The sequence below is a fragment of the Thioalkalivibrio sp. ALJ24 genome, from assembly GCF_000377785.1.
In the GTDB taxonomy this organism is placed as follows: domain Bacteria; phylum Pseudomonadota; class Gammaproteobacteria; order Ectothiorhodospirales; family Ectothiorhodospiraceae; genus Thioalkalivibrio.
The window spans coordinates 335,426-391,934 of record NZ_KB898724.1; the positions used below are offsets into that span (position 1 = coordinate 335,426).

The window sequence follows — 56,509 nt, forward strand, 5'->3', positions numbered from 1 at the left end:
GGGGCGGGCCGGTTACAGCACGAAGAACATCATCCCTGAGGCGGGCAGGCCCGGCAGGATCGGCGGTGGCGCAACGGATCGCGCTCCGTTACTGCATGACCCAGTTGCCGTACACGTCGCGGCAGGCCGTACCGGTGATCTTTTCCGCTTCGCCGTCGATGGTCGCCAGGACCTCGTATTCGCGACAGGGTTGGCCGTCGCGTTCGTAGGTCCGCTTGGGCGTGGCCTCGTAGCTGTGGCCGGTGTTGGGATTACGCCACTCCCGGCGTTCATTGTCCGGGGCGCTTTCCAGGGTCTGCTGCACGCGCATGCGGTCGACGTCGTCCATGGTGCGGCCGATGGCCCCGCCAATGGCTGCGCCGGCCAGGGTGCCGGCGATGGTGGCGGCCATCTGCCCGCGTCCGCCGCCGATCTGGCTGCCAATGACCCCGCCGGCCGCGCCGCCGAGCACGGTTCCGGTTGCCTCGCGGGTGGGCGTCTGGGTGCAGGCGGACAGTGCCAGTGCGGTACCGGCCACGATGGTGATGATGAGGGACTGGCGTACGATCTTCATGGTTCTCTCCCCGTGCTCGCCGGCCGCGCCGCGTGGATGCGGACCTGCAGACTCGACTTGCCCTGATAATGGTTCCACTCAGGAGACCCCGCAAGTTGTATTCGGGTTCCCTCCGGCCACGGATTCCGTGAATCGGGTTCCAGCGCATTGAACCAGACGCCGGGCAGCTCGCCGTCTGCCGTCTCCAGGCGCAGCCGCAGATGGCGTCCGTCACCCATGCGGCGCAGGCCGCGCAGAACCCCCTCCCAGACGAACACCGGGCGCGGGAAACCGCGGCCCCAGGGGGCGAGGGCGTCGATCTGCTCCAGGGTCCCGGTCGCCAGGGCACGCGGGGACGGACCCCCGCCGTCGATCTCCAGAATCGGGCCCGGGGTCCAGCCGTGCTCGCGCTGACTGTCGGCGCAGACCCGTTCCCAGGCCCGGGCCAGACGTTCGCGGTCGGCGCGGGCCAGCGTCAGGCCGCCTGCCTGCGCGTGGCCGCCGTATTTCTCCAGCAGATCGGGTTCGGCGGCGGCCATCGCGGCGAACGCATCGGCGACATGGAAGCCGGGCACCCCGCGCGCGGAGCCGGTCACCCGCCGGTCGCACTCCCACACCGGCGATACGCACAGCACCGGGAGGCCGCGGGCCTCGACCATGCGCGAGGCGATGATGCCGTGTACCCCCGGGTGGCCGTCGGGCAGCCAAAGGCACAGACCCGAGACCCCGCGGCCGGCGGCCCGGGCGGCCTCCTCGCGCGCACGCTCGGTAAGCTCGCGCTCGATGCGGCGCCGGTTCTCGTTTTCCTCGTCCAGAGCGGTCCACCAGTGCTCGGCCTGCGCTTCGTCCTCCGCCAGCAGGAAGCGGACCCCGGCCATCGCCTCGTCCAGCCGACCGCGGGCGTTGATGCGCGGGCCCAGGCCGAAGGCCAGGTCGGATTCGTCCAGCGGGCGCTCCCCGCCGGTGAGCCGCCGCGCCGCAACCCGCCAGCAGGGACGCGCGTCATCGGCGTTCATCCGCCGCAGGCCCTGATGCACCACCACCCGGTTGTTGAGGCTGTCGCCCAGCGTCACGCAGTCCGCCACGGTGCCCATGGCTACCTCGGCCAGCAGGTCGATCAGCAGCGCCCGCCCGGCGGCATCCTCGCGTCCGGTGTCCTGCTGGCGCAGGCGGTGGACGCGCATCAGCAGCAGCCAGGCCACCATGCAGCCGGCGATCGCGGGGTCGCCATAGCGGCTGTCGCTGCGCGCCGGGCTGACGCAGGCCAGGGCCGAGGCGGGCAGGCCGTCCGCCGGGATCACGTGATGATCGGTGACGATGGTGTCGATGCCGGCGGCGCGCAGGCGGGCGATGCGCGCCTCGTCGCCGGACCCGTTGTCGGCGGTGATCACCAGCTCCGGCCGCGGCCGGGCGGCGAGGATACGGTCGGCCAGGGCATCGGACAGGCCGTAGCCCTCGCGCAGGCGGTGGCCGATCCAGGACTGCAGACGGTCTTCCGGGTGGCCCAGTACGCGGGTCAGTCCGCGATGCAAAAGCGCGTGACTGGTGACCCCGTCGACGTCGTGGTCGGTTTCCAGGGCCACGGTTTCGCCGGCCTCCAGCGCCCGCAGGATGCGCCGCGCCGCCGTATCCAGATCGGGCAGGGCGTCGGGGGGCGTCAGGGCGCGCAGCGGGCGTTCGACAAAGCCGGCCCGCAGGACATCCGGGTCGGTCTCGCTCACCCGGGCGGCGATCAGGCGGGCCTGCAGCGGGGGCAGTCCGGCCGCGCGTGCCGCGGTCTCCACGTCCGGGTCGGGCCGGCGCCGGATCCAGTTCGGTTCCGGCGGTGGCACAACGTGCGGATCGGACAGGGGGTTCGTGCTGGACATCTCGGGATACCGCGACCGTGGGTCGTCGGGAAACGGGCGCACAGAATAGAGGGCGCGGCGTCTGCTGCGAAGTGTCCCGCCCGTTGGCGGGGCAACGCATGCGAGGTGACGGATGGCCCGGCACCCGCGCATGAAAAAGGGCCCTCCAAATGGAGGACCCTCTGGCGTCTGCCCGAATTGGCCGGGCAGCGTGCGGCTTAGTTGGAGAAGTAGCGCACGTTCGGGTCGGCCATGTAGGCGCCGACTTCTTCCGGATCGGCCGGGGTGATGCCGTCGATCAGGTCTTCCTCGGTGTAGTCGGTGTTGGGCAGGAAGATGGCGCAGGTCTCGACCTTCGCGCCGTTGTTGATCAGGTTCATCAGCAGCTGCTGGGCGTTCCGGTCGGCGGGCTGCATGGTCGGGCCGTCAAAGTCGTCGGTCGCCATCTTGGCGGCCGGGCCGCACAGCAGCACGCGGACTTCCTGGCCCTGGCCCATGGCCTGGTTGGCCAGAACCATCGACATGAACTGGGTATGCTCGTCGCCGGAGGTGACGCTGGCGAACATCTTCGAGGGTTCGTCGGCCTGGGCGGCGCCGGCACCGGCAAAGGTCAGGACGGCGGCGGCAGCAAGGGTCTTCATGGTACGCATGGTACGTCTCCCGGTTGGGTGGTATGTAAGCGTTTTCGAATGTAGTGCAATGCTGATATGCAATGCAAATCAGACTGGGTCCAGATGACGATTGGATCGCATCTTGCGGGGCCGGGGGGTCGGATGATCACGGCGCCCGGGGCATGCATACCCCGCAGTAGCGGGTCTTTCGCCGGTTTCCCCCCGTAGGTGGGGGAAGCAGACAAAAGTTCCCGGTCGGCAGCGGAACCGCAAAGCGGCGCGGGATGTCATCCTGTATTCAGAGCGACTGGGGAGGACGTGATGCAGGAACCGCTGGACAGGACGAACCGGCGCGGCGCGCGCAACCGAACAAGTGGCGTGCCGGCGCGGACCGCGATCATGGGTGCGCTGCTGCTGACGCTGCCGGCTCTGGCGGGCGCGCAGATCGAGACCGCGCCGGCCGAGGAGGGCGCCGGCCCGTGGACCGAGGATGCGCCGCCGCTGGTGAAGCTGGAACGCTTCTTCCGCGACCCGGAATACGCCTCCGCGCGGATCTCCCCGGGCGGCGATCGTGTCGCCTTCCTGCGACCCTACGAGGGGGCGATGAACATCCATGTGGTGGCGCGGGGCGAGCCGGTCGAGCAGGCTCAGCCGGTCACCACCGAAGAGCGTTCGGTCTCGGGCTTTTTCTGGTCGCGCGACGGCGCGTACCTGCTGTATGCGCGGGACGCCGACGGTGACGAGGACTTCGAGATCCGGGCCCTGCAGGCCCCGGAGACGCCCGACCCGGAGGCCGACGGATATCCCGACTCACGCGCACTGGCCGGAGGTGACGGGGTGCAGGCGCGGATCATCCATGTACCGCGAGAGGCGCCGGAACACCTGTTCGTGGGGCTGAACGAGCGTGACCCGCGGCTGCACGACGTCTACCGGGTCGACATCGCCAGCGGTGAGCGCGAGCGGGTGGTGAAAAACACCGCGGAGATCGAAGGCTGGCATTTCCACGAGGGCGAGCTGCGCAAGGCGACGCGCACCACCGGTGACGGCGGGAGCGAGATCCTGCGCGTCGACGGCGAGGATGATTTCCGGCAGATCTACGCCTGCGAGTTCGGCGAGAGCTGCTCCGTGGCCGGATTTCACAAGGATGGCGCCAGGCTCTATCTGAGCACCAACGCGGGCGAGGATCGTGATCTGAGCGAGCTGGTCCTGTTCGACCCGGATTCCGGCGAGGAGACCCGGGTGCACCGTGATCCGGAAGGTGAGGTGGATCTCGGTCGCGCGCTGTTTTCCGACGATGACCACCGCTTGCTGGCCACGCTGTACACCGGCGACCGGCAGCGGATCTACGCGCACGACGAGGAATTCGAGCAGGCGCTGGACTGGCTGCGTTCGGAGCTGGGCGACGCGGAGCTGTCGTTCTCCTCGCGGACCCGTGAAGAGGACGTGTGGACCGTGGGCGTGCAGCGTGATGTCGATCCCGGGAGTGCCTGGGTGGCCGATCTGCGCGAACGCGAACTGGAGCGCCTGTATCGCACGCGGCCCGATCTGCCCGAGGACGTGCTGGCGTACATGGAGCCGATCCGCTACGAGGCCCGTGACGGCACCGAGATCCCGGGCTACCTGACCCTGCCCCGCGGGGCCGAGGCCGAGGATCTGCCGCTGGTGGTGTTGCCGCATGGCGGCCCGTGGGTGCGCGACACCTGGGGCTACAGCGGACAGGTGCAGTTCCTCGCCAACCGTGGTTACGCGGTGCTGCAGCCGAATTTCCGCGGTTCCTCCGGGTTTGGCAAGGCGTTTCTCAATGCCGGCAACCAGGAGTGGGGCACCGGCGTGATGCAGCATGACGTGACCGACGGGGTCAAACATCTGATCGACGAGGGCATCGCCGACCCGGACCGGGTGGCGATCTACGGCGGCTCCTACGGCGGCTACGCAACCCTGGCCGGGCTGACCTGGACCCCGGAGCTGTACGCCGCCGGGGTGTCGATGGTCGGGCCGTCCAGCCTGATCACCCTGATGGAGTCCATCCCGCCGTACTGGGAGGCCGGGATCAAGCGCATGCACGGGCGTGTGGGGGATCCGGATGATCCGGACGACCGCGAACGCCTGAAAGAACAGTCACCGCTGTTCCACGTCGACCGCATCGAGTCGCCGCTGCTGGTCGCCCAGGGCGCGAACGATCCGCGGGTCAAGCAGGCCGAGTCGGACCAGATCGTGGCGGCGCTGCGCGACGCCGGGCATCCGGTGGAATACCTGCTGGCGCTGGACGAGGGCCACGGTTTCGTTAACGAGACCAACCGCCTGGCGTTCTTCGCCGGGCTGGAGGGCTTCCTCGCCGAGCACATCGGCGGGCGTCGCCAGGCGGAATACCCCGAGCCGGTGCAGGAACGCCTGGAGCTGCTGCGTCAGGACATCGACGAGGTCGAGGCCCCGTGAGCGCCGGCGATGGCCGCCGCCCGGGCCTGGGGCCCGAAGATGTCGAGGTCCTCGAACGCGAGACGCTGTTCGAGGGTTTCTTCCGCATGGCGCGCTACACCCTGCGCCACCGGCTGTTCGAGGGCGGCTGGAGCCGGCAGCTGACGCGCGAGCGCTTCGAGCGCGGCCACGCGGCCGTGCTGTTGCCCTATGACCCGGTGGCCGATCGGGTGGTGCTGATCGAGCAGTTCCGGGTCGGCGCGCTGGAAAAGCCGTCCGGCCCCTGGTTGCTGGAATTTGTCGCCGGCGTGATCGAGGCGGACGAGTCACCGGAGACGGTGGTGCGCCGCGAGGCGCTCGAGGAGGCCGGGGTGACCCCGGGGCGCATCGAGTTCGTGCAGGAGGTATACGTCAGCCCCGGCGGCAATTCCGAATCGCTGCGGATCTACTGTGGCGAGGTGGACAGCCTGGGCGTGGGCGGTGTGCACGGGCTGCACGAGGAGGACGAGGACATCCGGGTGTTCACCGTGCCCTTCGACGAGGCGCTGCAGTTGATGTACGACGGCCGCATCGACTCGGCCGGCCCGGTGATCGCCCTGCAGTGGCTGGCCCTCAACCGCGAGCGGTTGCGGCGCGTCTGGACCTGAGCCTCCCGTCCTGTGCGCCGCGTCGTGGGAAGGCCCCGGTTCTCTTCGGGCCGGATTGACGCCGCATTGAAGGCTTCCGGATAATCCCCGGTCAGCAACAGGGGCGAGCAACCGCCGTCCGGGGAGGGTTTGTGGCGCAGGAATACCTGCTCCGCCTGTACGTGACGGGGCAGACGGCCCGGTCCGCGCGGGCACTGGCCAATCTGCAGGCCATCTGTGAAGAGGAGCTCCAGGGGCGCTACCGGATCGAGGTGATCGACGTACTCGAGAACCCGGAACGCGGCGAGGACGAGCGCATCGTGGCCACCCCCACGCTGATCCGCGAACTGCCACCCCCCATCCGCCGAATCATCGGCGATCTCTCCGACCGCGACGAGGTGCTGCACGGCCTGGAACTGGTCGGGCCCGGGCAGCGGGAGCCGCTGCAATGACAGGCGGGGATCAACCCGCTCCGGCGGGCGGTATCGACAAGCTGGTCACCGGCATCCCGGGTTTTGATGCGATCGCTCGGGGCGGCCTGCCGGCGGGGCGCACCACGCTGGTGGCGGGTACCCCGGGCAGCGCCAAGACCGTGTTCGCCGGTCAGTTCCTGGCCGCCGGCATCCGGCGGGACGATGCCCCCGGGGTGTTCGTGACCTGCGAAGAGGGGCCGGCCGACCTGCGGCGCAACTTCGGGGCCTTCGGCTGGCCGGTCGACGACTGGGAGGCTGACGGGCGCTGGGTGTTCGTCGACGTCTCGCCGGATCCCGATGAAGAGACCGTGGAGGCCGGCAGCTACGACCTCGGGGCGCTGCTGGCGCGCATCGAGCATGCGGTGGAGCGCAGCGGTGCCCGACGCCTGGCAATCGATTCGCTGGGCGCGCTGTTCGCGCGTTTCCCCGACACTCGCCAGGTGCGCCGCGACCTGTTCCGCATCGCCGCACGGCTGAAGGCGCTGGGCGTGACGGCGATCATGACCGCGGAGCGCGAGACCGAATACGGCCCGGTTGCACGCCACGGGGTCGAGGAATTCGTCGCCGACAACGTGGTGATCCTGCGCAACATCCTCGAGCACGAGACCCGCCGGCGCACGCTGGAGATCCTCAAGTTCCGCGGCACGCAGCACCAGAAGGGCGAATACCCGTTCACCATCCTGCCGGATGCCGGGCTGATCGCGATCCCGTTGTCGGCGATGGAACTGACCCAGCATTCCACCGACGTGCGTACCACCTCGGGCAACGAGGAGCTGGACCGCATGTGTGGCGGTGGTTTCTACCGCGACTCGATCGTGCTGGTGTCCGGCGCCACCGGCACTGGCAAGACCCTGATGGCGACGGAATTCACCGAGGGCGGACTGGCCGCCGGCGAACGCTGCATGCTGTTCGCCTTCGAGGAAAGCCGCGAACAGCTGATGCGCAATGCGCGCGGCTGGGACGTCGATTATGCGCCGGCGGAGGAAGCCGGAAACCTGGCGATCCGCTGCGAGTATCCCGAGGTCGCCGGGCTGGAGGACCACCTGGTCCGCATCAAGGAGGCGATCGACCGGTTCCGCCCGGACCGGGTGGCGCTGGACAGCCTGACCGCGCTGGAACGCGTGGCCACCCCGCGCGGTTTCCGCGAGTTCGTGATCAGCCTGACCTCCTTCATCAAGGAGCGCCAGATCGCGGGGCTCTTCACCGCCTCCACGCCGTCATTGATGGGGGGTGCGTCGGTGACCGAGGCGCATATCTCGACCCTGACCGATTCCATCATCGTCCTGCGTTATGTCGAGATGCGTGGCCGCGTGCATCGCGGCCTGGCCGTGCTGAAGATGCGCGGGGCGGGACACGACGCCGGGATCCGGCGTTTCAGCATTGATCATCGCGGGATGCACATCGGCGAGCCCTTCCGGGGCGTGGAGGGCATTCTCGAAGGTCATCCGGTGCACGTGCGACAAACGGACGAAGACGCATGACTCCCAGCATGAATATGGCAGCAATGGAATCCCCGGCCATGAGGCCGCCCCCTGCGTACTGGCTGGGGGACGGCGGCGGCGACGGGTTCGGCGGGTCGGGGCACCCGTCGGAAAATGAACTGCGGGCGATCCTCGACTCGTCCGCCGACGCCATCATCGTGGTCGACTCCCGTGGCGTGCTGCGCTACGCCAACCCCGCCGCCGACCGGCTGTTCGGGCGCGACCTGCAGGCGCTGCGCGGCACCGGTTTCGGCTTTCCCACGGCACCGGGGCGCACCGAGATCGACGTGCTGCCACCGGGCGAGAAACCGCGGGTGGCGGAGATGCACGTCACCTCGCTGACCTGGGAGCACGAGGCGGCCAGTCTGGCGATCCTGCGCGACGTGACCGAGCGCAAGGCGATGGAAGACGAGCTGCGCCTGGCCGCGCAGGTGTTCGACAACGCCTCCGAGGGGCTGCTGATCACCGATGCCGGGCAACGTGTGCTGAAGGTAAACCCTGCCTTCCTGTCCATCACCGGCTACGAGCCCGGTGAGGTATACGGGCGCCCGATGGGCGACCTGCTGGACTCCGAACTGCAGGACCCGGCGCTGCCGGGGGACATCGAGGCCGGAGTCCGCGAGGACGGCCGCTGGGAAGGCGAACTGATCAAGCGTCGCCGCGACGGCACCGCCTGCTACACCTGGACCACGGTGATCGCGGTGCGCGACGAGGCCGAACAGCCGACTCACTTCATCGTGACCTTCGAGGACATCACCCGCTGGAAAGAGGCGGAGCGGCGCCTGGATCACCTGGCACATGCCGATCCGCTGACCGACCTGCCCAACCGCAACGCCTTCCACCAGCACCTCGATCTGGCCCTGGGGCAGGCGAGGCGCCACGGTGACGTGGTGGCGGTCCTGTTCCTCGATCTGGATCACTTCAAGCCGGTCAACGATGCCCTTGGCCATTCGATGGGCGACGAGATCCTGCAGGCGGTCGCCCGACGCCTGCGCGAGACGGTGCGCGGGAGCGATCTGGTGGCGCGTCTGGGCGGGGACGAGTTCATCGTGCTGGTACGGGACATCCAGCGCGCTGCGGATGCGGCGGTGGTGGCGCAGAAGGTGATCGACCAGCTGAGCACGCCGTTCGAGCTTTACGGACACGAGATCCACATCGGATGCAGCGTGGGCATCGCGATGTTCCCGGATGACGGCCGCGACGGCGACGGGCTGATCCATCGCGCCGACCAGGCCATGTACCGCGCCAAGGATCACGGCCGCGGGCTGTTTGCCTTCGCCGGTGAAGCGGAAGACCGGCCGCTGAACCTCCCGCTGCGCACGGGGCACTCCGCCGACTGCAGCTGAGCCCCGGGCCGAACCCGGCGTCAGGCCGGGCAGGACTCGTCGGGTACCGGGGGCCGGCGGTCCCCGTCTTCGCCGCGTGCCAGCGGCACGGATGTCGTCGTGCCGGCCAGGGCCGCCGCGGCTACACCGCCGGCCGCATCCGTATCGGTGTGGGCCAGCGCCGGAGTGGTGCCGGCGACCAGCAGGCCGAGCGCGGCCGCGCCGGCAAATATGAAAGTGGTCTGGCGGTGTTGCATGACGTTCCTCCCGCGTGTCCGGTAGCAAGACGGACCCTGCGAGAAGAGACGGGGATGCCGTGCCCGGCATTCCGCACGAGCGGCAGGAATGAAACGGGCCGGGCAGCGTCCCATGGGTAGCGGAAGAACCTGAGGGAATGTAGCTGATGAAGAGACTGCAATGGATGATGGCCGGATGCCTCTGGCTGGTCATGGCCGCTCCGCTCGGTGCGGACGTGAAGATCGACGTCGAGATTCCGGGGCCGGACGAGCGCCTGAGTGATGCCCGCACCAGTGATCTGGAACGGGTGGATCAGCTGCAGCCGGTGCGGGTGGCGGAGGACGTCTACGCCATCATCGGCTCCATCGAGGGGCGGACCTACGACAACCTCGGGCTGACCATGAATCTCGGCTTCGTGGTGACCGACGAGGGCGTCGTGTTGATCGATTCCGGCCCGTCGTACGCGTTTGGCGAGATGCTGGAGGAGGCGATCGGGGAAGTCACCGATCAGCCGGTGACCCATGTGATCGGCATCGGGTCGCAGGATCACCGCTGGATGGCGGATGGCTATTTCCGCGAGCAGGGAGCCGAGCTGATCACCCTGGAACGCACGGCCGAGACCCGGAAGGACTTTGCCGACGACCACATCGAACGCATGTCGGGCATCCTCGAGGACCGTTTCGAGGGTACCGAGGCCGTGGTGACCGACGAGCCGCTGGAAGGTGACCGCCACGAGCTGAAGATCGGCGGCACCGAGTTCCATCTGGAGTTCTGGGCGGATGCCCATTTCCCCGGGGACGCGGTGGTGTATCTGCCGCAGACCGATGTCTTCTTCTCCGGAGACATGGTCTATCTCGACCGCATGCTGGGCATCCACCCGTGGAGTGACCCGGTGGCCTGGCTGACCGCGGTGGAAAAGCTGGAAGAGAAGGCACCGGCCGCCGTGGTGCCCGGCCACGGCGATGTGGCGGGCATGGATCTCGTGACCGCCGAAACCGGGGACTACCTGCGGTTCGTGGTAAGCGGCGTGGAACAGGCCCACGAGGACTGGGCCTCGCTGCAGGAGACCGTGGATGACCTGGCCGATGCACCCGAGTTCGAGCATCTCGAGCACTTCGGCGACTGGCATCGGCCCAACATCAACCGGACCTATCTCTTCATGGAGTAGTTGTTCGGGAGCCGGCGTTGCGTGCGCTGCGGCCTTGCCGGATCATCGGCAGAACCCGGGAACAGGAAGCGCAGGAAGCCTGTCGGCTGGTGCGGCGTCTTCATTCCGGTTATTCCATCATTCGCGAGGTTCAATGTGCGGTCGATTCCGTGGTCCCGGACGGGGCGTGCGCTGCTGTGGCTGGTGGTTCTCCTGTTGCCGTCGGGCCTGCTGGCCGGCGATGCGGCGGGGGAATTCACCATCGAGCTGGAAGGCGGGGACCACCTGGAGGTGGAGAGCCTCGGCAAGGCCGATGGCAAGGGCCCGCTGTTCATCTGGCTGATCCCGGCGGCCGAGGAGCTGGATGCCCCGCGCGACCTGCTGGGCGAACTGGCGGAGCAGGGCGCCACGGTGTGGGTGGTGGACCTGCTCGATTCGCTGTTGCTGGAACGCGCCAGTTCCACCGTGCGCGGGCTGGACGGCGGGCCCACCGCGGCGCTGCTGGAGGAGGCCGGGGCGCGGGGTTATGCCCCGGTGACGCTGGTGGCCTCCGACCGCATGAGCGTACCCGCGCTGCGCGGGCTGCGCGAATGGCAGGCGGCGACCGACGACCCGGAGGCCGTGGCCGGCGCGATCCTGCTGTTCCCCAATCTGTATCGCGGTACCCCAGCCGCCGGGGATGACCCGGAGCTGTTCGGGATCGTGGATGCGACCAACATGCCGGTGGCGGTGTTCCAGCCCGCCGAGGGGGCCCATGCGGCCCGCCTGCCGGAGCTGATGCGGCAACTGCACGCGGCCGGCAGCCCGGCGCTGGCGCGGATCATCGCCGGCGAGCGTGACTACTACATGCGCCCCGACGAGGCCGGCAGTGACGCGGTCGAGCGAACCCCGCAGCAGCTGCTTTCGACGGCGCGCGTGCTGGCGGGCCTGCCGCGCCCGGCGCAGGTCGCCGAGCTGGACGAGGAGCGCGACCAGCCGCTGGGCAGCGAGCACGGGATGGTCGAGCGCGAGCCCGAGGAGCCGCCCGGCTACGAGCTGACCGCCGCGCGCGGCGGCACCCACCGGCTGGAGGATCGGGCCGGCCAGGTCACGCTGGTGAACTTCTGGGCCAGTTGGTGCCCGCCCTGCGTGTACGAGATCCCGTCGATGAACCGCCTCGAAGGCTCGTACGACGAGGACGAGTTCGCGATCGTGTCGATCAATTTCCGCGAGTCGCCGGAGCACATCCTGGAATTCATGGAAGAGGTCGAGGTCGATTTTCCTGTACTGATGGACGAGGATGGGGCGGTCTCGCAGGAATGGGGCGTGTTCGCCTTCCCCAGCTCGTTCCTGCTGGACCGCGAGGGCCGGGTGCGCTATTCCGTGAACGAGGCCATCGAGTGGGACACCGACGAGGTGCGTGAAGTGATCGACGAACTGCGCGACGAACCCGCCCCCGACGACACGCCCTGACCCGACAGCCCGAGGAGTCCCCTTGTTCGATCTGCGCCGCCTGCTGCCCCCGCTGATTCTCGGCCTGTTCGTGCTGGCGGTTGCGGGCACCCTGTGGATGGGCGAGCGCAGCGACGACACCGCCGCCCCGCAGCCCGTGCCGGGCGACCCGGCGGAACGGAAGGGGGCGCTGGTCGACGAGGTGGTGTTCACGGTGGAATCCGACCCCGGGCGCATCACCGCGCTGATCGAGCGCGGTTCGCATCACCTGTTCGGTCAGGGGCTGGATTCGGCCTCGCTGTTCCGCCAGATCCAGGCCTCGCCGCGGGTGGGCCACCATTTCTCGCGCGGATCCGTGTCCGAACTGACCCTGAACCCCGCGGTCACCGATGACGGCGCGCTCAACCCCTTTTCCGACCGCCGGGTCCGCGAGGCGATGAACTGGCTGGTGGACCGCACGCACATCGCCGAGGAGCTCTACGGCGGGCTGGCGGCGCCGCGCTATCTGCCGCTGAACACCGCGTTCCCCGACTATGCCCGTCTGGCCGATACCGCGCGCGAACTGGAGATCCGCTATCGCCACGACACCGAACGTGCCGAGCGGGTGATCGGCGAACGCATGGAGGCCCTGGGCGCGGAGCGCCGTGACGGCCGCTGGTATTACGAGGGCGAGTCGGTGGTGATCAAGGTCCTGATCCGCACCGAGGACAACCGCGAGCGGGTGGGCGACTACGTGGCCAACCGGCTGGAGGATCTGGGGTTCGAGACCGAGCGGCTGTATCGCACGGCGGACGAGGCCACCCGGCTGTGGATCGCCAGCGATCCCGCCGAGGGCCGCTGGCACGTGTACACCGGGGGCTGGGTCTCCACCGTGATCAACCGCGACGTGGGCGGCGATTTCAACTATTACTACACCCCCCGGGGGCGCCCCGATCCGCTGTGGCAGGCCTACGATCCCGATCCGGAGCTGGATGAACTGGCCGAGCGTCTGGAGCGCCGCGAGTACCGGTCCGTGGAGGAGCGCGAGGAGCTGATGGGGCGCGCGCTGGAGCTGGCCATGGAGGATTCTGTGCGGATCTGGCTGGTGGACCAGCAAAGTGTCTGGCCGCATGCCGAAAACGTCGAGGTGGCGGTGGATCTGGCCGGCGGGGTCACCGGGTCCGGCCTGTGGCCGTATACCCTGCGCTTTCGCGACGGCGTGGGCGGCCGGGTGGTCATCGGCACCCCCAGCATGCTCACCGAGCCCTGGAACCCGGTGGCGGGGTCCAACTGGATCTTCGACCAGATGATCCTGCGCTCGCTGTCCGATCCGGCGGCGCTGGCGGATCCGTTCACCGGACTGTACCGGCCCCAGCGCATCGAGCGCGCGCGGGTCACGGTGGAGGAGGGCGCTCCGGTCGGGCGCACCCTGGACTGGGTGGAGCTGGAGCATGTGGAGCGCATCGAGGTGCCCGGGGATGCCTGGCTGGACTGGGATGCCGGCGAGGGCCGCATGGTCACCGTGGACGAGAAGGAGCCCGACGGGCTCACCGCGCGCTCGCGCACCGAGATCGAGTTCGAGTCGGGCTATCTTGACCGCTACTGGCACGACGGCTCGCGGGTGTCGGTGGCCGACATGATCCTGCCCTGGATCCTGACCTTCGAGCGTGCGGACGAGGACAGCCCGCTGTTCGACCCCGGGCACGTACCCACGTTCTCGGTGTACCAGCGGCATTTCCGTGGCTGGCGCATCACCGACACCGATCCGCTGACGGTCGAGGTCTACAGCGATCAGGTCTTCCCCGATGCCGAGAGCCTGGTGGCCAACCGCGTGCCTTCGGTGCAGCCATGGCATGTCCTCGGGCTGGGGATCGAGGCCGAACGCCAGGGCGATCTGGCCTTCTCCACCGGACAGGCGGACCGCCGCGGCGTGGAGCAGACCCATCTGGTCTCCGGGCCGGCGCTGTCGATCCTGCGCGACTACCTCGAGGGTGCGGCTGCCAGCGGCCGGGTACCTTATGCCCCGGTGCTGGGGGAATGGGTGGCGGACGAAGAGCCGGCGCAGCGCTACGCCGCACTGCAGGAGTGGTACGCCGAGCGCGGGCATTTCTGGGTCGGCGACGGTCCGTTCTATCTGCATCGGGTGCGTCCGGTGGAAGGCAGCCTGGTGCTGCGGCGCTTCGAGGACTTCCCCGATCCGGCCGACAAGTGGCTGCGCTTCGCCGAGCCGCGCATCCCGGAACTGGTGCTGGAGGGGCCGCTGATCGCCGAACTGGGCGAGTCCATGAATGTGGACCTGGACATCGGTTTCGCCGGCGAGGCCTATCCGCCGGAGGACATCGAGGAGGTGCGCTGGATGCTGTTCGACGGGGATGACGAGCTGGTGCGGCGCGGTGCGATCGAACCCGGGGACGACGGGCGCTGGCGCCTGGAGCTGGACGCGGAGACCCTGGAGGCCCTGGGGACCGGGGCCAACGGCCTGGAGATCGCGGTGACCGCGAGGCCGGTGGCGCTGCCGGCATTCGCCTCGCATGCCTTTGCCACGGTGCCGGGCGGGCGCGTGCCCGAGGTCCTGCCGGAGGACGCTGATGACTGAGTCGGCCACCGGCATGCGGCGCGGGCTGGGGCGGGATCTCCGGCGGCTGACCGTGTTCACCGGTAAGCGCCTGCTGGCCCTGCTGGTGACGGTGCTGATCGGGGTCTATCTGACCATCGTGATCGCCAACATGGGCGGGCAGGTGGATGACCTGCGCCTGGCCCAGATCGAGACCACGGCGGCCGAGGCGGTGCGCGCCGATCCCGCCTTCCACGACCTGCCGTCGGAGGAGCGCAACGAGCTGATCGAGGAGCAGGTGGCGCTGGAGGTCGACCGCCTGCGCCTGGACGAGCCCTTCATCTGGCGCAGCTTCGACTATCTCTATCAGGCGATGATCCTCGATCTCGGACGGGCCGAGGAGATGCATTCCGATGCCGGCTCGCGCGAGGTCTACCAGATCATCGTGGAGCGGCTGCCGGCCACATTGCTGCTGTTCGGCACCGCCAACCTGCTGGTGTTCTTCGTCGCGGTGTTCGCTGCGCTGGGCCTGTCGCGGCGCTACGGCTCCGCGATGGACCAGAGCGTGATCGGGCTGGCGCCGAGTTCCGCCGCGCCGGGCTGGTTCTACGGCATCTTCCTGATCCTGCTGCTGGCGTTCATCTGGCCGCTGTTCCCCACCGGTGGCATGGTCGCGGTGCCGCCGCCGGAGGACGGCTGGGCCTATGCGGCCTCGGTGCTGCGGCACATGGCGCTGCCGGTGCTGGCGATGTTCATCTCGCAGATCTTCATCTCGATCTACTCCTGGCGCACCTTCTTCCTGATCCACTCCAGCGAGGACTACGTGGAGATGGCACGCGCCAAGGGGCTGCCGGATCGCCTGATCGAACAGCGCTACATCCTGCGGCCCACGCTGTCGCCCATCGTGACCAGCTTCCTTCTGATGCTGATCGGGCTGTGGAGCGGCGCGATCATCCTCGAGCAGGTGTTCAACTGGCCGGGTCTGGGTACGCTGCTGTTCGAGGCCATCGGCCATCGCGATACCCCCGTGATCATCGGATCGGTGGTGATCTTCGCCTATCTGCTCGCGATCACCGTGTTCGTGCTGGACTTCCTCTACGCCATCCTCGATCCGCGCGTGCGCATTGAAGGAGGCCGTTCATGAGTCCCTGGAGCGAGGGCCTGCGTCGGCTGCGGCGCTATCCGTCGGCGGTGGCGGGGATGCTGATCATCCTCGCCCTGCTGGGCACGGCGATCTACGCGGTCACGGCCATCCCCTACAGCGAGGCGCAGAAGCTGTGGCGCGGTGGCGAGGAATGGCAGGACCTGCCGGTGAATGCATCACCGGCCTGGACCGACCGGCTGACCGGGGGCAACGCGCCGCCGACCCTCAGCGTGGGGGCGGATGCGGAACGGCGCAGCGTGGCCCCGTTCGACGGCGGCCGCATCGAGGAGCGGACCCTGCACTTCGAGTTTGACTACGACGACTTTCCCAGTGAGCTCAACCTGTTCCTGGATGCGGAGTTCGAGAGCCGCGCGCCGTTCGTGCGCATGACCTGGGAGCGCCCGGACGGCACGGAGGTGGCCCTGGGTTCGCGCCGTGTGGGGGCCCGCGAACGGGTGTCGATCTCGCAGGACAGCGCGCTGGAGGCCCGTCTGGGGCAGGCGCCGCAGGTCGGGTTGTTCAGCGATGCCGACGCGGCGGAGCCCGAGGTGATGCCCGGGACCTACCGCCTGGTGCTGGAGACGGTGCATTTCGAGGAAGAAGGCCGGCTGGATCCGGAGCTGGTCGCCTACGGGCAGGTCCACGGGCTGTTCGGTACCGACCATCAGCGCCGCGATCTGTCCGTGGCCCTGCTGTGGGGGACGCCGGTGGCGCTGGCATTCGGCCTGATTGCCGCAGTGGGTACGACCATCACCACCCTGATCATCGCCGCGGCCGGGGTGTGGTACGGCGGCTGGGTGGATGCCGCGATCCAGCGGCTGACCGAGGTCAACATCATCCTCCCCCTGCTGCCGATCCTGGTGATGGTCGGAACGCTCTATTCCACCAGTATCTGGCTGATGCTGGGCGTGGTCGTGGTCCTCGGGATCTTCTCCGCCGGGATCAAGATGTACCGCGCGATGCTGCTGCCGATCCGCCAGGCCCCGTACATCGAGGCGGCGCGCGCCTACGGGGCCAGCAGCCCGCGGATCGTGCTGCGTTACATGGTGCCGCGCATCCTGCCGGTGCTGATCCCCACGTTCGTGACCCTGATCCCGACCTACGTGTTCCTCGAGGCTTCGCTGGCGGTGCTGGGCCTGGGCGATCCGGTGCTGCCGACCTGGGGCAAGGTGCTGCACGACGCCCAGGCGCAGTCGGCCCTGTACCACGGGTTCTACTACTGGGTGGTCAGCCCGGCGGCGCTGCTGATGCTGACCGGACTGGGCTTCGCCATGCTCGGCTTCGCCCTGGATCGCGTGTTCAATCCCCGGCTGAGGAACCTGTGATGGCGGTGACGGCCAACCCCGACAGCCCGTTGCTGGAGATCGAGGACCTGCGCATGCAGTACCGCACCGAGCAGGGGCCGGTGAACGCGGTCGACGGGGTCAATCTGGAGATCCGCCGCAACGAGGCGCTGGTGGTGCTGGGCGAGTCCGGCTGCGGCAAGTCCTCGCTGGCGAAGGTGCTGCTGCGCACCCTGCCGCGCAATGCCGGGCGGCCGTCGGGGCAGGTGCGCCTGGACGGGCGCGACGTGCTGGCGCTGTCCGAGGACCGCTTCCGCCGCGAGGTGCGCTGGGTGCGCATCGCGCTGGTGATGCAGGCCGCGATGAACGCGCTGAATCCCGTGGTGCGGGTGGGTGAACAGGTGGCCGAGCCGCTGCGCATCCACCGCGGCTGGTCGCGGCGCGCGGCCATGGCCCGCGCCGCCGAGGCGTTCGAGGAGGTCGGCATCGCCGCCGATTTCCTGCAGCGCTACCCGCACGAGCTGTCCGGCGGCATGCGCCAGCGGGCGGTACTGGCGATGGCGCTGGTGACCGACCCCGACCTGGTGATCCTCGACGAGCCGACTTCGGCGCTGGACGTGCTGACCCAGGCTTCCATCATGAACGTACTCAAGGGCATCAAGCGCGATCGCGGCACCAGCTTCGTGCTGATCACCCACGATGTCGCCACCTCCAGCGAGTTGGCCGACCGCGTGGCGCTGATGTATGCCGGGCAGGTGGTGGAGGAGGCCCCGGCGGAGGCATTCTTCACCGCGCCGGCACACCCGTACTCGCAGATGCTGATGGCCTCGGTGCCGCGCCTGCGCCAGGAGGCAGCGCCGGTACCCATCCCCGGGCGCCCGCCCAGCCTGCAGGATCCGCCCGCCGGCTGCCGTTTCGCCGCGCGTTGCCCGCGCCGCTTCGAGCGCTGTGCCGACGACCCGGCGGTGTTCCACCCGGACGAGCGCCATCGCGTGCGCTGCTGGCTGCATGACGCGGGAGGGACCGGATGAACACCCGTGCTCAACAGGAACCCCTGCTGGTCGCCGACGACCTGCAGACCCACTTCGAGCTGCGCCAGTGGGGCTTCATTCGTACCGGGACCGTGCGCGCAGTGGACGGGGTGCGCTTCACCCTGGATGCCGGCGAGGCGGTGGCCGTGGTGGGGGAATCCGGCTGCGGCAAGTCCTCGCTGGCGCGTACCCTGCTGGGGCTGAACCGGCCGACCGGGGGCGACGTGCGCTTCGCCGGGCAGTCCCTGGCCGAGCTGCGGGGCGCGGCGATGAAGGACTACCGCGCCCGGGTGGGCTATGTGCAGCAGGATCCCTACGGGGCCCTGCCGCCGTTCATGGACATCCGCCGCGCGCTGGAGGAACCGCTGATCGTGCACGGGATCGGCCCGCGTGCGGAGCGCGAACGACGCATCGACGCCGCGCTGGAGGAGGTCGGGCTGACCCCGGCGGCCGAGATGCGCGGCAAGTTTCCGCACCAGCTCTCCGGGGGGCAGCAGCAGCGGGTGGTAATCGCCCGGGCCCTGCTGCTGCGGCCGAAGCTGATCATCGCCGACGAGCCGGTGTCGATGCTGGATGCCTCGGTGCGGGTGGAGATCCTCGACCTGCTGCACCGGGTCCAGCGCGAGCACGACATCGCACTGATCTACATCACCCACGACCTGTCCACCGTGCGCCACTACGCCGGGCGGGTGATGGTGATGTACGCCGGCCGCATCGTGGAACAGGCCCCGGTGGACGACCTGCTGGCGGCCCCGCAGCACCCGTACACCGAGGCGTTGCTGTCCGCGCTGGCCGACCCCGACCCCGCCAACGCGCGGCATATGCGCGAGATCCCGGCCGGCGAGGCCCCAAGCCTGGTCACCCCGCCGCCGGGCTGTCGCTTCCACCCCCGCTGCCCGCAGGCCATGGCCGGAGTCTGCGAGACCCGCGACCCGCCCGATTTCCACCCCGCGCCGGAACACCGCGCCGCTTGCTGGCTGCGCGAGCCGGAGTAAACGCCGGAGGAAACGGCGTTCTCCGCAAGGAGCTTCTGCCAGGCGGCCTGAACCGGATCCCTGAGCGGGGTACGGCCATGACGGGAGCCGACGGCGCCGCATCCTGAATTGGAGCAAGGGGGTCGAAGGGGGGCCGGCTTCCGCCCCCGGCAAGCAGCCCGTCAGGGCTTCTGGGCGGTCAAGACCGCCACTCGGTCGCGGCCCTGTTCCTTGGCGCGGTAGAGGGCCTGGTCAGCCGTGTGCAGCAGGACCGAGGGGTCGGAAACTTCCGGGCTGGCCGGATGCAAGGCCGTGGCCCCGATGCTGACCGTGACCCGCCCGGCGTCGACGGTTTCGTGGGGTAGGGCGAGACCGCGTACCGCGGCCCGGATCCGCTCGGCGACCTTGCGGGCTCCGTCCAGGTCGGTTGCGGGCAGGATGCAGGCGAACTCCTCGCCGCCGTAGCGTGCGACCAGGTCGGTACTGCGCGGCACGGCATCGGCTATTGCCCCGGCCACGGCCTTCAGCGCGTCGTCACCGGCCAGATGGCCATGCTGGTCGTTGTAGCGTTTGAAAAGGTCGATGTCGAGCAGCAGCAGCCCGAGAGAATCGTCGCTGCGCGCCGCATGCTTCCACGCCTGCTCCAGCGTCTCGTCGAAGCAGCGGCGGTTGGCCACGCCGGTGAGGCCATCGATCGAGGAGAGGCGCTCGAGTTCTGCCTGGGCGCGCTTGCGTTCCGTGATATCGCGCACTACCGCCTGCAGTAATCGCCGACCCTCCACGTTCATGGTGGTGAGCAGCACTTCCGACGTAAAGACCTCGCCGTCCATCCGTTGGTGCTGCCACTCGAACAGATGGCTGCCCTGTTCGACGGCGGTACGGATTTGCTCGCCCGCCAGCGTGCGCGAGTCGGCTCCGCCGGGCTGCACGGGCGGAGACAGATCGGCGGGGTGCTTGTCGAGGAATTCTTCCCGACTGGCGCAGCCGAACATCTTCAGGGTGGCGTCGTTGCAGTCGAGAAAGTCGGATTCGTCCAGCAATATGACGGCATCGGAAGTGGCCTCGAAGAGGGTGCGATGCTTCGCTTCCGAGCGCCTCAACTCCACCTCCGCCTCCCGCCGGGCGAAGGCGCCGGCGACAATCTCGGCCACCAGGTTGAGCGAAGTGATCTGCTCGTCGGTCCACACCCGCCGGCGCACGACCATGTCGTACCCCAGGAAGCCGTAGACCTTTCGGTCGATGATCAGCGGCAGGCAAAGCAGTGACTGAATTCTCTGGCGCTGGAATTCGGCCCGTTCCGGAAGGTTCTCGGGGAGAATGGCCAGGTCGGGCAGGTGCACGCTTTCACCGCGCAGTATCCGGTCGGTAATCCAGGCATGATGGTCCAGCGGGATCGATTGCAGGGTCTCCCGGTGGGGACTGACCCCTTCGTTGCACCACTCGTGGGTGTTGCTCATGGTGGTGCCGTCATCGCCGAAACGGAATATGTAGCTTCGATCGGCAGCAAAGAACGCGCCGGTGCGCTCCAGTGCTCGATCGATTGCGCTATCCAGTCCCGCGCCGGCAAGGTTGACCATCTCCGCGGAGATCTCGACCACCATCGCCTGCAGCCGGGCCTGGGCCTGGCGGGTCTCTTCCGCGCGGCGTCGCGCGAGAGTACTGGAGAAGATTTCCCCCACGACCTGCAGCAGGCGGATCTCGCTGTCACTCCAGTGGTGCGAGATGCGGACCAGATCGAGGCCGTAAAAGCCGAACGCCTGTCCATCGGTGGACAGGGGCAGCATCAAAAGGGAGCGGATGGACTGGGCGCGGAACTCGGCCCGCTCGTTGGCCGCCTCCGGCGGCAGGGCCTCCACATCGGGCACGTGCACGGGCTGTTGTCGACGGATGTGGTCGGTGCACCAGGAGTAGGCGGCCATCGGCACCTCGGAGATGCGGTAAGCCTGGGGTGCCACGCCCTCGTCGCACCACTCATGGGTGTTGTCCATCAGGCACCCGTCGTCCCGAAACTGAAAGACGTAAGTGCGATCGGCCTCGAAGAATCGGCCGATGCGTTCCAGCGCCCTGTGGATGGCATCGTCCGCCCGTTCTACCGGGGTGTTGACCATGTCGGCCGAGATGGCCGCCACCATCGCCTGGAAGTCGGTCTGGCGGCGGCGCTCGGTGATGTCATGAACAAAACCGTCGAGATAGGCCACACCGCCGTCGCGGTCGAAAATCGCCCGGCCTTTTTCATGCACCCAGCGGACCCGACCATCCTTGCGGCAAATCCGGTACTCGATATCCCAGCCCTGTTTCCGGGCCACACCGGTTGTGACACTCTGATCCACGAAAGCGAGATCGTCCGGGTGCGTCACGCTCTTGATGGTTCGCACCGCATTGTTGATGAAGTCCGCGGCCGGGTGGCCGGTCACCAGCTCCGCGCCCTCGCTGACATAGAGCGCGGTCCAGTCTTCATCGAGCTTGCAGCGGTAGGTGATCCCGGGGATGTTTTCCGTCATCGCCTGAAGCTGGTCGCGGGCGTAGCGGATCTCCTCGATGGCCTGCTCGTGCTCGGCGATGTCGCGCAGGACCACCACCGCGTACCAATGACCGTCGAGAGCGACCGACGAGACCGACAACGCCGTCGTGATCTCGTGGCCGCCGCGGTGCAGCACCTTCATCTCGTTGAGCGTGCCGACCGCTTGCCCGTCCCGGTGCTCCCGGGCGTGGTGCAACCCCTCGCGGAACGCGGCCCGGTGGCGCTCCGGGACGATCCGCTCACAAACGGGGTGACCGTACATGGTGGCCCGGTCATGGCCGAGCAGGGCCTCGAAGGCCCGGTTGGCGAAGACGAGGCGGTTCTCGTCGTCGATGATCAGGATCGCATCCGGCGCCGCCGTGGCAATGGCCTCGGTGAGTGCGTCGGGAGCCAGTGGGCGGAATGTCATCCGGGGGCGCTCCGGTGAACGGTCCCGGCAACGGGCGACGCGGCCGCACTCCGGCCTGTGCTCCGAAGAGTGCTGGTGCCCGGGTCGTGTCCGCTGCTGCCCTGGTTGATCATGACCTTGTTACCGCTCAACTTTCATCGACCGCTTCGCTCCGAGTCGTCCCTGTACGGATGACCGCGCGCCCGCCCGAACTGGACCGCCGCGGCTCCTCGCCATGGGCATGGCCGGGCTGTGACACGACCACGTCTTGTACATGCTGATGCGACTGCCGTTGCCGGGATAGATTCCCGGAAGTCCTCGCGCCTTTGGCCCCGGAAACCCGTGCGCCTGAACGAAAAGGGCCCGGACGGAGACGTCCGGGCCCTTCGCATGCGCCCGCCGTTCGGGGCGGGCGCGGGGTGTCTGCCGGGCCGGCCTCAGCTGAAGGCTTCGCCCGGCTTCACGCCCATGGCCTTGAGGATCATGGCCAGCGGGCAGAAGCCGGTGAAGGCGGACTGCAGCAGGTTAAGGCCGACGAAGCCGGTCAGCAGGAGCCACAGCGGGCTGAACTGCCAGGCCAGGATGGCGCTGATGATGATGACGGCGCCGGCAAACGCCATGACGATGCGGTCGATGCTCATGCGGATCTCCTCCTCGTATATCGATTTCTTCTAATGTACAACCGTCCCCGCCCTTCCACAAGGGAGAACTCACAAGGGAGACGCCTCGGGAAGGCGCTCCCGTTGTGCGGCCGGCCTCAACGTTCCTCGATCGGCACGTATTCGCGCTCGGGATACCCCGTATATAGCTGACGCGGGCGCCCGATGCGCGATTCGGGGTCCTGCATCATCTCGTTCCAGTGTGAGATCCAGCCGACCGTGCGGGCGAGGGCGAAGATCACGGTGAACATGTTCAGCGGGATGCCCATCGCGCGCAGGATGATGCCGGAGTAGAAGTCGACGTTGGGGTAGAGCTTGCGCTCGATGAAGTAATCGTCCTCCATCGCGATGCGCTCCAGCTCCATCGCCACGTCGAACAGCGGCTGGTTGTCGGCGCCCATGTCGCCCATCTCTTCCAGCAGTTCGTGGCACATCTTGCGGATGATCTTCGCGCGCGGGTCGTAGTTCTTGTACACCCGGTGCCCGAAGCCCATCAGGCGGAAGGAGTCGTTCTTGTCCTTGGCCCGGGCGACGAACTCCTCGACGCTCTTCCCGCTGTGCACGATCTCCTCGAGCATGCGGATGACCTTCTCGTTCGCGCCGCCGTGCAGCGGACCCCACAGCGAGGCGATCCCGGCGGAGATCGCGGCGAACGGGTTGGCCTCGGAGGAGCCGGACAGGCGCACGGTGGAGGTCGAGGCGTTCTGCTCGTGGTCGGCGTGCAGGATCAGGATCAGGTCCAGCGCGCGCACGAACACCGGGTTCGGCTGGTACGGCTCACTGGGCACGCCGAACATCATCGACAGGAAGTTGGCGGTGTAGGACAGGTTGTTGTCCGGGTACATGAACGGCTGGCCGTTGGCGTACTTGTACGACCAGGCGGCGATGGTCGGCATCTTGGAGATCAGCCGGTGCGCGGCGATGCGCCGGTGTTCCGGGTTATGCACGTCCACGTTGTCGTGGTAGAAGGCCGACAGCGCCCCGACCACGCCCACCATGATCGCCATCGGGTGCGCGTCGTGGCGGAAGCCGTCGAAGAAGCGGCGCACCGCCTCGTGCAGCATCGAGTGCTCCTTGATGATGCGCGAGAAGTCGTGCAGCTCGTCGGAGGACGGCAGGTCGCCGTTGAGCAGCAGGTAGCACACCTCCAGATAGGTGCTCTGCCCGGCCAGCTGCTCGATCGGGTAGCCGCGATAGAGCAGCTGGCCGGCGTCGCCGTCGATGAACGTGACGTCCGAGCGGCAGCTGGCGGTCGACATGAACCCCGGATCGTAGGTGAAGTAACCGAGCTCCTTGTACAGCGTGCGGATGTCGATGCAGTTGGGCCCGTGCGAACCCTCCTGCAGCGGCAGCTCGATGCTCTTGCCGGTGGAGTTGTCGGTCAGCGTGACGGTCTTGCTCATGGAACGGCCTCGCGTGGAATCGATGATGGCGACCAGACCCGAATGGTAAACCAATCGTTCCGCGGCCACAGCCGCTGTCCGGCCGGATCATGGCCACCGGGATGCGACTGCGGGACGGAACCCTGCGCCGCGGACGCGGCCCGACTGGATCGGGTCAGCGGGTGTGGCGCTGGCGCAGGATGTCGCGTTCGGCGAGGTGCAGGGTGCGCTGCAGGCCGTCGCCGGGGTCGCGCAGGGCGCGGCCGGTATCGATCGCGGGATGATGTTCGCGCAGGGCGGCCCGGATCTCGTCGTGGCGGCGTTCCAGGGCCTCGGGGCCGGTGTCCACCAGGAGGACGGCAAGCCGGTTGCCGGCCACGCGCGCGCCGCGGTCGCCGGGGTTCAGCAGGCCCTGCAGTATCTGCCCCAGGGCGGCGAGGACGCGGTCGCCGTTGTTGATCCCGTGGTTGCGGTTGAGGCTGTCGAGGTCGGTGATCTCCGCGAGGACCATGGCGCAGGGCTGGCCGTTGCGCCGGCAGCGGGTCTCCTCGCCGTCCACGGCGATGTCCCAGCCGCGCCGGTTGAGAAGGCCGGTCACCGGGTCGATGCTGGGCAGCAGGGCCTCGGTCTGGCGCTGGCGATCGAGGATGTCGTTCTCCCGCTGCATGGCCAGCAGGTGGCCGGCAGTGCGGGTCAGGGCCTCCAGGGCCGCCTGCTGCTCGCGGATCTGCGTGTCCATCGGCTCGGGGTGTACCCCGCACAGGGTGCCGAACAGGCTGCCGTCGGGTCCGTACAGGGGAAAGCCCACGTAGGCCCCCACCGGGAGCCGCCGGTTGACGGGGGCATCGCGGTAGACCGGGATCGCGCGCGCGTCCGGTGCGATGGACGGGGCTTCACCGCGGGTCATGTGGATGCAGCAGGACTCCTCCCACGGGAGGACGGTGCCGGGCCGGGTGCCGCTGCCGTGGTCGAGCACGCGCAGCATGATCCAGTCGTTGCCATTGACCCGCGTGAACAGCCAGGTATCCATCGGCACCAGCGCATAAAGCGCCTCCAGCAGGGACTGCACCGCGCCGGAAAACGGATCGGCGGGGGCGGGGTGATCGTGGTGGGGAGCGTCCATGCCGGGGTGACCTCGCGGGCGGGGCAACGGGTTCAGAAACGCGGGATATCAGGGGCGGGCGGCTGCGCCGAGCGCACGTGCTGGCGGCCGAATTCGGCGCAGCGTGCCAGCGTGGGCACCGCCTTGCCGGGGTTCAGCAGGCCGCGGGGGTCGAACGCGCGGCGCAGGGCATGGAACTGCTCCAGCTCGTCGGAGGCGAACTGCACGCACATGCCGTCCAACTTTTCCACCCCCACGCCATGCTCGCCGGTTACCGTGCCGCCCACTGCCACGCACAGCTCCAGGATCGCTTCGCCAAACTCCTCGGCGGTCTCGGTCTGCCCCGGCTGGCTGGCGTCGTAGAGGATCAGCGGGTGCAGATTGCCGTCCCCGGCGTGGAACACGTTGCACACGCCCAGGCCGTGTTCGGCGGACAGCTGGTCGATGCGCTCGAGCACGTGCCCGAGCTGGTGGCGCGGGATGGTGCCGTCCATGCAGTAGTAGTCGGGCGAGATACGGCCGGCGGCGGGGAAGGCGGCCTTGCGCCCGGCCCAGAAGCGCGCGCGCTCAGCGTCGTCCTGCGCGGTGCGGACCTCGCGGGCGCCCAGCCCCAGCAGCTTCTCGCGCACGAACATCACGCTCTCGGAGACCTCGCTGTTACTGCCGTCCAGCTCGCACAGCAGGATGGCCGCGGCATCCACCGGATAGCCGGCATGGACGAAGTCCTCGGCGGCGCGGATCGCGGCGTTGTCCATCATCTCCAGGCCCGCGGGGATCAGCCCGGCGGCGATGATGCCGGCCACCGCGGCGCCGGCGGTCTCCACGTCGTCGAAGCTCGCCATCAGTACCTGGGTGCGCTCCGGGCGCGGCAGCAGGCGCACGGTGACCTCGGTGACGATCCCCAGCATGCCCTCGGAACCGATCAGGAAGGCCAGCAGGTCCAGGCCCTCGGTGTCGAGGGTCCTGCCGCCGACGCGGATGACTTCACCGTCCAGGGTCACGAACTCCAGCCCGGTCACGTTGTGGACCGTGAGGCCGTATTTCAGGCAGTGCACCCCGCCGGCGTTCTCGGCCACGTTGCCGCCGATGGAGCAGGCGATCTGCGACGAGGGGTCGGGGGCGTAGTACAGACCGGCCGGGGCGGCGGCCTCGGAGATCGCGAGGTTGCGCACGCCCGGCTGGACCACCGCGCAACGGTTGTCGGCGTCGATCTCGAGGATGCGGTTGAAGCGCGCCATCGACAGCAGCAGGCCCTCGGCGCTGGGCAGCGCGCCCCCGGACAGACCGGTGCCCGCGCCGCGCGGCACCACCGGCACGCCGTGTTCGCGACAGGCCTTCAGGCACAGCTGGAGCTGTTCCATGCTGGCCGGCAGGGCGACCGCGCCGGGGACCTCGCGAAAGGCCGAGAGACCGTCGCATTCATACGCGCGGCGCTCGCTTTCCTCGACGATCAGCGCCTCCGGCGGCAGCTGCTCGCGCAGGGTCTCGATCACGGCGGCCAGGCCGGCGTGACTTTCCGCGCCCGTGGGCGGAGAGGATATGTGCCCGGACTGCGGGTCGGGGATGGCGCTCATACCCGGATGGTAGCCCGTCGACTTCGGCAGGTCGATTGCCCCGGTTCAGGCGAGGCGGTCCAGGGGAAACGCACGGGCATCACGCAATGTGGACGCGAGAAAGGCGGCGTAGTGTTCGACCAGCCGGCGTCCCTGATCGGCGGTGGCGGCCCGCGCATCCCCGGTGGAGCCCGCGGAGTTGAGATCCCCGGCCAGCCACGCAAAGCCCGCCGGGCCCTCCGGGCGCAGCACCTCCAGTGTGGCCTCCATTTCCTCGCCCAGCGAAGCCGCGTGGCGGGCCTCGGCGTCGCGCACCTGCTGCGGGGCCAGGTACTGCATCATCGCGGTCTCGATCTGGCCGCCATGCAGGCCGTGGCGTTGTTCGGCGGCCGGGATGCCGGCCTGCGCCGGCGGGTCCTGGAGAAAGTAATGATGGCGCACAACCAGCATGCGGTGGCGCTGGCGCAGTTCGAGTGCGGCAGTGTCGGCCACCGCGCGGTTACCCCCGTGGCTGTTGTGCAGCACCAGGCGGCGCACGCCCGCACCGGCCACGGCATGGCCGGTTTCCATCAGTACGCGGAGGGCGGTCTCCGGCGTCAGGCTCAGGGTGCCGGCGAAGCGGGCATGTTCGGGGCTCGCGAGGATCGTCAGCGGCGGCAGCACGAGCAGCGGGAAGTCCTCGGGCAGCCGGTCCGCGGCGGCCTGCAGCAGGCCCTCGCCGATGCGCAGATCGGTGTCCAGCGGCAAGTGCGGCCCGTGCTGCTCGATGGCCGCCAGCGGCAGTACCGCCACCGGGTCGCGGCCGGCCAGATCGGCGGCCTCGGTGTGGGTGAGGTCCTGCCAGCGGGGCAGGGCGCGGGCTGCGTCAGCGCCGGGCATCGGGCAGGCGGGCGTAGAGGTCGCCCGATCCGTAATCGGAGGCGTGGGCCTCCAGCCACATCCGTACCCGCCGGCGGTCCTGCCAGCGCGCAAAGCGGTACTCGCGCTGTTCACCGGAGATCACGTTGAACTCGTAGTCGCCCAGCTCCGCCAGGCGATCCATCCCGGCGATCGCGATATCCAGCGCCCCGGCCACGAACTCCAGCGACACCGCCGGGATCGGCCGCGACAGCCCGGACAGCACCTCGAGTTCAAAGCCTTCGGCGTCGATCTTGCAGAAGGCCGGCAGGCCGTACTCGGCGATCAGGTCGTCCAGGGTGATCACCGGCACCTCGACCCGGTCCTCCCAGCGCACGTGGCGAAAGCCGTCGTTGCGCCGCGGCAGCTCGTCGGTCCAGCGCGGCGACAGCGTGGAGACCGTGGGCGTGCGGTGGCTGATGTGCAGGGTGGCGGTGCCGGGCTGAGCACCCACCGCCTCGCCGCGCACGGTGACGTTGCGCAGCCGGCCGGTACTGCGTTCCAGCCAGCGGCGCAGCACCGGCTGGGGTTCCACCGCGATCACCCGGCCGCCCAGCCGTGCGAATGCGCGCGTGCGATCGCCCATGTGGGCACCGATGTCGAACACCAGGTCGTCGCGGCCGATGAACGGGCGGTACAGCTGCCGCAGGGCCCGCTGGCGCCCGGGGCGCCGGTAGATCACCAGCGAGCGCAGCAGTCCCAGGGTGGCGCTCAGGCGCTCGCGCGCCCCGGCAGGTGATGCGTCGGAGGGGGGTGGCGTTGCTTGCGACATGCCATAAGCTTAGGGAAACGCCGACCAGTGTGCACGTTCGAGAATGTGCGCGCCGCGATGCGGCCGGGAACACCCGTGCCGTGGCCCGGTCCGAATCTGCATCCCGCCTCCGAAAGGAGAAGACCGATGTCCGTTGTCCCGCGTCACGCCCCGCGCGTGCCCTGCATTCGCCCGTCCGGTTCCCTGCGCCGGATCGCGCGTGCGATCCTGACCGTTTCCCTGTTTGCGACCGCCGGCCCGGCCGCCGCTGATTGCGTGCAGCCCGGACAGTGGGCCACGCCGGAGGGCGGGGACGTGGATGCCGCGGCGCTGTTCGCCGAACTGGCCGGCGCCGATGCGGTGCTGCTGGGCGAGACCCACAACCGCATGGACCACCATCGCTGGCAGGTCGGCACCCTGGCCGCGCTGCACGGCCAGCGCCCGGACATGGTGATCGGTCTGGAGATGCTGCCGCGCTCGGCACAGCCGGTGCTGGATGACTGGGTGGCGGGCGAACTGAACGAGGAACAGTTCCTGCAGGAAAGCGACTGGTACGAGCACTGGGGCTTCAACCCGCGGCTGTACTGGCCGATCCTGCACTTCGCGCGGGTGCACGACGTCCCGCTGGTGGCGCTGAACGCCGAGCGCGACCTGGTGCGCCGCCTGGGGCACGAGGGCTGGGAGAGCGTGCCCGCCGACGAGCGCGACGGGGTCTCCGCTCCGGCCGAACCCGCCGAGGCCTATCGCGAATACCTCGAGGAGGTACTGGAGCGTCATCCGGCCGCGCCGGGGGGCAGCGATGCGTTCATCGGCACCCAGCTGGCCTGGGACCGGATGATGGCCGCGGCGATCGCCGACGTGATCGAGGCGGGCGGTGACGAGCCGCCGCTGGTGGTCGGGATCATCGGTTCCGGCCATCTCGAATACGGCCACGGCGTGCCACATCAGCTGGCGGACCTGGGCGTGGACGACACTCCGGTGCTGCTGCCGCGCGAGACCGACGGGGCGTGTACGGGCGACGACCCCGACCTGGCACGTGCGGTGTTCGGGGTGCGTGGCGGCGAGCGTTTTCAGCCGCTGACCCCGATGCTGGGCGTGCAGATGGAGCGCGCGGAGCGCGGCGACGGGGTGGAGATCCGCGGCGTGATGCCCGATTCGGTGGCCGGGGCGGCGGGGATCGAGACCGGAGACCGCCTGGTGGAGGCCGGCGGCCGCGCGGTCGAGGAGCCCGCCGATCTGCAACGCATCGTGCAGGGCGTGACCCCGGGCACCTGGCTGCCGGTGATGCTGGAACGCAACGGGGAGCGCGAGGAGGTGATCGCGCGCTTCCCGTGGCAGGAGAGCCCGGGCGACATGCCGGGCGCGCCGGAGGGACACTGATGCGGCGTCCGATTCAAAGGCGGCGCGTGCCCGCATCGCGCGGCGCGGCGGGCGGCTTCGCCACCCTGCTGATCGTGCCGCTGGCGGGCTGGGCCGCGCCGGCGTTTGCCGATGAACCGGCCGCGCCCGAGCTGGCGATCGACCTGTTCCCCGCCGACCAGCGCCTGGAGGGGCGCCTGAGCCTGCCGGCCACGATGCTCGACGAGGCCGACGGGGTGCTGCGCCTGCGCCTGGCCCCCGGCCTGCGGGTGGACACGGTGGAGCGGGGCGGCCACGCGCTGAACCACGAACGCGACGACGCCGGATACCTGGATGTGGAACTGGGCGTGGATGGCGGGGCCGACGACCCGCCACTGGTCATCGAGTACGGCGCGCGGCTGCCGGCGCCGGAGGATGCCCGTCAGGGGAACGGCTTTCTCGGCGAGGGCGGCGGGTTCCTCCCGGCCGGCGGGGACTGGTACCCGCGGCAGCCGGAAGCCGAGCCGGCACCGGTGCGCCTGGAAGTACGGGTGGCGGACGGGCACCGGGTCGTGGCTTCGGGCTCGTGGCGCTCCTCGGACGCAGACGATGACGGCATGCGCCGCACGGTGTTCGATCACCCGGGCGGGCGCGCGCTGGCGCTGGCCAGCGGTCCCTGGGAGAAGGGACGCAGCGAGACCGCCGATGGCGTGGCGGTGCGCACCCTGTTCCCGGCGGAGCTGGAGGGCGCGTTCGGCGCGACCTACCGCGAGAAGACGGTGGAATACCTCGAGCGCTTCAGCGACCTGCTCGGGCCGTATGCCTTCGACAGCTTCACCGTGGCGGCCAGCCCCGCGCCGGTGGGGCTGGCCTTCTCCGGGTTCACCCTGCTGGGTGAACGGGTCATCCCGCTGCCGTTCATCCCGCACACCTCGCTGGGCCACGAGGTCCTGCACAACTGGTGGGGCACCGGGGTGTACGCGGATCGCCGCCAGGGCAACTGGACCGAGGGCCTGACCACCTTCATGGCCGACTACCGGTTCGCCGAAGAACGCGGCGAGGCGCGCGAGGAGCGGGGCCAGTGGCTGCGTGACTACGCCGCCCTGCCGGAAGACGAGGACTACCCGCATGGCGAGTTCGTCGGCGGCAATGCCGGGGCCGACCGCATCGCCGGGTATCACCGCGGGGCGATGCTGTGGCGGATGCTGGAGGACCGCATCGGCGAGGAGACGCTCCACGCCGGGCTGGCCGATTTCTACGCCGAATATCGTTATCGGGAAGCCGCCTGGCCGGATCTGATCGCGGCGGTGGACGCGGCGACGGAAGACGATCTGGAACCGTTCTTCGAACAGTGGATCGGGCGGGTCGGTGCGCCGCGCCTGGCGCTGGAGAACCCGGCCGCGCGCGAGGACGCCGACGCCTGGCATGTGACCGCGCGTCTGGCACAGGCCGATGCCGATCATCCCTGGCGGGTGCGCGTGCCGCTGGTGGTCGAGTTCGCGGAGGATGAGGGCCGGGAGACGCACTGGGTGGATCTGGAGGAGGCTGCGACCGATCTGGAGCTGGAATTGGCCACCGACGCGCGGCCGGCGCGTATCGCCGTGGACCCCGACTGGCGGGTATTCCGGCAGCTGGGCGCGGATGAATATCCGCGCATCCTGCGCGAGGCGCAGCTGGATCCCGCGACCCGCGTGATCGCCCCGGACGGCGCCGCACCGGCGGAACTGGCCCCGTGGCTGGGTCGGGTGCCGGAGCCGGCCGAACCGGATCCCGATCCCGATTCTGATTCCGGGGCCGGGACCGATGCCCCGCGGGTGCTGCTGGGTTCGCGCGCGGCCGTCGCGGAATGGCTGGGCGAACGCGGACTGCCAACACGCCCGCAGGAGGCGCATGCGGACACGGACGACCTGCCCGATGCCGAATCCGATGTCGGGGCTCTGGCCTGGACCGTACCGGAGACCGGCATCACCGCGATCGCGGCCGACTCGGCCGGGGAGCGGCGTGCACTGGCGGGCGCGCTGCGACACCGCGCGCAGGAGAGCTACCTGCTGCAGGACGACGGCGAGCCGGTGGCGCGCGGGCTGTGGCCGGTGCCGGGGCCCTGGCGCTCGCTGGCAGACTGAACTCCCCGGCCGCGGGCCCGGGCCCGATCAGTACGGCAGGCGCTGGTGCTCGAAGTCGAACAGCCCGCCCGAATCCTCGGGACCTAGGGTGTCCAGCACCTCCAGCAGCGCGCCGGTCGCGCGTTCCGGCGTCAGCACCTCGGGGGCGCGGGCGCGGTACGGCTCCGATAGCGGGGTTTCCACCGTGCCCGGCTGCAGCGCCGCCACCACCGCGCGGCGGTGGCTGAAGCGCATCTCCAGCGCGGTGGTGCGCACAATCTGGTTGAGCGCGGCCTTGGAGGCGCGATAGCTGAGCCAGCCGCCGGAGTAGTTGTCGGCGATGGAGCCCACGCGCGCCGACAGCGTCGCCAGTACCGCCTTGCGGTCCTTCGGCAGCAGCCCCGCGAAGTGCTTGAAGATCAGCGCCGGGCCGATGGCATTGACCGCGAAGGCCTGCATCATCACCGCCGGATCCAGCTCGCGCAGACGCTTCTCCGGCCGGTGGCCGTCGATGGTGAGCACCCCGGTGGCGTCGATGATCAGGTCCCACTCGGACGCCTGCTCCGCCAGCCACGCGGCCGCGTGGCGGATGCTGTGCTCGTCGGTGAGCTCCAGCGGCGGGTCGGTGGAGCGACCCAGCGCCACGACCTGCGCGCAGTTCGGGTCGTTCTCCAGGTGGGTGACGAAGGCGCGGCCGAGGCCGCCGGTGGCGCCGATCACCACGGCGCGGAAGGGGTGTGCGAGCGAGTCCATGTAGCTGTGACCACAGGCATCGCGATTCGATCCGTTCGCCCTTGCATGGCCTGTACCGGGGGCGGGTCGTGTATGCTCTGCGGCGAGTGCAGACGGGAATGCGCGCATGAACTTCCTCCACACCCTCGGCCACGCCGCCCGCAACCTGGCCCCCATCGTGATCGTGGTCGCGGTGTTCCAGATGTTCGTGCTGCAGTCCGTGCCCGAGGGCGTGCTGTCCATGGCCATCGGTCTGGTGATCGTGGTCTTCGGCGTGGCGCTGTTCCTGCAGGGCCTGGAGATGGGGATCTTCCCCATCGGCAAGAACCTCTCCAACGCGCTGGCGCGGCGCGGCTCGCTGATCCTGCTGATGGCCTTCGGCTTTACCCTGGGCTTTGCCACGGTGATCGCGGAGCCGGCGCTGATCGCGGTGGCGGAACAGGCCGAGGTCATCTCCGAGGGGCACATCCAGGGCTTCATCCTGCGCCTGATCGTGGCGCTGTCGGTGGGTGCGGTGGTGGCGCTGGGCATCCTGCGCACGGTGCTGGGCCACCCGCTGCACTGGTACATCCTCACCGGCTATGTGCTGGTGGTGCTGGTCACCTTCTTCGCGCCCGAGGAGATCGTGGGCCTGGCCTACGACTCCGGCGGCGTCACCACCAACATCGTGACCGTGCCGCTGGTGGCCGCGCTGGGGCTGGGACTGGCCGCATCACTGGCCGGGCGCAACCCGCTGCGCGACGGCTTCGGCCTGGTGGCGCTGGCGGTGATGGTGCCGATGATCACCGTGCAGCTCTACGGGATCGTGGTGTTCGCCGGCGCCGACATCGACGGCCCCGCGCCGGGTGCCGGCGAGGATGCGGCCATGGACGCGGATACCGATCTCCCGGGCACCGACGAGGCCCACTGGCTGCGGGCCATGGGCATGGACCTGCTGCTGATGCTGCGCGACGTCGCGCCCATCATCGGCGTGATCGTGGTGTTCCAGTATTTCGTGCTGCGCAAGCACATCCCGTATCTGCCGCGGGTCATCTTCGGCTTCGCGCTGGTGGTGTTCGGCCTGTATGCCTTCGTGGTCGGGCTCAAGATGGGGCTGTTCCCGATCGGCGAGAGCATGGCGGAGCAGCTGATCGCCAACGACCAGTTCGTGTGGGTGTACCTGTTCGCGTTTGCGATCGGCTTTGCGACCACCATGGCGGAACCCGCGCTGATCGCGATCGGACAGAAGGCGGAGGAGGCGGCCAAGGGCTCGCTCAAGGGCAGCGCGATCCGCATCCTGGTGGCGCTGGGGGTGGCCGTGGGCATCACCATCGGGGTGCACCGCATCCTCAGCGGGGATTCCATCCACCTGTACATCATGGCCGGCTACGTGCTGGTGATCGTGCTGACCATCCTCGCGCCCAAGGACATCGTGGCGCTGGCGTTCGATCTGGGCGGGGTGACCACTTCGGAGGTCACGGTACCGCTGGTCACCGCGCTGGGGATCGGTCTGGCCACGCATCTGGAAGGGCGCAATGTGCTGATCGACGGTTTCGGCCTGATCGCCTTCGCGTCCATCTTCCCCATCGTGACCGTGATGCTCTATGCCATCGTGGTCGATCTTTATGAACGCTTGATCCGCAAGGACAGGAGGGACACGGCATGAGATTCTCGGCCCTGGTGGCGGTGCTGCCCGACGAACTGGAACAGAAGGCCGTGGATGCGGCGCGCGAGGCCGGTGCCGCCGGCGTGACCATCATGGACGCGCGCGGCATCGGCGCGGAGGCGCGCAAGACCTTCCTCGGCATGACCTACGAGGGCAGCCAGTCGGTGCTCCTGTGGATCCTCGAAAAGCGCCTGGCGCTCCGGGTGCTCAAGTCGCTGTTCCGCGAGCTGGGGCTGGACCAGGATCCGCGCGGCGTGGCCTTCATCACCGACATCTCGCATCTGGCGGGCATCGACCGGCGGCAGATCGACCGCTTCGAGGAACAGGTCAAGGACGATATCTGACCCCAACTCCGACCGGAGGGAGACTTCATGCTGGTTCGCGACATCCTGACCGAGAAAGTCATCACCGTGGCCCCGCTGGCCCCGCTGCGCGAGGCCATGCAGCTGATGCGCGACAACGACGTGCGCTCGCTGGTGGTGGACAAGCAGCATCCGCACGATGCTTACGGCATCATCACCTACACCACCATCCTCAAGACCATCGTGGCCGAGGAGGGCGACATCGACCTGGCCAACGTGTATGACGTGGCCGCCAAGCCGGTGATCACCGTGCCCGCGGAGATGGACGTCAAATACGTGGCGCGGCTGATGGTCAACCTCGACGTGCGCCGCCTGGTGGTGCTGGAGGGCAACCGGCTGGAGGGGATCGTCACCACCAGCGACATCGTGGGCTCGATCCTCGGCATGCTGGACGAGGTCTGAACCCCGTGACGTCCTCCGATCTCCCGGATATCCCGCAGGGACTGGCGCGGATGGAACTGCTCGAAGCCGCGATCGAGGACACCGCGCACAGCGTGCTGATCACCGATGCGGACCTCGACGCCGGACCGCGCATCGTCTATGTGAACCGGGGCTTCGAGCAGATGACCGGTTATCGTCGGGACGAGGTCCTGGGACTCACCCCGCGCATCCTGCAGGGGCCGAAGACCTCGCGCGCGGTGCTGGACGACCTGCGGGTGACCCTGGAGCGCGGCGAGGGTTTCGACGCCGAGACCATCAACTACCGCAAGGGCGGCGAGCCCTACAGCGTGCGCTGGCACATCTCGCCGGTGCGGGTGCCGGCAGACAGCCCGAGCATTACCCATTACGTGTCGGTGCAGCGCGACGTGACCGAGGAACGCCGTCGCGAGGCTCAGCTGCGGCTGCTGTCCGCCGCGCTGGAGGCGTCCGGGGACCCGGTGCTGATCACCGATCCCGAGGGCGTGATCGTGTTCGCCAACACCGCCTTCATCGAGCTCAGCGGGTTTGACGCCGAGCACGTGATCGGCGCGACCCCGGCACTGTTCAAGTCCGAGGAGCACGACGACGACTTCTTCGCGGCGATGTGGGAACGGCTGCGCCGGGGCGAAGGCTTCCGCGGCGAGTTCGTGAACCGGCGGCCGGACGGCGAGAAGGTTCACCTGGAACAGACCATCACCCCGGTGCGCGACGACTGTGGCGAGATCACGCATTTCGTGGCCTTCGGCAAGGACGTCACCGAGCGCGTGCAGATGGAGGGCGAGATCCGGCGTCTGGCCGAGACCGACTGGCTGACGGGGCTGGCCAACCGCCTGACCCTGGGCAATCGCCTGGAGGCGGAGATGGACCGCTGCGAACGTTATCAGCGGCCGATGGCCGTGATCATGTTCGACGTCGACCACTTCAAGGCCGTGAACGACCGCTACGGCCACGATACCGGCGACGAGGTGCTCAAGGCAGTGGCCCGCACGGTGAACGCACAGCTGCGCGAACAGGACCTGCTCGGACGCTGGGGCGGGGAGGAATTCCTGATCTTGCTGCCGGAGACCGACGGTGCGGGAGCCGCTGCGGCGGCGGAGAAGCTGCGCCTGGTCATCGCGGAGATGGAGGTGCCGAATGCGCCGAGAGTGACCGCCAGCTTCGGGGTGGCCGAGCGGCAGCCGGGCGACACGCCGCGCGACGTCACGCGGCGTGTCGATCAGGCGATGTATCAGGCCAAGGAGGGCGGGCGCGACCGGGTCGTCCTCCTGGAGGCCGGGCGCCAAAAGCCTGCGCCCCGGTGAGCCGGGGCGCGAGGCCGGGTATCAGGCCTTGCGGCGCAGGACCCAGATCTCCAGCAGCGCCCACTCCTCGCCCGGATAGTTTTCCTGCTCCAGCTCGGACATGCGGCGGTGACGGCTGGCGGTGCTGCCGACGAACTCGAAGCGGTCCAGCAGCATGCGCTTGGTCTCGTCGGCCTTCTCCAGCGCGAAGGGGTTGAGGAAGTTCACCAGCAGGTAGCCCTCGCCCTCGCCGCGGCGGAACGCATCCAGCAGCGACGCGATGGCCGGCGGATCCAGATACACCAGCGACGCGGTAGACAGCAGGATGTCCGCTTCTTCCAGCGACTTCTCGATGGCGTCGCGGGTCTCAGGGGCGGGGTTGTTCAGGTCGGCCGCATGGGTCTCGTCGAACAGGCCGGCGCGCTGACCGTAGGCCAGGGCGTTTTCGGAGATGTCGATGCCGGTGGTGTGCATCGGCAGGCGGCGCGGCTTGCTGATGGTGTTGCAGACCGTTTCCGAAGCCCAGTTCTCGCGGATCTCGTCCACGGTCATGTTGTGCACGGCGGCCATGGTGGTGTTGCCGAAGCAGCAGGCCAGGTCGACGTAGTTGAGGGTGCGGCCCTTGGCGGCCTGCTGCTCCGCCCACGGCAGGATGAGCCGGTCGAAGGTCTGCCGGTTGAAGTCGTCGGAGATGTAATCCAGCGCATCGATGATGCGCTCCTTGAACGGCACCGGCGTCTCGGCGACGTAGATGTCGTCAAAATGCTGTTTCTTCTCCTCGGTCTTCACTTCGGACTGGCTCATCGGGGCAAACCCTCATCATTGGAAAGCCCGATAGTTTCCGGCCAAATCACCCGCACCGTCAAGAAAACAACGCCGCCGCCCGCCCCGCACGGGCCTTCCACCTGACGGCCCCGGGCGGTAGCCTTCGTCAAGCGGCTCGTTGCGGGGGGCGGCGTCGAGTCTGAAAAGGAGAGACATGAACCTGGACTGTTTCAAGGCGTACGACATCCGCGGGCGGGTCCCGTACGAGCTGAACGAGCGGGTGGCGTACACCATCGCGCGGGCCGTGGCCGAGGAACTGGGGCCGCAGATGGCCATTGTCGGTCGCGACGTGCGCCTGACCAGCCCGGCGCTGGCGGCAGCGGTGATCGACGGGCTCTCGGCCGGGGGCTGCGACGTGGCCGACATCGGCCTGTGCGGCACCGAGGAGGTGTACTTCGCCACCGCCTACTACCGCGCCGGGGCGGGGATCATGGTCACCGCCAGCCACAACCCCATGGACTACAACGGGCTCAAGATCGTGCGCGAGGGCGCGCGGCCGGTGAGCGCGGACACCGGGCTGGAGGCGATCCGCTGGCGAGCCGAGAACGGCGGCTTCAGCCCGCGGGTGCGCGGGCGTACCGGCCGCCTGTACCACCGCGAGGCCTACATCCGCCACCTGCTGAGCCTGGTGGACCCCGAGGTGATGCCGCCGCTCAACCTGCTGGTGAACCCCGGCAACGGCGGGGCCGGGCCGGTGCTGGACGAACTGGACGCCCACCTGCCGGTGGAGCTGATCCGCGAGAACGCGGAGCCGGACGGCAACTTCCCCAACGGCATCCCCAACCCCATGCTGGAGGAGAACCGTCGCTACACCGGCGACGCGGTGCTTTCCTTCGGCGGCGATCTCGGCCTGGCCTGGGACGGCGACTTCGACCGCTGCTTCTTCTTCGACTCGCATGGCGAATTCGTCGAAGGCTACTACATGGTCGGCCTGCTGGCCGAGGCCAGCCTGCGCGCCCAGCCGGGCGGCGGGCAGGGGACCCGCGTGGTGCACGATCCGCGCCTGACCTGGAACACCATCGAGATGGTCGAGGGCGCCGGCGGCGTGCCCGTGCAGAGCAAGGCCGGCCACGCGTTCATGAAGGAGACCATGCGCCGCGAGAACGCCGTGTACGGCGGCGAAATGAGCGCCCATCACTTCTTTCGCGACTTCTACTACTGCGACTCCGGCATGCTGCCCTGGCTGCGGGTGGTCGAGCTGATGGGGCGGCGCGAGCAGTCCCTGCGCGAGATGGTGCGTGAACGCATGGAGCGCTTCCCCTGCAGCGGCGAGATCAACTTCCGCGTGGACAACATGATGGACGTCATCCACCGCGTGATGGTCGCCACCGACGCACAGTCCGGCCACATCGACCGCACTGACGGCATCAGCGTCGAATTCCCCGAATGGCGCTACAACCTGCGCGGTTCCAACACCGAACCCCTTCTGCGGCTCAATGTCGAGACCCGCGGCGACCGCCACCTGCTGCACCGTCAGGTCGAACACATCTCCGCCATCATCGAGGGCGGTGAATAATCCGTGGCACCGGATTGGCACACACCCAGCCGTCCCGTGAAAAAACTATGTAGGGGTTATATCTGGTATCTCAATTGGGGCAAAGGGCAAATGATGTTAGGGACACCGGTCGACGCAGGTCTGCTTGAGCGAGGCTTATTGGTCGGATGGCACGGTCGAGCCGTCGCTGGAGGCGGTCGAAGTTCAAACCGAGTATGGGCTTGATCCGTCTGTTGAACGGTGGAGTTGTTGGACCGAATAGCCTTTTTCGATGTAAGAGTCAGGATCTGCCAAGTGAATCCGGGATGAGTGGCGGCCGCCCGACTTGTGTCTTAGCGATGGGCTATTGACACGCTCGAGGAAGATACTGGCCGTCGACTGTGCCATCAGTGCAATCCCAGCCACTTATTTGGGCAGTACCTTCTTTTGGCGAGAGCACGACCGTTTCACCGTCAAGATTCCCTGATCCGAAGGTGATGGTTATGATTCCCCCGGCGTCGAGCTCGACCTGATCCACGTAGCGCCCTTCCAGGGTTCCATCGTAGATCGTGGAAATCTCGCCTCCCTCTGGATAGGACTGATTTTCGTTATAGAACGCCGCTATAGAAGAGCGCAAGTCAGCGGATACGGTGATCGCCTCGGAGGCTTGGGCGCGAGTCGTGTAGTTCTGATAGGCAGGTAATGCGATAGCCGCAAGAATCCCAATGATCGCGACTACGATCATGAGTTCGATTAGAGTGAAACCTGGCTGTTTCTTGTAGCTCATTGTATGCACCGTTTTGAAATGATTGTTCGAGCGTGAATTAGCGCACAAGATTACAAGTCAGGCTGCAGGTGAAGTGTCGAGCGACCGAAATGCCTTTGGATGGTTATCCGGCTAACAGAGTACTCGAGTCTTTCTTGGAAAGGCTGCGAAAACCATGGGATTTTGAATGAAAGCCCCCGGCACAAGGCCAGGGGCAGAGGGGCAGGTTCAATTATTGGCAAGCGCGAGGGAGGAGGTTTTCAGACGGTCCCTCGCAATCCCAGCCCGTGATCTGACGGCCGTCGACAACGGGAGTAAGAATCAGGTCGTCTTCATCAGAGAGGGCTCCGGAGTCGAAAGGAATAGTGATCTCCCCGTCTGAACCCACCGATACGGTGCCGATGTATTGCCCGGAGAGGTCGCCGGCGGTGGTCGAGATCGCGTCGTCGTTCTCTACGTCATCAAGAGAGCCTTCCTGTGAGAAGTAATCGGCGATGTCGGCCCGAAGGCCTGCAGTGGCCGAGAAGCCCTCAGAAGCCTGTGCCCGAGCCGTGTAATCCTGATAAGCCGGCAGCGCGATGGCGGCCAGGATGCCGATGATCGCGACCACGATCATCAGTTCGATCAGTGTGAAGCCCTGCTGGGCGGATTTCCTGATGTTCTGCATGGTGCTACTCCTTGTTTTTTGGAGGGGGATGGAGCCGAAGCTCGGCTGCCAAGAGGGCAGCTGTCCTGGTGGTTGCAAGTGGGGTGCCAAATCCACCGCAAGTCGTGACAAAGAGGCCGAGGAGCCGTGCTTTGGGGGGCTTTCCGGCGGTGTAGGAGGAGTGGCTTTTGGCGTTATGGCGGGCCTTCGCCGCGTGTTGCGGGTGCGGGCGGGCCAGGGATCGGGCGCGTGTTCGTGGGGCTCGGGCTGGTCCCGTGGACTGTTCGCGCCGGTGGCCGAAGTTCCGGAGTGACACTAGGCGTCACTTGGGGTGACCATATTTGTCACCCGGGTGACGCCCTTGGTCAGGGCGTGGTTATGTCCGACTGCAGAGGTCGGATTCGGCTGGGGTGTCGATGCGCGAGTGACCGCTGCGGATACGGGTAGGTGGCGCGGAGCATACGAACCCCTCTGCCATCGGATCCTTGTGGGGGCGGGTGTGCAGGGGAATAATCCGGTTCAAGCGGCGGCGTGCTTGTGGGTGAACGGACTGACACCGGGAAAGGTTGATCGTCGGCAGGTATCCCTTGAAGAAACAAATTATCTACAGCGTGTTTCTGGCGGCCATCTTCGGGTTTCCCGGGGTGGTCTCGGCCGATGTTGAGGTGCATGCCGTATTCGACGGACAGGCGGTGATCTCAGTGGACGGCGAGCGGGCGCTGGTCAACGAGGGCGAGGCCGGGCCGGGCGGGCTGCGGCTGCTGCAGACCGGCAGCGGGCGGGTGCAGGTGGAGCATGAGGGCGAGACACTCTGGCTGGAGCGGGGCGGGGCGGCCGGGAGCCGTACGGCTGGCGGGTCGCGCAGCGGAGAAGAAAGTGCGTCCGGCCCCGGGGTGAGCGTCCATCCCGACTCGCGTGGGCGGCTCACCGCCACGGTGGGTGTGAACGGCCGGGCGATCACCATGGAGGTCGATCGGGAGGCCGAGTCGGTGATGCTGCGCGAGCGCGACGCCGAACGCGCCGGAGTGGATGCCGACGCCGGGAGTACCGTGCACCTGCGGACCGACCGGGGGCGCGTGGACGCGCGCCGGGTCACGCTGGACGAGGTGCGGGTGGGTAGCATCCGCCGCAGTGGCGTGAGCGCGGTGATCGTGCCGGACGATCACATTCCCCGCGCGGTGATGGGGCAGACTTTCCTCGATCGGGTGGAGGTCGAGTCCAGCGGTGATGCGTTGATTCTGCGGTAGGGGCTGTTCGCCTGCGAGCAGGGTCCCACGGGCGGGCTGCGGCGAGACGCAGCCGGACGGAACCGGTACCATCCGTTGCCTGTACGTACCCAATCCCTGATCAATCGGAACGAATGCTGTCATGGAACTGATCGCCCCCTACGGCGGGACGCTTTGCGACCGTTATGTTGATGAAGCCACCGCGCGCGAGCTCAAGGAGCAGGCGCAGGAGATGCCCAGCTGGGATCTGACCGAGCGTCAGATCTGCGATGCGGAACTGCTGCTGAACGGCGGTTTTTCGCCGCTGACGGGCTTCATGCGCCAGGCCGACTACGACGGTGTGCTGGACAACATGCGCCTGGCGGACGGCCAGCTCTGGCCGATGCCGATCACCCTGGATGTGAGCGAGGCGTTCGCCGAGCAGGCGGCGCCGGGCACGCGCATCGCGTTGCGCGATGCCGAGGGCGTGCTGATCGCGGTGATGGACGTGGAGGACCGCTGGACGCCGGACAAGGCGCGCGAGGCGCAGCAGGTGTTCGCCACCACCGACGTCGCGCATCCGGCGGTCAACTATCTGATGAACCGCGCCGGGGCGGTGTACCTGGGGGGCACGCTGCACGGGGTCGAGTCCCCGGTGCATTACGACTTTCGTAACTACCGTTACAGCCCGGCGGAGCTGCGCGAGTACTTCCGCAAGCTGGGCTGGAACCGCATCGTCGCTTTCCAGACCCGCAACCCGATGCACCGCGCCCACGTCGAACTGACCCGGCTGGCCGCCCGCCAGACCGAGGCCAACCTGCTGATCCACCCGGTGGTGGGCATGACCCGGCCCGGCGACGTGGACCACTACGTGCGCGTGCGCTGCTACGAGCACGTGCTGCGCCAGGCGCCGGAGCAGACCACCCAGCTCAGCCTGCTGCCGCTGGCGATGCGCATGGGCGGCCCGCGCGAGGCGCTGTGGCACGCCATCATCCGCCGCAACTACGGCTGCACCCACTTCATCGTAGGCCGCGACCACGCCGGCCCCGGGCCTGGCTCCGACGGCGAGGACTTCTACGGCCCGTACGACGCCCAGGAACTGATCCAGCAGCACGCCGACGAGATCGGCATCGAGATGGTGCCGTTCCAGGCCATGAGCTTCGTCGAGGACCGCGCCGAGTACGTGCCGGCCGACGAGGTGCGCGAGGACGAGGAGACGCTGAACCTCTCCGGCACCGAGTTCCGTCGCCGCCTGCGCGAGGGGCTGGACATCCCCGAGTGGTTCTCCTACCCGGAGGTGGTGGCCGAGCTGCGCCGCAGTTTCCCGCCGCGCCATCAGCAGGGCTTCACGGTGTTCTTCACCGGGCTCTCGGGTTCGGGCAAGTCGACCATCGCCAACGCGTTGCGGGTCAAGCTGATGGAGCTGGGCGGGCGTGCCGTCACGCTGCTGGACGGCGACATCGTGCGCAAGGAGCTTTCCAGCGAGCTGGGCTTCTCGCGCGAGCACCGCGACATCAACGTGCAGCGCATCGGCTTTGTAGCCAGCGAGATCACCAAGAACGGCGGCGTGGCGATCTGCGCGCCCATCGCCCCGTACACCGACATGCGCCGGCGCGTGCGCGAGCGCGTGGAGGACGCGGGCGGGTTCCTGGAGATCCACGTGGCGACCCCGCTGGAGACCTGCGAGCAGCGCGACCGCAAGGGCCTGTACGCCAAGGCGCGCGCCGGCCTGATCAAGGAGTTCACCGGCATCGACGACCCGTACGAAGAGCCGGAGCACCCGGAGCTTCGGATCGACACCCGCGAGATGAGCCCGGACGAGGCGGCCCACCGCATCCTGCTCAAGCTGGAAGGGATGGGGTTCATCCGTAACCCGTAGCCTGCGCACGGCCAATGGGTGTCGGCCTGCACGGGACGGGGCGTTTGGCTTAAACTGCGCGCCTTCCCACTACTGGTCGACGGCTCACCCATGCTGGATATCCGCAGTCTGCGTCAGGATCTGGACGCCACCGAGGCCGCGCTGGCGCGGCGCGGTTTTACCATGGAGCGTGACCGCTTCGAGCAGCTGGAAGCGCGCCGCAAGGAGCTGCAGGTGCGTACCCAGGAGCTGCAGGCGGAGCGCAACACGCGCTCGAAGGCGATCGGGCAGGCGAAATCGCGGGGCGAGGACATCGAGCCGCTGAAGGCCGAGGTCTCGCGCATCGGCGACGAGCTGAAGGGCTGCGAGGACGAACTGGAAGGCATCCAGGCCGATCTGCACGAGCTGCTGCTGCACATCCCCAACCTGCCGCAGGCGGGCGTGCCGGACGGCCTGGACGAGGCCTCCAACGAGGAAGTGCGCCGCTGGGGCGAACCCACGCAGTTCGATTTCGACTGCCGTGACCATATCCAGCTGGGCGAGCCGGGTGCGCGCCTGGATTTCGAAGGCGCTGTCCGGGTGGCCGGGGCGCGCTTTGTGGTGATGCGCGGGGAGATCGCGCGGCTGCACCGCGCGCTGACGCAGTTCATGCTGGACCTGCATACCCGCGAACATGGCTACGAGGAGACCTACGTCCCCTATCTGGCCAACCCCGAGACGCTGGAGGGCACCGGTCAGCTGCCCAAGTTCGACGAGGACCTGTTCTCGGTCGACTGCGAGCAGAAATTCCGGCTGATCCCCACCGCCGAGGTCCCGCTGACCAACCTGGTGCGCGGGCAGATCCTGGAGGCGGAGGAGCTGCCGCTGAAGATGGTGGCGCACACGCCCTGTTTCCGCTCGGAGGCGGGCAGCTACGGCCGCGACGTACGCGGCCTGATCCGCCAGCACCAGTTCGAGAAGGTGGAGCTGGTCCAGGTGGTCCGTCCGGAGGACTCCGACGCGGCGCTGGAAGGGCTGCTGGGCGATGCCGAGAAAGTCCTGCAGGCGCTGGAGATCCCCTACCGGGTGATGCTGCTGTCGGCCGGGGACATGGGCTTCGCCGCCGCGCGTACCTACGATCTGGAGGTCTGGCTGCCGGGCCAGCAGGCGTATCGCGAGATCTCCTCCTGCTCGAACTTCGAGGCGTTCCAGGCGCGGCGCATGCAGGCACGTTACCGCCCGAAGGCGGGCGAGCGCCCGGAGCTGCTGCATACCCTGAACGGTTCCGGCGTGGCGGTGGGTCGCGCGCTGGTGGCGTTGCTGGAGAATCATCAGCAGGCCGATGGTTCCGTGCGCATCCCCGAGCGCCTGCGCCCGTGGCTGGGTGGCACCGAGGTGATCGCCCCCCCGACGACCCCGTAGGCCGCCAGCCCCCTGGCCGAATGTGCGGCCGATTGCGTGGCGTCGGGGGAGTAATCGGGTGCCTCGCAGCGTCCAATGATGTCGAGGGGCCGGAAAATCAGGTGGAGCCCCGCGGCAGGCCGGTCTGCCACGCCTGTCCAGTGACGCAGCGGTCCGCAAGGAGGTTGGCGTGTTGGGGAAAACGGGATCCGGTAGCGACAGGCGTTCGGGGCGGCGGCTTGCGGCGTGGAGCGCCGTGCTCATGCTCGCGCTGGTGTGGTGGGCGGCCGGTTCGCCGGTGCTGGCGGACGAGCCGGTGCCGGAAGCCCGCGAAACCGAGGGCCTGCAGTTCGACGACACCCCGCGCCGGATCGGCCTGGGTACGCCCGACTGGTTCCAGCCGAGCTTTCTCGATCTCGAGGAGGATCTGGAGCTGGCGCGCGAGCGCGGGCGCAAGGGACTGGCGGTGTATTTCGGCATGGATGACTGCCCCTACTGCGAGGCGCTGTTCGAGGAGAACTTCAGTCAGGACGACATCCGTTCCTATCTGTCCGCGCACTTCGACGTGATCGCGATCGACGTGCTGGGGAATCGCGAGGTGACCACCCTGGAGGGTGAGACCCTGGAAGAAAAGGAATGGGCGCGCAGCCTGGGGCTGAACTTCACGCCGTCGCTGGCGTTTTTCGACGTCGATGGCGAGGGCATCCATGCGATGCGCGGCTATTATCCCCCTTACCGCTTTCGCGCCCTGCTGGAGTACGTGATCGACCGGCACGACCGGGAGGAGAGCTTCCGCGAGTACCTGGACCGCGCCGATCCGCCGCCCAAGTTCGATCTCGAGGACATCAACCAGCGGGATTTCTTCGATCCGCCGCCGCACGACCTGGATCGCACCCGGGAGGCGGGCGAGCGGCCCCTGGTGGTGTTCTTCGAGCGCGAGGCCTGCCACGCCTGCGACATCCTGCATTCCGAGCCGCTGCAGAACCGGCAGGTGCTGGAGCAGATCTCGTTGATGGACGCGGTGCAGCTGGACATGGGCGACGACGAGACACCGGTGGTCACCCCCGATGGCCGCGAGACCACGGCAGACCGGTGGTCCCGGGATCTGGACATCCACTGGGCACCCAGTATGGTGTTCTTCGACGAGCAGGGGCAGGAGATCATCCGCCTGGACTCGGTCGCCCATCTCAACCGCGTGCGCAACGTGATGGAATACGTGCTGACTCGCGGCTACGAGGATTTCGACACCTTCGAGCGCTGGCGCGCCCAGCGCTGACTACGGACGCATCATGCACTTCGAGCAGGATTTCATAGGCGAGCACCGCGATGTCTTCGAACGGATCGTGGCCCGCGCGCACAAGGTCGCCGTGGTGATCTTCGTGATCACCTTTCTGGCGTATGGTGTGGCGGCCTGGATGGCGTTCAACGAGCAGCCCTGGGTCGCGCTGATCCTGGCGACGCTGGCGTATCTGTTCTTTCGCCAGTTCCGGCTGGTGTCGCTGGGGCTGGCGCGCACCGGACTGCGCGGCGAGACGGGGACCGCGGAGCCGCTGAAGGCGCTGGATCTGGCGCTGGAGAAAGATGGCGCCCACGCGGTGCTCTCGGAGGTGGAGAATCACCTGCGGGCGATCGACGGGGACGGTGGCAAGCCGGGCGACTCGGGCGGCCCGGGCGAGGAGTCCGCGGGACCGGCCCGCCGCGGTGCGACCGGGGAAACCGGGGAAGGGCCCCGGGGCGGGGACCGGGACGGTTCCTGAGGACGGCGTGCCGTCGGGTCAGAGTTCGATCGACGTGCCCAGCTTGCCGCCCAGCACCCGGGCCAGGGTGGTTTCCAGGGACTCGCCGGTGCGGTCATTCTGCCACTGGCCGGCGGCCTCGTCGTAGCCGAAATGCGCCGGGCCTTCCGGTGAGGACAGCCAGATCTGCTCGGCCGCTTCCTGACGGTTGAGGATTATCTGCGCCCCGTCCTCGAACTCCAGCGTCAGCACGCCGTCGATCAGATCGATGTCGAGATCGGCCAGTTCGGGATGGTCGCTCAGGCGGGCGTGGATGTCGTCCAGGGTCTGTTCGGCGAACACGGCGAAGGATGGCTGGCTCATGGGGTCTCCGGCTGCGGTGGGCGAACGTCTGTGCGGCGGATTATAGGGAGTGCGGGCGCGGCCTGCCTATCCACCCGCGCGCCATGCGGCGATCGCCACGGCGATCCAGCCGAGGATGAACAGGGTACCGCCCACCGGGGCGACGGCACCCAGCACGCGGGGCGCGCCCAGCGCCAGCCCGTACAGGCTGCCGGCGAACAGCAGGATCCCGGCGATGAAGGCGGCCGCGGCGGCGGTGGCCCAGCCGCTGGCCAGCTGGCTCCACAGCGCGGCGATCAGCAGCAGTCCCAGTGCGTGGATGAAATGGTACTGCACGCCGGTGTGCCAGGTGTTGAGGGCACGTTCGGACAGGCGCTGTTCCAGGGCGTGGGCGCCGAAGGCCCCCAGCACCACGGCGATCGCGGCCAGCGCGGCCCCGATGACGATCAGGGTGCGGACCATGGGCGTCAGCCGTTGTCGTCCATGTCGCTGTCGATGTCGCGGCCGGGTACCCAGCCTTGCGCGCGGGCGCGTTCGATCGCTTCGTTGTGGATGCGCTCGTGGCGCTCGCGCAGGTCTTCCGGCAGGGCCGAGGGGCGCAGGCCGTACTCGTCCCACTTGGCGTTGACCTGATTCTGCAGGGCCTGGATCTGGCCGATCTCCCAGCCCTCGCAGGTCTGGTCTTCCGGCAGGATGCCGAACACCCAGGCATCGCGGATGATGTTGCCGATCGGCGTCATGCCGCCGTAGAGGTCGTTGTCGAGACCGACGTAGCGCCGGTCGCTGCGGATGGATTCTCGATTGGAGGTAGGCATGGCGCTAGTGTATGCCCACGGTCCCCGCCCGTGAAGGGGCCGACGGAGGTGAGACGGTGGTCGAGATGCGTGAACCGGACCCGGGCACCGCGCTGCGGCGCCTGCGGTTGCGGGTGCTGCTGAAACTGATGGCGCTCGGCGGCGTGGCCGCACTGGCGCTGGCGTTCTCCGTGCAGTTCGTGTCGCTGCCCGGCGGCTCGGCCCCGCAGCCGCGTACCCTGGATCTGACGGCGATCGAAACCGGCGAGGTGAAGCGGCTGCGCTGGAACGGCCGTCACGTGCTGGTGGTGCATCGCGATGCGAAGCTGCTGGACTCGCTGGATTCGATCGAGGCGGAGGCCCTGCGCGACCCGCGGGCGCGCCGCGGGCGTCAGCCGGAGGGGCTGGCGCTGCCCGAACGCAGTTTCGCGCCGGACTGGCTGGTGGTCTACGGCGAAAGCGCGGATCTGGGCTGCGAGCTGGACCTGGTGCATCCGGATGACGCCGATGGCTGGCCCGGCGGCTTCGAGGATCGCTGTCGCGGCGGACGTTACGACGCCGCCGGGCGGGTGTTCCGCGACCAGCCCGGGGCACGCAACCTGGAGATCCCGGAATACCGCATGCACGGGGATGGGGAGCGCCTGATCCTCGGCGAGTCCTGATGGTTCTTCGGGCGTGGCGGCCGCGCAGGGGACAGAGGGGCGCTTCAGGGGTGCTGATCCTCGGTGTCGCCTTTTGAGCCTTCGGCGTGATCATCGCGTGTGCCGCGATAGAGATCGAAGCGAACGGCGCGGCCTTCGATCGCCGAGACCGGTGTGCCGCCGGGCAGGGGGTTGGCACCGGCGGGGCGCTTGACCACCACGCGGCCGCGCGTGGCGGGGATCAGCGCGACCAACGTAGCGGCCGCGTCATTCTCCTCGGCATCTTCTGCCGGGTCGTCCATCAGCGCCTGCAGGACCTGCATGTCCTTCTTGACCGCGGCATTCTTGCGCCGCTGCGGGAACATCGGGTCGAACACCGCCGCGTCGGCCGGCGCGGGCAGGGCGTCGCCGGTGAACGCCTGCGGGAACAGGTGCACGCGGGCGACGCTGGCGGCCAGCGCCGGATCGCCCGCCTGCGCGGCGCGCTGCAGGGCATCCTCCAGCAGCAGGGCGACCACCGGGTGGCGCTCGAAGGCGCTGACCCGCCATCCCCGCGCGGCCAGCAGCAGGGTGTCGCGTCCCAGTCCGGCGGAGGCATCCACCACGTGCGCATCGTCGCCGATGCGTCCGACCGCGCGCACCAGGGTCTCGTGGCTAGCGCGGGCGTGGCGGTAGCCCTGTCGCCCGCGAACGAAGTCCGGGGTCAGGCGCAGCGGGGTCCTGCCGCCCGGCAGGACCAGTGACAGGCAATCCGCCTCGACTTCCAGAACCAGCACCGCGGGGCCCGCATGCGCATAAGCGGCGGCGTCCAGGCGCTCCTGCAGGGCCCGTGCGCGTTCGCGGGCGCGCGGGTCGTCCTGCGGGACCGGGCGCAGTTCAAGCGGCATCGTGGGTGGCCGCTTCAGTAATGCGGCGGTGGCGGCTCGGGCAGATCCGGCCCACCACCGCTGCCGCCACCGTCGGCGGCCTCGAGCGCCCGCAGGCGGGCGTGGAGCCACTCGATCTGACGGGTCAGGTCGCGGTTCTCCTGCTGCAGTTCGGCCTGCACCCGGGCCTGTTCCTCCTGGGTGAACTCCAGATAGGCGAGGCGTTCTTCGAGCTGCGCGATGCGCTGTTCGGGGGTGAGGTCGCTGGCGGCCATGCGGGCTCCCGGTGCGTGGTCAGTCCACGCGGTTGCGCGGCTCGCCGGCGGCGAAGGCGCGGATGTTGGCGGCAATCTCCTCCAGCACGGCCTGGCGCGCCGAGCGCGCGGCCCAGGCGGTGTGCGGGGTCAGCACCAGGCGCGGCAGGTCGGCGGCGAGCAGGGGATGATCGGACGGCGGCGGTTCGGGCTCGAGCACGTCGATGCCGGCACCCCCGAGGCGCCCTTCGCGCAGGGCCCGGGCCAGGGCCCGTGGCTCCACCAGGCCACCGCGGGCGGTGTTGATCAGCAGGCCGTCGGGCCCCAGGCGGTCCAGGGCGTCTTCGTCGATCAGGTTGCGGGTGGCGTCGGTCAGCGGGCAGTGCAGCGAGATCACGTCGCTGGTCGCCAGCAGCGCCGGCAGGGGGACGCGCCCGTTATCGGCGGCGGGATCCGCGTCGTCGCGCAGGCTGGCGGCGTAGCTCACCTGCATGCCGAAGGCTTCGGCCAGGCGCGCGGTGGCCTGCCCGAGGACGCCGCGCCCGACGATGCCCATGCGCATGCCCGACAGGGTGCGGATCGGGTGGTCGAGCAGGCAGAACTGGTCGGACTCGCTCCAGCGCCCGGCGCGGATGTCGGCACGGTAGTCGTCCAGCCGGGTGACCAGGGTCAGCAGCAACGCCATCACGTGCTGGGCTACCGAGTCGGTGGCGTAGTCGCGCGCGTTGGCCACGGCGATGCCGAGCTCGCGCGCCGCCGCCACGTCGATGTTGTTGAAGCCGGTGGCGGCCGCGCAGATCAGTCGGAGGTGCGGGCTGCGCGTGAGCACCTCGTGGTCGAGGACGACCTTGTTGGTGATGGCGATGTCGGCCCCGCGCAGGCGTTCGATGATGGCCTCGGGGTCGGCCGGCGTGCGCTCGCAGCGCACCCAGCCGGGGACGGCGCCATCCAGCACGGCAAAGTCGAGGTCGTCGCGGTCCACGGTGGCCGCGTCGAGGAAGACGGCGCGGCGGGCGGATGACAGGAGGTCGGGTTCGGCCATGGTGTTCAGTTCGGGTAGCGGGCGGGCCTGGGTCCTGGCGGGCAAGGGGCCCAATGAAAAGGGCCCCGCCGGAGCGGGGCCCGCATGCTGGCGAGACCGGGCAGACCCGGCCCCGGCCGGCCGTTAGTTGTCGCCCATGAACGCCTGGAACAGGTTCAGCATGTGCAGGAACATCACATACAGGTTTGCGTACAGCGACACCGTCATCACCACGTAGTTGGTCTCTTCGTCGTGGATCATGCGGCTGGTGTCGAACAGGATGGCCGCCGACAGCAGCATCACCACGGCCGCGGAGATGGCCAGCGACAGCGCCGGGATCGCCAGGAAGATGTTGGCGACGATCGCCAGCAGGGCCACGATCAGGCCGACCACGATGAAGCCGCCGAGGAAGCTGAAGTCCTTCTTGGTGGCCAGGGCATAGCCGGACAGCGCCACGAAGGCCACGGCGGTGGCGGTGAACGCGTTACCGACGATCTGTGGCCCGTTCGGCAGCCCCAGGTACATGGTCAGGATCGGGCCGAGGAAGAAGCCCAGGATGCCGGTAAAGGCAAACGTCAGCACCAGGCCCCAGACCGAGTTGCGCAGGAAGTGGATGGCGAACGGGCCGCCGATCAGCACGCCCAGCATCACGATCCAGTGGACCGGCGGGGCCCCGATCGCCATGGCGATGAAGGCCGTGACCGCGCTGAAGGCCAGGGTCATCGCCAGCAGGGTGTAGGTCTGGCGAATGACCTTGTTGGTGGAAATGGTCTCGCTGATCGACCCGGTGCTGGACGGGTTGCGTTTCGAGCGGACGATCTGGTCTCTGGACACGGTCGCTACCTCCTGTGGTTCGTAATCCGTTCAGTGTACCGTCGGGCGCCCTCGGATGCAGCTTGCCCGGTCAGCCGCGGCTTTCCTCGCCGGCATCCGCTTCGACCCGGGTTTCGCCCACGCGTTCCCGGCAGACCTCCACCGCGCGGTCGGTGCTGCGGAAGATGTTGTCCTTGCCGATGATCTCGTCGAGGCCGGTACGTTCCATCACCTCCAGCACCTGCGCCTTCACGCCGGCAAACACCAGGGTGACGCCGCGGGCCTTCAGGCGGTGCACCAGCTGGTGCACGGTCTCCTCGCCGGAGGCGTCGATTTCGTTGATGCCCTTGCCGACGATGATGATGTAGCGGGCCTGTGGATGGCTGGCCGCCAGGTCCAGCACCGCGTCCTCGAAATACGGCACGTTGGCGAAGTACAGCGAGCCGTCGAAGCGCATCAGCGCGATCTTCTCCTCGGTCTGCAGGCCGTAGCGCTGCGCCTCGCGCAGCGTGCCGTCCTCGTAGCGCGCCAGTTCGCACACCCGGGGCTGCATCGAGCGGTACAGGTAGAGGATGATCGCCAGCCCGGCGCCGGCCAGGATGCCGTAGTCCAGGTTGGGGGCCATCGCCAGGGTCGCGAGGAAGGTGACGATGGCGGCGATGCCGTCGTGCTTGTTCGCCACCCAGGCGTGCTTGATCGCCTTGAAGTTCACCAGCCCGGCGACGGCCATCATGATGATGGCGGCCAGCACCGACTCCGGCAGGTGGTAGATCAGGGGCGTGAGGAACAGCAGGGCGATGCCAATGAGCACCGCGGTGAAGACCGAAGACAGCCCGGTCCGCGCGCCCGAGTTCAGGTTGACCGCGGAGCGCGAGAACGAGCCCGATACCGGGTAGCCCTGAGTGAAGCCACCGGAGATGTTCGCCAGCCCCTGGCCGATCAGTTCCTTGCTGGGGTCCAGACGCTGCCCGGTGCGCGCGGCCATCGCCTTGGCGATCGCGATGGCTTCGGTGAAGCCCACCAGCGCGATCACGAAGGCGCTGGTCAGCAGCATGGTGATGTTGCCCAGGCTCAGCTCCGGCAGCGAGGGGGTGGGCAGGCCCTGCGGCACGCTGCCGACCACGTTGCCGCCGCCGTCCAGGTGGATGGTGTCGTTGTCGACCCGCTCGATGCGCCAGGCGGTGCGGTCGGCCCGCTCGCGCTCGGCGTCGGTCAGGTGGTCGTCGCGGATATAGCGGGCCGGTTCGTCGTCTTCCCCGCTGACGCGGCGCAGCGTGATGTCGCCGAGCTGCTCGCGCAGTTCGCGCAGTTCGTTGCGTTGTTCATCGCGCTGCAGATCGAGGGTGTCGATCTCGTGGCGCAGGCGTACGGCCTCGGCCCGACCAACCTCGTCGACCTCCGCTTCCAGCTCGCGGATCTGCTGGTCCAGCTCGCTGACCGTCTCCGAACGGGCATCGACCTCCTCGGCGAGGGCGACCACATCGCCCGGCGCCACGTGCTCGCTGGCGACCTCGGCCTTCTGTTCGTACCCCAGGGCCCAGCTCAGGAGGATGGTGATGACCACCGCCGCCAGCACCCCGGGGATCTTCGGAACCACCCGCTTCATCAGCACCATCAGTGCGATCGCGCCGAGCCCGAAGGCGAGGGTCGGCAGGTGGACGTCCCCGATCTGCTGGATCACGCCCCACAGGCCGACCATGAAGTGGCCGCTGGTGTCCACCGGTACGCCCAGCAGCTTGTTCAGCTGCGACAGCGCGATGATGATCGCGGCCGCGTTGGTGAAACCGACAATGACCGGGTGGGAGATGAAGCTGACTACCGTCCCCAGCCGGAACAGGCCCAGCACCAGCTGGATCACCCCGACCAGGAAGGCCAGCGCGATCGCCAGCGCAATGAACTCGGACGAGCCCTCGGCCGCGAGCGGGATCAGGGCCGAGGCCGTGAGCAGCGAGACCACAGCCACCGGGCCGGTGGCCAGCTGGTTCGAGGAGCCCCACAGGGCCGCGATCATCACCGGCAGCAGGGAGGCGTACAGGCCGTAGACCGGCGGCAGGCCCGCGAGCTGGGCATAGGCCATGGACTGCGGGATGAGGACCAGGGCGACCGAGATGCCGGCGATCAGATCCGCGTTGATGCTTTCCTTGGTCGGGCGCCAGCGCAGGAAAGGAAACAGGTTGAGGAGCATCGAGTTCATCGCGGTCGGTCTCGGATTGCGCCCCGTCGCCGGTCCCCGGGGCGGTCACTGGAAAACACGCCGACGGCGCAGGCCGTGGCTCTTCGCCCGGCACCGGGTCAGGGGGCTCGGCGCCGGCGCCGAATCGCGGGAGGCGGGATTCGGCCGGGACTGGTCGGATGCCTGATTCTACGGAAAGCCGTTATTTTCTTCTATCAAACTCTTTCTATGCGATGCATACCGGGCGGGCTATGGAGCGCGAGTTGCCAGCGGGGAGGCGGTCGCGGAGAATGTGCGCCGCCGGAGAGGTGGCAGAGTGGTTGATTGCACCGGTCTTGAAAACCGGCAGGGGTGCAAGCCCCTCGAGGGTTCGAATCCCTCCCTCTCCGCCAGCATTTGATCCGCAGGAGGCAGTAGCGCAGCCCCTTGACCGAACGACGGCGTGGGCTTACCTTACGCATCTTCCGGGGCGGTTAGCTCAGCGGTAGAGCACTGCCTTCACACGGCAGGGGTCGCTGGTTCGAACCCAGCACCGCCCACCAGATTTCCCGGAGAAGCGGCCCGTGGCATTGCCCGGGCCGCTTTTTCGTGTGGGGTGTTGCCCGGTGCGACAAACCACCCACGAAAAAGGGGCCACATGGGCCCCTTTGCCTGAATCTGGCGGAGAGGGAGGGATGACTCGCCACGTTGTGGCTCGCCCTTCGGGCCATCGCCTGCGGCGATGTTCGGGCTCCGCTGTTGCGTCGCCCGTCAAACCCGGCTTTTTCATTCCTCGGGTTCGAATCCCTCCGGCCATGCGGGTATGCATACAAAAGGGGCCATGCGGGCCCCTTTGCCTGAATCTGGCGGAGAGGGAGGGATTCGAACCCTCGGTACGCTCGCGCGTACAACGGTTTTCGAGACCGCCCCGTTCGACCACTCCGGCACCTCTCCGTACTGTGACTGCCCCGGGGTGGCCCCGACCGCCGTCAGCAGCGCTGCGCATCCTAGCAGATCCCGGGGGCGGTGCGGTAGGCCTTGCCCGGACCGGGTTCCCCGGGGGCGAGGCATCACTTCGCGGGTCACGGCATCAGGCGGGTGATCTCCCAGTTTTCGCCGTTGTGATGGTAGGTGAAGCGGTCGTGCAGGCGGCTGGCGCGGCCCTGCCAGAATTCGAACAGATAGGGGGTCAGGCGGTAGCCGATCCAGGCGGGGTCGCGCGGCACGTTGCCGTCGGGGTACTGGCGTTCCAGTTCGGTGACGCGCTGTTCCAGGGCATCACGGTTGTCGACCGGGTGACTCTGCAGCGAGGCTACGGCCGCCATGCGGCTGCCGGCGGGGCGCTGGGCGAAGTATTCGTCGGCCAGTTCGCCGGGCAGGGCATGGACGCCGCCCTCGATGCGGACCTGACGTTCGGTCTCGGGCCAGTAGAACAGCAGTGCGGCGCGCGGATTTTCGGCGAGGTCGCGGCCCTTGTGGCTGCGCGAGTCGGTGTACCAGCAAAGGCCTTCCGCGTCGAAGTGCTTGAGCAGGACGATGCGTGCCGATGGCTGGCCGTCGGCGTCCGCGGTGGCCAGGGTCATGGCGGTGTGTTCCGGGTTGCCGGCTTCGCGGGCGTCCTCCAGCCAGCGGGCCAGGAGCGGGGTCGGCTCCGCGCTGAGGTCGCTGCGGCGCAGTTCGGCGCGGGTATAGTCGCGACGTGTGTGGCGGTGGTCGACCTGGTTCATGCGGGGCTCCCGGGTGCAGATGGCACGATCGCTCATGATACGCCGACAGGCGTCATCGCGCCCAGATGGTGCCGCTGCGTCGGGCGGTTTGCGCCGGGGCGCGGGTTTGTGGGTTCATGTCGGGGTGAGCCGGACAACCCGACAGGAGGACACGATGAGCCGACCCGTGATTGCGGCACTGGAACCGCGTGGCGTGGAGCTGGAGAAGGGGAAGGAGTACTACTTCTGCCGATGCGGACGTTCGGCCAGCCAGCCGTTCTGCGACGGTTCCCACGCGGGGACGGGCATCGGGCCGCTGGCGTTTACCGCGCAGGAGGATGGCGAGGCGTTCCTGTGCCAGTGCAAGCAGTCCGGCAACCTGCCCTACTGTGACGGTACCCACGCCGGGCTGGACGCGCAGGTCGGCGAGGCGCCGGAACCCGCGTCGGAGCCGGGCGGGAACGCCGGGAACGGCGGATCCGACGCACCGCCGGAGCCGCGCGCGACCGAGACCGAGCCGCATGTCGAGTTCATTCATGCGCTGGCGCGCGACGGCCTGGAGGGGCTGGGCGCTCACGGACCCACGGTAGCGATGGGCGTGCCGCGCGACGAACTGCCGGGCTGGGATGCGCTGCAGCTGCTGGCGGCCCAGCTGGCGAGCCGGCCGCTGGAGGCCGGGGCCGAGGTGGCCACCGAGCTGGTGATCGGGCCGCAGGCCCAGCGCCCGCTGCGCCTTGCCATGCCCTGGCTGGTGACCGACATGAGCTACGGATCACTGTCGCGTGAGGCGCGGATGGCGCTGGCGCGGGGCGCCGAGCAGGCCGGCACCGGGGTGTGTTCCGGCGAGGGCGGCATGTTGCCCGAGGAGGCGGAGGCCGCCTCGCGCTACCTGTTCGAGCTGGGGCCGGCGCATTTCGGTTACGAGGACACCGTGCCCGAGCGGGTGCAGGCCTTCCATTTCAAGGCCGGACAGGCAGCCAAGACCGGCGTGGGGGGCGTGCTGCCCGGGAGCAAGGTAACCGACGAGATCGCGGCCGCGCGCGGGATCGAGACCGGGCGCGACGCGGTCTCGCCGCCCGCGGATCCGGCGCTGCGCACGCCGGAGGATTTCCGCCGCTTCGCGGACGACGTGCGCCAGCGCTCCGGCGGAATCCCGGTCGGGTTCAAGCTGGCCGCGCACCACATCGAGGCGGACATCGACTTCGCCCTGGATGCCGGCGCCGACTACATCATCCTCGACGGTCGGGGTGGCGGGACGGGCGCCGCCCCGGCGCTGTTGCGTGACCACATGGGGGTGCCGACCATGGCGGCGCTCGCCCGCGCGCGGCGACACATGGATGTGACCGGGGCCTCGGGCCGGGTGACGCTGCTGGTGACCGGCGGGCTGCGCACCCCGGCGGACTGGGTGAAGGCCCTGGCACTGGGGGCCGACGGCGTGGCCCTGGGCAACGCCGCGCTGCAGGCGATCGGCTGCGTGGGCGCCCGCATCTGCCACACCAACCAGTGCCCGACCGGAGTGGCCACCCAGGATCCACGGCTGCGGGCACGCCTGGATGTGGAGACCGGGGCGGCGCGGCTGGGCCGCTTCCTGACCGATGCGACCGAGCTGACGCGAGTGCTGGCGCGGGCCTGCGGTCATGCGCGGCTGGAGGACTTCGGCCCCAACGATCTGTCGACCTTCGACGCCGACCTGGCGCGGCTGACCGGCGTGCAGTACGCCGGCGTGCGCGACGCCCCGGGCATGTAGACGGCGTGTAAAAGTCAGCGGGATGCCCCTGCCGCGCGCGGGCCCGGTTGAAGACCGGGCC

At 68.7% G+C, this 56,509-nt stretch carries 50 protein-coding genes, 3 tRNA genes and 1 other RNA gene; 28 read left to right on the forward strand and 26 right to left on the reverse strand.

The genetic code is table 11. The features are described from left to right. Window positions 1–88 precede the first annotated feature (88 nt). From D571_RS0101595 to D571_RS0101605, 3 genes are all read right to left on the reverse strand, one after another. Window positions 89–553 carry a glycine zipper 2TM domain-containing protein gene (locus D571_RS0101595; protein WP_018934930.1) on the reverse strand — a complete coding sequence of 155 codons (465 nt, stop codon included), beginning with the start codon at window positions 551–553 and terminating at the stop codon, window positions 89–91. Next, the gene (locus D571_RS0101600) at window positions 550–2,400 is read right to left on the reverse strand and encodes a DHH family phosphoesterase (RefSeq protein WP_018934931.1); all 1,851 of its coding nucleotides are present in this window, start codon (window positions 2,398–2,400) and stop codon (window positions 550–552) included. Before D571_RS0101600 ends, D571_RS0101595 begins: the two co-directional genes overlap by 4 nt. A gap of 197 nt (window positions 2,401–2,597) precedes the next feature. Next, window positions 2,598–3,029 carry a DsrE family protein gene (locus D571_RS0101605; protein WP_018934932.1) on the reverse strand — a complete coding sequence of 144 codons (432 nt, stop codon included), beginning with the start codon at window positions 3,027–3,029 and terminating at the stop codon, window positions 2,598–2,600. 282 nt (window positions 3,030–3,311) lie between these two features. Here D571_RS0101605 and D571_RS0101610 point away from each other — a divergent pair, with 282 nt between their 5' ends. The 5 genes from D571_RS0101610 (at window position 3,312) to D571_RS0101630 (ending at window position 9,331) form a co-directional block, all read left to right on the forward strand. Next, a complete protein-coding gene (locus D571_RS0101610; RefSeq protein WP_018934933.1) occupies window positions 3,312–5,426 on the forward strand; it encodes a S9 family peptidase in 2,115 nt (704 codons plus the stop codon). Next, window positions 5,423–6,052 (forward strand): ADP-ribose diphosphatase, encoded by a 630-nt coding sequence (gene nudF, locus D571_RS0101615; RefSeq protein WP_018934934.1) that lies wholly within the window; start codon window positions 5,423–5,425, stop codon window positions 6,050–6,052. The genes D571_RS0101610 and nudF overlap by 4 nt, the downstream gene beginning before the upstream one ends. A gap of 131 nt (window positions 6,053–6,183) precedes the next feature. Next, window positions 6,184–6,483, forward strand: a complete 300-nt coding sequence (locus D571_RS0101620) for a circadian clock KaiB family protein (RefSeq protein ID WP_018934935.1) — start codon at window positions 6,184–6,186, stop codon at window positions 6,481–6,483. Further along, window positions 6,480–7,985, forward strand: a complete 1,506-nt coding sequence (gene kaiC / locus D571_RS0101625) for a circadian clock protein KaiC (protein WP_018934936.1) — start codon at window positions 6,480–6,482, stop codon at window positions 7,983–7,985. Before D571_RS0101620 ends, kaiC begins: the two co-directional genes overlap by 4 nt. 23 nt (window positions 7,986–8,008) lie before the next feature. Next, complete coding sequence (locus D571_RS0101630) at window positions 8,009–9,331, forward strand: diguanylate cyclase domain-containing protein (protein WP_018934937.1); 1,323 nt, start codon at window positions 8,009–8,011, stop codon at window positions 9,329–9,331. Window positions 9,332–9,351: 20 nt separating this feature from the next. Here the strand turns inward: D571_RS0101630 and D571_RS0101635 are convergent, their stop codons facing one another. After that, window positions 9,352–9,567: a hypothetical protein gene (locus D571_RS0101635; protein ID WP_018934938.1), complete on the reverse strand. Its 216-nt coding sequence runs from the start codon at window positions 9,565–9,567 to the stop codon at window positions 9,352–9,354. Window positions 9,568–9,731: 164 nt separating this feature from the next. Between D571_RS0101635 and D571_RS0101640 the strand changes: the two genes are divergently transcribed. From D571_RS0101640 to D571_RS0101670, 7 genes are all read left to right on the forward strand, one after another. Beyond that, window positions 9,732–10,715 (forward strand): MBL fold metallo-hydrolase, encoded by a 984-nt coding sequence (locus tag D571_RS0101640; protein ID WP_026287496.1) that lies wholly within the window; start codon window positions 9,732–9,734, stop codon window positions 10,713–10,715. 135 nt (window positions 10,716–10,850) lie between these two features. Then, the gene (locus tag D571_RS0101645) at window positions 10,851–12,146 is read left to right on the forward strand and encodes a TlpA disulfide reductase family protein (protein ID WP_018934940.1); all 1,296 of its coding nucleotides are present in this window, start codon (window positions 10,851–10,853) and stop codon (window positions 12,144–12,146) included. A gap of 22 nt (window positions 12,147–12,168) precedes the next feature. Further along, on the forward strand, window positions 12,169–14,700 hold the full coding sequence (locus D571_RS0101650; RefSeq protein WP_018934941.1) for an ABC transporter substrate-binding protein: 2,532 nt from the start codon (window positions 12,169–12,171) through the stop codon (window positions 14,698–14,700). Next, window positions 14,693–15,802 carry an ABC transporter permease gene (locus D571_RS0101655; RefSeq protein ID WP_018934942.1) on the forward strand — a complete coding sequence of 370 codons (1,110 nt, stop codon included), beginning with the start codon at window positions 14,693–14,695 and terminating at the stop codon, window positions 15,800–15,802. Before D571_RS0101650 ends, D571_RS0101655 begins: the two co-directional genes overlap by 8 nt. After that, entirely contained in the window at window positions 15,799–17,127 is a 1,329-nt protein-coding gene (locus tag D571_RS0101660) for an ABC transporter permease (RefSeq protein ID WP_018934943.1), read from the forward strand. The genes D571_RS0101655 and D571_RS0101660 overlap by 4 nt, the downstream gene beginning before the upstream one ends. Beyond that, window positions 17,127–18,116, forward strand: a complete 990-nt coding sequence (locus D571_RS0101665; RefSeq protein ID WP_018934944.1) for an ABC transporter ATP-binding protein — start codon at window positions 17,127–17,129, stop codon at window positions 18,114–18,116. Before D571_RS0101660 ends, D571_RS0101665 begins: the two co-directional genes overlap by 1 nt. Next, the gene (locus tag D571_RS0101670; RefSeq protein WP_018934945.1) at window positions 18,113–19,111 is read left to right on the forward strand and encodes an ABC transporter ATP-binding protein; all 999 of its coding nucleotides are present in this window, start codon (window positions 18,113–18,115) and stop codon (window positions 19,109–19,111) included. The genes D571_RS0101665 and D571_RS0101670 overlap by 4 nt, the downstream gene beginning before the upstream one ends. Before the next feature lie 161 nt (window positions 19,112–19,272). Here D571_RS0101670 and D571_RS13905 read toward each other — a convergent pair whose 3' ends face one another. The 7 genes from D571_RS13905 to D571_RS0101710 form a co-directional block, all read right to left on the reverse strand. Beyond that, entirely contained in the window at window positions 19,273–22,020 is a 2,748-nt protein-coding gene (locus tag D571_RS13905; RefSeq protein WP_018934946.1) for a diguanylate cyclase, read from the reverse strand. Between the two features lie 416 nt (window positions 22,021–22,436). After that, a complete protein-coding gene (locus D571_RS0101685; protein ID WP_018934947.1) occupies window positions 22,437–22,640 on the reverse strand; it encodes a DUF2892 domain-containing protein in 204 nt (67 codons plus the stop codon). A gap of 116 nt (window positions 22,641–22,756) precedes the next feature. Continuing rightward, complete coding sequence (locus D571_RS0101690) at window positions 22,757–24,061, reverse strand: citrate synthase (protein WP_026287497.1); 1,305 nt, start codon at window positions 24,059–24,061, stop codon at window positions 22,757–22,759. A 154-nt stretch (window positions 24,062–24,215) separates the two neighbouring features. Beyond that, window positions 24,216–25,163, reverse strand: coding sequence for a GGDEF domain-containing protein (locus D571_RS0101695; RefSeq protein ID WP_018934949.1), 948 nt, complete (start codon window positions 25,161–25,163; stop codon window positions 24,216–24,218). 32 nt (window positions 25,164–25,195) lie between these two features. After that, entirely contained in the window at window positions 25,196–26,716 is a 1,521-nt protein-coding gene (locus tag D571_RS0101700; protein WP_018934950.1) for an FAD-linked oxidase C-terminal domain-containing protein, read from the reverse strand. A 45-nt stretch (window positions 26,717–26,761) separates the two neighbouring features. Beyond that, window positions 26,762–27,574: a creatininase family protein gene (locus D571_RS0101705; RefSeq protein WP_018934951.1), complete on the reverse strand. Its 813-nt coding sequence runs from the start codon at window positions 27,572–27,574 to the stop codon at window positions 26,762–26,764. Beyond that, window positions 27,561–28,364: an FkbM family methyltransferase gene (locus tag D571_RS0101710; protein WP_026287499.1), complete on the reverse strand. Its 804-nt coding sequence runs from the start codon at window positions 28,362–28,364 to the stop codon at window positions 27,561–27,563. The genes D571_RS0101705 and D571_RS0101710 overlap by 14 nt, the downstream gene beginning before the upstream one ends. Before the next feature lie 294 nt (window positions 28,365–28,658). Here D571_RS0101710 and D571_RS0101715 point away from each other — a divergent pair, with 294 nt between their 5' ends. Both D571_RS0101715 and D571_RS0101720 read left to right on the forward strand, forming a co-directional pair. Next, the gene (locus D571_RS0101715; protein WP_026287500.1) at window positions 28,659–29,723 is read left to right on the forward strand and encodes a ChaN family lipoprotein; all 1,065 of its coding nucleotides are present in this window, start codon (window positions 28,659–28,661) and stop codon (window positions 29,721–29,723) included. After that, window positions 29,723–31,804, forward strand: a complete 2,082-nt coding sequence (locus D571_RS0101720) for a M1 family metallopeptidase (protein ID WP_018934954.1) — start codon at window positions 29,723–29,725, stop codon at window positions 31,802–31,804. The genes D571_RS0101715 and D571_RS0101720 overlap by 1 nt, the downstream gene beginning before the upstream one ends. 27 nt (window positions 31,805–31,831) lie before the next feature. Here the strand turns inward: D571_RS0101720 and D571_RS0101725 are convergent, their stop codons facing one another. Continuing rightward, entirely contained in the window at window positions 31,832–32,536 is a 705-nt protein-coding gene (locus tag D571_RS0101725) for an SDR family NAD(P)-dependent oxidoreductase (protein ID WP_018934955.1), read from the reverse strand. 106 nt (window positions 32,537–32,642) lie between these two features. Between D571_RS0101725 and D571_RS0101730 the strand changes: the two genes are divergently transcribed. From D571_RS0101730 to D571_RS0101745, 4 genes are read left to right on the forward strand one after another with little or no spacing between them, the layout of a single operon-like run. Next, window positions 32,643–34,160: a DUF1538 domain-containing protein gene (locus tag D571_RS0101730; RefSeq protein WP_018934956.1), complete on the forward strand. Its 1,518-nt coding sequence runs from the start codon at window positions 32,643–32,645 to the stop codon at window positions 34,158–34,160. Next, window positions 34,157–34,504: a hypothetical protein gene (locus D571_RS0101735; RefSeq protein WP_018934957.1), complete on the forward strand. Its 348-nt coding sequence runs from the start codon at window positions 34,157–34,159 to the stop codon at window positions 34,502–34,504. Before D571_RS0101730 ends, D571_RS0101735 begins: the two co-directional genes overlap by 4 nt. A gap of 27 nt (window positions 34,505–34,531) precedes the next feature. Further along, complete coding sequence (locus D571_RS0101740) at window positions 34,532–34,924, forward strand: CBS domain-containing protein (protein ID WP_018934958.1); 393 nt, start codon at window positions 34,532–34,534, stop codon at window positions 34,922–34,924. Window positions 34,925–34,974: 50 nt separating this feature from the next. Then, window positions 34,975–36,243, forward strand: a complete 1,269-nt coding sequence (locus D571_RS0101745) for a diguanylate cyclase (RefSeq protein WP_018934959.1) — start codon at window positions 34,975–34,977, stop codon at window positions 36,241–36,243. A gap of 21 nt (window positions 36,244–36,264) precedes the next feature. On the opposite strand, the gene D571_RS0101750 is transcribed toward D571_RS0101745, so the two are convergent. Continuing rightward, a complete protein-coding gene (locus D571_RS0101750; RefSeq protein WP_020610687.1) occupies window positions 36,265–37,026 on the reverse strand; it encodes a class I SAM-dependent methyltransferase in 762 nt (253 codons plus the stop codon). Window positions 37,027–37,201: 175 nt separating this feature from the next. Here D571_RS0101750 and D571_RS0101755 point away from each other — a divergent pair, with 175 nt between their 5' ends. Beyond that, window positions 37,202–38,563, forward strand: a complete 1,362-nt coding sequence (locus D571_RS0101755) for a phosphomannomutase/phosphoglucomutase (protein WP_018934960.1) — start codon at window positions 37,202–37,204, stop codon at window positions 38,561–38,563. A 322-nt stretch (window positions 38,564–38,885) separates the two neighbouring features. Here the strand turns inward: D571_RS0101755 and D571_RS13995 are convergent, their stop codons facing one another. Continuing rightward, window positions 38,886–39,308, reverse strand: coding sequence for a pilin (locus D571_RS13995; protein ID WP_026287503.1), 423 nt, complete (start codon window positions 39,306–39,308; stop codon window positions 38,886–38,888). A 211-nt stretch (window positions 39,309–39,519) separates the two neighbouring features. Beyond that, on the reverse strand, window positions 39,520–39,954 hold the full coding sequence (locus tag D571_RS0101765; RefSeq protein ID WP_018934961.1) for a pilin: 435 nt from the start codon (window positions 39,952–39,954) through the stop codon (window positions 39,520–39,522). 566 nt (window positions 39,955–40,520) lie between these two features. Between D571_RS0101765 and D571_RS0101770 the strand changes: the two genes are divergently transcribed. The 5 genes from D571_RS0101770 (at window position 40,521) to D571_RS0101790 (ending at window position 46,133) form a co-directional block, all read left to right on the forward strand. After that, window positions 40,521–41,180: a TIGR02281 family clan AA aspartic protease gene (locus D571_RS0101770; protein WP_018934962.1), complete on the forward strand. Its 660-nt coding sequence runs from the start codon at window positions 40,521–40,523 to the stop codon at window positions 41,178–41,180. A gap of 121 nt (window positions 41,181–41,301) precedes the next feature. Beyond that, window positions 41,302–43,017 (forward strand): bifunctional sulfate adenylyltransferase/adenylylsulfate kinase, encoded by a 1,716-nt coding sequence (locus D571_RS0101775; RefSeq protein ID WP_018934963.1) that lies wholly within the window; start codon window positions 41,302–41,304, stop codon window positions 43,015–43,017. A 90-nt stretch (window positions 43,018–43,107) separates the two neighbouring features. Beyond that, window positions 43,108–44,397: a serine--tRNA ligase gene (gene serS, locus D571_RS0101780; RefSeq protein WP_018934964.1), complete on the forward strand. Its 1,290-nt coding sequence runs from the start codon at window positions 43,108–43,110 to the stop codon at window positions 44,395–44,397. Between the two features lie 241 nt (window positions 44,398–44,638). Continuing rightward, window positions 44,639–45,652 carry a thioredoxin fold domain-containing protein gene (locus D571_RS0101785; RefSeq protein ID WP_018934965.1) on the forward strand — a complete coding sequence of 338 codons (1,014 nt, stop codon included), beginning with the start codon at window positions 44,639–44,641 and terminating at the stop codon, window positions 45,650–45,652. A gap of 13 nt (window positions 45,653–45,665) precedes the next feature. After that, on the forward strand, window positions 45,666–46,133 hold the full coding sequence (locus tag D571_RS0101790; RefSeq protein WP_018934966.1) for a hypothetical protein: 468 nt from the start codon (window positions 45,666–45,668) through the stop codon (window positions 46,131–46,133). A gap of 18 nt (window positions 46,134–46,151) precedes the next feature. Here D571_RS0101790 and cyaY read toward each other — a convergent pair whose 3' ends face one another. From cyaY to D571_RS0101805, 3 genes are all read right to left on the reverse strand, one after another. Continuing rightward, window positions 46,152–46,475 carry an iron donor protein CyaY gene (gene cyaY, locus D571_RS0101795; protein ID WP_018934967.1) on the reverse strand — a complete coding sequence of 108 codons (324 nt, stop codon included), beginning with the start codon at window positions 46,473–46,475 and terminating at the stop codon, window positions 46,152–46,154. Window positions 46,476–46,541: 66 nt separating this feature from the next. Further along, window positions 46,542–46,916, reverse strand: a complete 375-nt coding sequence (locus D571_RS0101800; protein WP_018934968.1) for a DUF423 domain-containing protein — start codon at window positions 46,914–46,916, stop codon at window positions 46,542–46,544. A 5-nt stretch (window positions 46,917–46,921) separates the two neighbouring features. Further along, entirely contained in the window at window positions 46,922–47,269 is a 348-nt protein-coding gene (locus tag D571_RS0101805) for a hypothetical protein (RefSeq protein ID WP_018934969.1), read from the reverse strand. 65 nt (window positions 47,270–47,334) lie between these two features. Here D571_RS0101805 and D571_RS0101810 point away from each other — a divergent pair, with 65 nt between their 5' ends. Next, a complete protein-coding gene (locus tag D571_RS0101810) occupies window positions 47,335–47,910 on the forward strand; it encodes a ubiquinol-cytochrome c reductase iron-sulfur subunit (RefSeq protein ID WP_026287505.1) in 576 nt (191 codons plus the stop codon). Between the two features lie 44 nt (window positions 47,911–47,954). Here the strand turns inward: D571_RS0101810 and D571_RS0101815 are convergent, their stop codons facing one another. The 5 genes from D571_RS0101815 to D571_RS0101835 all read right to left on the reverse strand — a co-directional run bounded on the left by D571_RS0101815 (window position 47,955) and on the right by D571_RS0101835 (window position 53,037). Further along, entirely contained in the window at window positions 47,955–48,776 is an 822-nt protein-coding gene (locus tag D571_RS0101815; RefSeq protein WP_018934971.1) for a class I SAM-dependent methyltransferase, read from the reverse strand. Between the two features lie 14 nt (window positions 48,777–48,790). Beyond that, on the reverse strand, window positions 48,791–49,030 hold the full coding sequence (locus D571_RS0101820; protein ID WP_018934972.1) for a SlyX family protein: 240 nt from the start codon (window positions 49,028–49,030) through the stop codon (window positions 48,791–48,793). A gap of 19 nt (window positions 49,031–49,049) precedes the next feature. Next, window positions 49,050–50,051 carry a D-2-hydroxyacid dehydrogenase gene (locus D571_RS0101825; RefSeq protein ID WP_018934973.1) on the reverse strand — a complete coding sequence of 334 codons (1,002 nt, stop codon included), beginning with the start codon at window positions 50,049–50,051 and terminating at the stop codon, window positions 49,050–49,052. Window positions 50,052–50,174: 123 nt separating this feature from the next. Continuing rightward, window positions 50,175–50,864 (reverse strand): Bax inhibitor-1/YccA family protein, encoded by a 690-nt coding sequence (locus D571_RS0101830; protein WP_018934974.1) that lies wholly within the window; start codon window positions 50,862–50,864, stop codon window positions 50,175–50,177. Between the two features lie 70 nt (window positions 50,865–50,934). Beyond that, on the reverse strand, window positions 50,935–53,037 hold the full coding sequence (locus D571_RS0101835) for a SulP family inorganic anion transporter (protein WP_026287507.1): 2,103 nt from the start codon (window positions 53,035–53,037) through the stop codon (window positions 50,935–50,937). 281 nt (window positions 53,038–53,318) lie between these two features. Between D571_RS0101835 and D571_RS0101840 the strand changes: the two genes are divergently transcribed. Continuing rightward, a tRNA-Ser gene (locus D571_RS0101840) sits at window positions 53,319–53,408 on the forward strand. A gap of 75 nt (window positions 53,409–53,483) precedes the next feature. After that, window positions 53,484–53,558, forward strand: a tRNA-Val gene (locus D571_RS0101845). 116 nt (window positions 53,559–53,674) lie between these two features. On the opposite strand, the gene D571_RS14000 is transcribed toward D571_RS0101845, so the two are convergent. The 3 genes from D571_RS14000 to pdxH form a co-directional block, all read right to left on the reverse strand. After that, window positions 53,675–53,821, reverse strand: a non-coding RNA gene (locus D571_RS14000) — RtT sRNA. Between the two features lie 38 nt (window positions 53,822–53,859). Continuing rightward, window positions 53,860–53,949 (reverse strand) — tRNA-Ser (locus D571_RS0101850). 128 nt (window positions 53,950–54,077) lie between these two features. Continuing rightward, complete coding sequence (gene pdxH, locus D571_RS0101855; protein WP_018934976.1) at window positions 54,078–54,722, reverse strand: pyridoxamine 5'-phosphate oxidase; 645 nt, start codon at window positions 54,720–54,722, stop codon at window positions 54,078–54,080. 154 nt (window positions 54,723–54,876) lie between these two features. Here pdxH and D571_RS0101860 point away from each other — a divergent pair, with 154 nt between their 5' ends. After that, complete coding sequence (locus D571_RS0101860) at window positions 54,877–56,448, forward strand: glutamate synthase-related protein (RefSeq protein WP_018934977.1); 1,572 nt, start codon at window positions 54,877–54,879, stop codon at window positions 56,446–56,448. Window positions 56,449–56,509: the final 61 nt, after the last annotated feature.

Coding starts and splice junctions, on each gene's coding strand:
- D571_RS0101595 (WP_018934930.1), bottom strand. CDS start 553: ATGAAGATCGTACGCCAGTCCCTCATCATCACCATCGTGGCCGGTACC.
- D571_RS0101600 (WP_018934931.1), bottom strand. CDS start 2,400: ATGTCCAGCACGAACCCCCTGTCCGATCCGCACGTTGTGCCACCGCCG.
- D571_RS0101605 (WP_018934932.1), bottom strand. CDS start 3,029: ATGCGTACCATGAAGACCCTTGCTGCCGCCGCCGTCCTGACCTTTGCC.
- D571_RS0101610 (WP_018934933.1), top strand. CDS start 3,312: ATGCAGGAACCGCTGGACAGGACGAACCGGCGCGGCGCGCGCAACCGA.
- kaiC (WP_018934936.1), top strand. CDS start 6,480: ATGACAGGCGGGGATCAACCCGCTCCGGCGGGCGGTATCGACAAGCTG.
- D571_RS0101630 (WP_018934937.1), top strand. CDS start 8,009: ATGGAATCCCCGGCCATGAGGCCGCCCCCTGCGTACTGGCTGGGGGAC.
- D571_RS0101635 (WP_018934938.1), bottom strand. CDS start 9,567: ATGCAACACCGCCAGACCACTTTCATATTTGCCGGCGCGGCCGCGCTC.
- D571_RS0101640 (WP_026287496.1), top strand. CDS start 9,732: ATGATGGCCGGATGCCTCTGGCTGGTCATGGCCGCTCCGCTCGGTGCG.
- D571_RS0101655 (WP_018934942.1), top strand. CDS start 14,693: ATGACTGAGTCGGCCACCGGCATGCGGCGCGGGCTGGGGCGGGATCTC.
- D571_RS0101660 (WP_018934943.1), top strand. CDS start 15,799: ATGAGTCCCTGGAGCGAGGGCCTGCGTCGGCTGCGGCGCTATCCGTCG.
- D571_RS0101665 (WP_018934944.1), top strand. CDS start 17,127: ATGGCGGTGACGGCCAACCCCGACAGCCCGTTGCTGGAGATCGAGGAC.
- D571_RS0101670 (WP_018934945.1), top strand. CDS start 18,113: ATGAACACCCGTGCTCAACAGGAACCCCTGCTGGTCGCCGACGACCTG.
- D571_RS13905 (WP_018934946.1), bottom strand. CDS start 22,020: ATGACATTCCGCCCACTGGCTCCCGACGCACTCACCGAGGCCATTGCC.
- D571_RS0101685 (WP_018934947.1), bottom strand. CDS start 22,640: ATGAGCATCGACCGCATCGTCATGGCGTTTGCCGGCGCCGTCATCATC.
- D571_RS0101690 (WP_026287497.1), bottom strand. CDS start 24,061: ATGAGCAAGACCGTCACGCTGACCGACAACTCCACCGGCAAGAGCATC.
- D571_RS0101695 (WP_018934949.1), bottom strand. CDS start 25,163: ATGGACGCTCCCCACCACGATCACCCCGCCCCCGCCGATCCGTTTTCC.
- D571_RS0101700 (WP_018934950.1), bottom strand. CDS start 26,716: ATGAGCGCCATCCCCGACCCGCAGTCCGGGCACATATCCTCTCCGCCC.
- D571_RS0101705 (WP_018934951.1), bottom strand. CDS start 27,574: ATGCCCGGCGCTGACGCAGCCCGCGCCCTGCCCCGCTGGCAGGACCTC.
- D571_RS0101710 (WP_026287499.1), bottom strand. CDS start 28,364: ATGTCGCAAGCAACGCCACCCCCCTCCGACGCATCACCTGCCGGGGCG.
- D571_RS0101720 (WP_018934954.1), top strand. CDS start 29,723: ATGCGGCGTCCGATTCAAAGGCGGCGCGTGCCCGCATCGCGCGGCGCG.
- D571_RS0101725 (WP_018934955.1), bottom strand. CDS start 32,536: ATGGACTCGCTCGCACACCCCTTCCGCGCCGTGGTGATCGGCGCCACC.
- D571_RS0101730 (WP_018934956.1), top strand. CDS start 32,643: ATGAACTTCCTCCACACCCTCGGCCACGCCGCCCGCAACCTGGCCCCC.
- D571_RS0101735 (WP_018934957.1), top strand. CDS start 34,157: ATGAGATTCTCGGCCCTGGTGGCGGTGCTGCCCGACGAACTGGAACAG.
- D571_RS0101740 (WP_018934958.1), top strand. CDS start 34,532: ATGCTGGTTCGCGACATCCTGACCGAGAAAGTCATCACCGTGGCCCCG.
- D571_RS0101745 (WP_018934959.1), top strand. CDS start 34,975: ATGGAACTGCTCGAAGCCGCGATCGAGGACACCGCGCACAGCGTGCTG.
- D571_RS0101750 (WP_020610687.1), bottom strand. CDS start 37,026: ATGAGCCAGTCCGAAGTGAAGACCGAGGAGAAGAAACAGCATTTTGAC.
- D571_RS0101755 (WP_018934960.1), top strand. CDS start 37,202: ATGAACCTGGACTGTTTCAAGGCGTACGACATCCGCGGGCGGGTCCCG.
- D571_RS13995 (WP_026287503.1), bottom strand. CDS start 39,308: ATGAGCTACAAGAAACAGCCAGGTTTCACTCTAATCGAACTCATGATC.
- D571_RS0101765 (WP_018934961.1), bottom strand. CDS start 39,954: ATGCAGAACATCAGGAAATCCGCCCAGCAGGGCTTCACACTGATCGAA.
- D571_RS0101775 (WP_018934963.1), top strand. CDS start 41,302: ATGGAACTGATCGCCCCCTACGGCGGGACGCTTTGCGACCGTTATGTT.
- serS (WP_018934964.1), top strand. CDS start 43,108: ATGCTGGATATCCGCAGTCTGCGTCAGGATCTGGACGCCACCGAGGCC.
- D571_RS0101785 (WP_018934965.1), top strand. CDS start 44,639: ATGCTCGCGCTGGTGTGGTGGGCGGCCGGTTCGCCGGTGCTGGCGGAC.
- D571_RS0101790 (WP_018934966.1), top strand. CDS start 45,666: ATGCACTTCGAGCAGGATTTCATAGGCGAGCACCGCGATGTCTTCGAA.
- cyaY (WP_018934967.1), bottom strand. CDS start 46,475: ATGAGCCAGCCATCCTTCGCCGTGTTCGCCGAACAGACCCTGGACGAC.
- D571_RS0101800 (WP_018934968.1), bottom strand. CDS start 46,916: ATGGTCCGCACCCTGATCGTCATCGGGGCCGCGCTGGCCGCGATCGCC.
- D571_RS0101805 (WP_018934969.1), bottom strand. CDS start 47,269: ATGCCTACCTCCAATCGAGAATCCATCCGCAGCGACCGGCGCTACGTC.
- D571_RS0101810 (WP_026287505.1), top strand. CDS start 47,335: ATGCGTGAACCGGACCCGGGCACCGCGCTGCGGCGCCTGCGGTTGCGG.
- D571_RS0101815 (WP_018934971.1), bottom strand. CDS start 48,776: ATGCCGCTTGAACTGCGCCCGGTCCCGCAGGACGACCCGCGCGCCCGC.
- D571_RS0101820 (WP_018934972.1), bottom strand. CDS start 49,030: ATGGCCGCCAGCGACCTCACCCCCGAACAGCGCATCGCGCAGCTCGAA.
- D571_RS0101825 (WP_018934973.1), bottom strand. CDS start 50,051: ATGGCCGAACCCGACCTCCTGTCATCCGCCCGCCGCGCCGTCTTCCTC.
- D571_RS0101835 (WP_026287507.1), bottom strand. CDS start 53,037: ATGAACTCGATGCTCCTCAACCTGTTTCCTTTCCTGCGCTGGCGCCCG.
- pdxH (WP_018934976.1), bottom strand. CDS start 54,722: ATGAACCAGGTCGACCACCGCCACACACGTCGCGACTATACCCGCGCC.
- D571_RS0101860 (WP_018934977.1), top strand. CDS start 54,877: ATGAGCCGACCCGTGATTGCGGCACTGGAACCGCGTGGCGTGGAGCTG.